At 67.8% G+C, this 57,025-nt stretch carries 50 protein-coding genes and 2 pseudogenes (2 of these 52 running past the window's edge); 35 read left to right on the forward strand and 17 right to left on the reverse strand.

Annotated elements, in window-relative coordinates; translation table 11 throughout:
- From DELCS14_RS08200 to DELCS14_RS08260, 12 genes are all read left to right on the forward strand, one after another.
- Nucleotides 1-344, forward strand: partial view of a CoA ester lyase gene (locus tag DELCS14_RS08200; RefSeq protein WP_013801204.1) — the 3' end only. 565 nt of this gene lie to the left of the window's left edge; the window shows 344 of its 909 coding nt (coding positions 566-909); its start codon lies off the left edge, out of view; it ends in the stop codon at nucleotides 342-344.
- 818 nt (nucleotides 345-1,162) lie between these two features.
- Complete coding sequence (locus DELCS14_RS08210; protein ID WP_013801206.1) at nucleotides 1,163-2,341, forward strand: MFS transporter; 1,179 nt, start codon at nucleotides 1,163-1,165, stop codon at nucleotides 2,339-2,341.
- A gap of 376 nt (nucleotides 2,342-2,717) precedes the next feature.
- Complete coding sequence (locus DELCS14_RS31450) at nucleotides 2,718-4,367, forward strand: methyl-accepting chemotaxis protein (protein WP_013801207.1); 1,650 nt, start codon at nucleotides 2,718-2,720, stop codon at nucleotides 4,365-4,367.
- Between the two features lie 971 nt (nucleotides 4,368-5,338).
- On the forward strand, nucleotides 5,339-6,205 hold the full coding sequence (locus DELCS14_RS08220) for a p-hydroxycinnamoyl CoA hydratase/lyase (RefSeq protein WP_013801208.1): 867 nt from the start codon (nucleotides 5,339-5,341) through the stop codon (nucleotides 6,203-6,205).
- Nucleotides 6,202-7,185: an amidohydrolase family protein gene (locus DELCS14_RS29465; RefSeq protein WP_013801209.1), complete on the forward strand. Its 984-nt coding sequence runs from the start codon at nucleotides 6,202-6,204 to the stop codon at nucleotides 7,183-7,185. The genes DELCS14_RS08220 and DELCS14_RS29465 overlap by 4 nt, the downstream gene beginning before the upstream one ends.
- A 16-nt stretch (nucleotides 7,186-7,201) precedes the next feature.
- Nucleotides 7,202-8,857 carry a class I adenylate-forming enzyme family protein gene (locus DELCS14_RS08230; protein WP_013801210.1) on the forward strand — a complete coding sequence of 552 codons (1,656 nt, stop codon included), beginning with the start codon at nucleotides 7,202-7,204 and terminating at the stop codon, nucleotides 8,855-8,857.
- 90 nt (nucleotides 8,858-8,947) lie between these two features.
- Complete coding sequence (locus DELCS14_RS08235; protein ID WP_013801211.1) at nucleotides 8,948-9,679, forward strand: hypothetical protein; 732 nt, start codon at nucleotides 8,948-8,950, stop codon at nucleotides 9,677-9,679.
- Nucleotides 9,680-9,826: 147 nt separating this feature from the next.
- Nucleotides 9,827-10,297, forward strand: coding sequence for a LysR family transcriptional regulator (locus DELCS14_RS08240; protein WP_013801212.1), 471 nt, complete (start codon nucleotides 9,827-9,829; stop codon nucleotides 10,295-10,297).
- 124 nt (nucleotides 10,298-10,421) lie between these two features.
- A complete protein-coding gene (gene panD, locus DELCS14_RS08245) occupies nucleotides 10,422-10,871 on the forward strand; it encodes an aspartate 1-decarboxylase (protein WP_013801213.1) in 450 nt (149 codons plus the stop codon).
- A 322-nt stretch (nucleotides 10,872-11,193) separates the two neighbouring features.
- Nucleotides 11,194-12,180, forward strand: coding sequence for a tripartite tricarboxylate transporter substrate binding protein (locus DELCS14_RS08250; RefSeq protein ID WP_013801214.1), 987 nt, complete (start codon nucleotides 11,194-11,196; stop codon nucleotides 12,178-12,180).
- Between the two features lie 761 nt (nucleotides 12,181-12,941).
- Entirely contained in the window at nucleotides 12,942-13,988 is a 1,047-nt protein-coding gene (locus DELCS14_RS08255) for a porin (protein WP_013801215.1), read from the forward strand.
- Nucleotides 13,989-14,169: 181 nt separating this feature from the next.
- Nucleotides 14,170-15,156, forward strand: a complete 987-nt coding sequence (locus DELCS14_RS08260) for a tripartite tricarboxylate transporter substrate binding protein (RefSeq protein ID WP_013801216.1) — start codon at nucleotides 14,170-14,172, stop codon at nucleotides 15,154-15,156.
- 372 nt (nucleotides 15,157-15,528) lie between these two features.
- Here DELCS14_RS08260 and DELCS14_RS08265 read toward each other — a convergent pair whose 3' ends face one another.
- Nucleotides 15,529-16,350, reverse strand: coding sequence for an IclR family transcriptional regulator (locus DELCS14_RS08265; RefSeq protein ID WP_013801217.1), 822 nt, complete (start codon nucleotides 16,348-16,350; stop codon nucleotides 15,529-15,531).
- Nucleotides 16,351-16,635: 285 nt separating this feature from the next.
- On the opposite strand from DELCS14_RS08265, the gene DELCS14_RS08270 reads away from it, so the two are divergent.
- The 8 genes from DELCS14_RS08270 to DELCS14_RS08305 all read left to right on the forward strand — a co-directional run bounded on the left by DELCS14_RS08270 (nucleotide 16,636) and on the right by DELCS14_RS08305 (nucleotide 25,155).
- Complete coding sequence (locus DELCS14_RS08270) at nucleotides 16,636-17,106, forward strand: hemerythrin domain-containing protein (protein ID WP_013801218.1); 471 nt, start codon at nucleotides 16,636-16,638, stop codon at nucleotides 17,104-17,106.
- Nucleotides 17,107-17,163: 57 nt separating this feature from the next.
- Nucleotides 17,164-18,483: a Rieske 2Fe-2S domain-containing protein gene (locus DELCS14_RS08275; protein WP_013801219.1), complete on the forward strand. Its 1,320-nt coding sequence runs from the start codon at nucleotides 17,164-17,166 to the stop codon at nucleotides 18,481-18,483.
- A gap of 2 nt (nucleotides 18,484-18,485) precedes the next feature.
- Entirely contained in the window at nucleotides 18,486-19,475 is a 990-nt protein-coding gene (locus tag DELCS14_RS08280; protein WP_013801220.1) for an ABC transporter substrate-binding protein, read from the forward strand.
- A 4-nt stretch (nucleotides 19,476-19,479) separates the two neighbouring features.
- Nucleotides 19,480-20,346: a carboxylating nicotinate-nucleotide diphosphorylase gene (gene nadC / locus DELCS14_RS08285; protein ID WP_013801221.1), complete on the forward strand. Its 867-nt coding sequence runs from the start codon at nucleotides 19,480-19,482 to the stop codon at nucleotides 20,344-20,346.
- A gap of 49 nt (nucleotides 20,347-20,395) precedes the next feature.
- Complete coding sequence (locus DELCS14_RS08290; RefSeq protein ID WP_049801487.1) at nucleotides 20,396-21,334, forward strand: PDR/VanB family oxidoreductase; 939 nt, start codon at nucleotides 20,396-20,398, stop codon at nucleotides 21,332-21,334.
- Nucleotides 21,331-22,530, forward strand: a complete 1,200-nt coding sequence (locus DELCS14_RS08295; protein ID WP_013801223.1) for a Gfo/Idh/MocA family oxidoreductase — start codon at nucleotides 21,331-21,333, stop codon at nucleotides 22,528-22,530. The genes DELCS14_RS08290 and DELCS14_RS08295 overlap by 4 nt, the downstream gene beginning before the upstream one ends.
- A 1,003-nt stretch (nucleotides 22,531-23,533) precedes the next feature.
- Nucleotides 23,534-24,796, forward strand: a complete 1,263-nt coding sequence (locus DELCS14_RS08300; protein ID WP_013801225.1) for a Rieske 2Fe-2S domain-containing protein — start codon at nucleotides 23,534-23,536, stop codon at nucleotides 24,794-24,796.
- Between the two features lie 74 nt (nucleotides 24,797-24,870).
- Nucleotides 24,871-25,155: a DUF2798 domain-containing protein gene (locus tag DELCS14_RS08305; protein WP_013801226.1), complete on the forward strand. Its 285-nt coding sequence runs from the start codon at nucleotides 24,871-24,873 to the stop codon at nucleotides 25,153-25,155.
- Nucleotides 25,156-25,313: 158 nt separating this feature from the next.
- On the opposite strand, the gene DELCS14_RS08310 is transcribed toward DELCS14_RS08305, so the two are convergent.
- Nucleotides 25,314-25,937 (reverse strand): LysR substrate-binding domain-containing protein, encoded by a 624-nt coding sequence (locus DELCS14_RS08310; RefSeq protein ID WP_083829065.1) that lies wholly within the window; start codon nucleotides 25,935-25,937, stop codon nucleotides 25,314-25,316.
- Nucleotides 25,938-26,757: 820 nt separating this feature from the next.
- Here DELCS14_RS08310 and istA point away from each other — a divergent pair.
- From istA to DELCS14_RS29745, 3 genes are read left to right on the forward strand one after another with little or no spacing between them, the layout of a single operon-like run.
- The gene (gene istA, locus DELCS14_RS08315) at nucleotides 26,758-28,308 is read left to right on the forward strand and encodes an IS21 family transposase (RefSeq protein WP_049801489.1); all 1,551 of its coding nucleotides are present in this window, start codon (nucleotides 26,758-26,760) and stop codon (nucleotides 28,306-28,308) included.
- Entirely contained in the window at nucleotides 28,301-29,101 is an 801-nt protein-coding gene (istB, locus tag DELCS14_RS08320; RefSeq protein ID WP_013801228.1) for an IS21-like element helper ATPase IstB, read from the forward strand. The genes istA and istB overlap by 8 nt, the downstream gene beginning before the upstream one ends.
- Nucleotides 29,098-29,322: a hypothetical protein gene (locus DELCS14_RS29745; protein WP_013801229.1), complete on the forward strand. Its 225-nt coding sequence runs from the start codon at nucleotides 29,098-29,100 to the stop codon at nucleotides 29,320-29,322. Before istB ends, DELCS14_RS29745 begins: the two co-directional genes overlap by 4 nt.
- Before the next feature lie 178 nt (nucleotides 29,323-29,500).
- Here the strand turns inward: DELCS14_RS29745 and DELCS14_RS08325 are convergent.
- A pseudogene (locus tag DELCS14_RS08325) lies at nucleotides 29,501-29,878 on the reverse strand (LysR family transcriptional regulator); the annotation flags it as partial.
- 142 nt (nucleotides 29,879-30,020) lie between these two features.
- On the opposite strand from DELCS14_RS08325, the gene DELCS14_RS08330 reads away from it, so the two are divergent.
- The 9 genes from DELCS14_RS08330 to DELCS14_RS08370 are packed head-to-tail and all read left to right on the forward strand — an operon-like array spanning nucleotide 30,021 to nucleotide 37,567.
- A complete protein-coding gene (locus DELCS14_RS08330) occupies nucleotides 30,021-30,713 on the forward strand; it encodes a substrate-binding domain-containing protein (RefSeq protein ID WP_013801230.1) in 693 nt (230 codons plus the stop codon).
- A 23-nt stretch (nucleotides 30,714-30,736) separates the two neighbouring features.
- Nucleotides 30,737-31,771, forward strand: coding sequence for an amidohydrolase family protein (locus tag DELCS14_RS08335; RefSeq protein ID WP_013801231.1), 1,035 nt, complete (start codon nucleotides 30,737-30,739; stop codon nucleotides 31,769-31,771).
- A gap of 1 nt (nucleotide 31,772) precedes the next feature.
- Nucleotides 31,773-32,456, forward strand: coding sequence for a 4-carboxy-4-hydroxy-2-oxoadipate aldolase/oxaloacetate decarboxylase (gene ligK, locus DELCS14_RS08340; RefSeq protein ID WP_013801232.1), 684 nt, complete (start codon nucleotides 31,773-31,775; stop codon nucleotides 32,454-32,456).
- Nucleotides 32,457-32,467: 11 nt separating this feature from the next.
- A complete protein-coding gene (locus DELCS14_RS08345; protein WP_013801233.1) occupies nucleotides 32,468-33,400 on the forward strand; it encodes an NAD(P)-dependent oxidoreductase in 933 nt (310 codons plus the stop codon).
- Nucleotides 33,397-34,314 (forward strand): amidohydrolase family protein, encoded by a 918-nt coding sequence (locus DELCS14_RS08350; protein ID WP_013801234.1) that lies wholly within the window; start codon nucleotides 33,397-33,399, stop codon nucleotides 34,312-34,314. Before DELCS14_RS08345 ends, DELCS14_RS08350 begins: the two co-directional genes overlap by 4 nt.
- A 2-nt stretch (nucleotides 34,315-34,316) precedes the next feature.
- Entirely contained in the window at nucleotides 34,317-34,742 is a 426-nt protein-coding gene (gene ligA / locus DELCS14_RS08355) for a protocatechuate 4,5-dioxygenase subunit alpha (RefSeq protein ID WP_013801235.1), read from the forward strand.
- A 1-nt stretch (nucleotide 34,743) separates the two neighbouring features.
- Entirely contained in the window at nucleotides 34,744-35,598 is an 855-nt protein-coding gene (locus DELCS14_RS08360) for a class III extradiol dioxygenase subunit beta (protein WP_013801236.1), read from the forward strand.
- On the forward strand, nucleotides 35,595-36,551 hold the full coding sequence (locus tag DELCS14_RS08365) for a Gfo/Idh/MocA family oxidoreductase (protein WP_013801237.1): 957 nt from the start codon (nucleotides 35,595-35,597) through the stop codon (nucleotides 36,549-36,551). The genes DELCS14_RS08360 and DELCS14_RS08365 overlap by 4 nt, the downstream gene beginning before the upstream one ends.
- An 8-nt stretch (nucleotides 36,552-36,559) precedes the next feature.
- Nucleotides 36,560-37,567, forward strand: coding sequence for an aldo/keto reductase (locus DELCS14_RS08370; protein ID WP_013801238.1), 1,008 nt, complete (start codon nucleotides 36,560-36,562; stop codon nucleotides 37,565-37,567).
- 43 nt (nucleotides 37,568-37,610) lie between these two features.
- Here the strand turns inward: DELCS14_RS08370 and DELCS14_RS08375 are convergent, their stop codons facing one another.
- Complete coding sequence (locus tag DELCS14_RS08375) at nucleotides 37,611-38,609, reverse strand: GTP-binding protein (RefSeq protein WP_013801239.1); 999 nt, start codon at nucleotides 38,607-38,609, stop codon at nucleotides 37,611-37,613.
- 481 nt (nucleotides 38,610-39,090) lie between these two features.
- Nucleotides 39,091-40,041, reverse strand: coding sequence for an alpha/beta hydrolase (locus tag DELCS14_RS08380; protein ID WP_013801240.1), 951 nt, complete (start codon nucleotides 40,039-40,041; stop codon nucleotides 39,091-39,093).
- A 2,147-nt stretch (nucleotides 40,042-42,188) separates the two neighbouring features.
- Between DELCS14_RS08380 and DELCS14_RS31385 the strand changes: the two are divergent.
- From DELCS14_RS31385 to DELCS14_RS29750, 3 genes and pseudogenes are all read left to right on the forward strand, one after another.
- Nucleotides 42,189-42,263, forward strand: a pseudogene (locus DELCS14_RS31385) (hypothetical protein); the annotation flags it as partial.
- Nucleotides 42,264-42,575: 312 nt separating this feature from the next.
- Nucleotides 42,576-42,845, forward strand: a complete 270-nt coding sequence (locus DELCS14_RS31165) for a hypothetical protein (RefSeq protein WP_228676914.1) — start codon at nucleotides 42,576-42,578, stop codon at nucleotides 42,843-42,845.
- A 141-nt stretch (nucleotides 42,846-42,986) separates the two neighbouring features.
- Complete coding sequence (locus DELCS14_RS29750) at nucleotides 42,987-43,325, forward strand: hypothetical protein (protein ID WP_013801241.1); 339 nt, start codon at nucleotides 42,987-42,989, stop codon at nucleotides 43,323-43,325.
- A gap of 5 nt (nucleotides 43,326-43,330) precedes the next feature.
- Here the strand turns inward: DELCS14_RS29750 and DELCS14_RS08395 are convergent, their stop codons facing one another.
- The 12 genes in view from DELCS14_RS08395 to traC are tightly spaced (at most 19 nt apart) and all read right to left on the reverse strand, a layout consistent with a single transcriptional unit that may run on beyond the window.
- Nucleotides 43,331-46,105, reverse strand: coding sequence for a conjugal transfer protein TraG N-terminal domain-containing protein (locus DELCS14_RS08395; protein ID WP_013801242.1), 2,775 nt, complete (start codon nucleotides 46,103-46,105; stop codon nucleotides 43,331-43,333).
- A gap of 19 nt (nucleotides 46,106-46,124) precedes the next feature.
- On the reverse strand, nucleotides 46,125-47,573 hold the full coding sequence (locus tag DELCS14_RS08400; RefSeq protein WP_013801243.1) for a conjugal transfer protein TraH: 1,449 nt from the start codon (nucleotides 47,571-47,573) through the stop codon (nucleotides 46,125-46,127).
- A gap of 9 nt (nucleotides 47,574-47,582) precedes the next feature.
- Nucleotides 47,583-48,458: a conjugal transfer protein TraF gene (gene traF / locus DELCS14_RS08405; RefSeq protein WP_013801244.1), complete on the reverse strand. Its 876-nt coding sequence runs from the start codon at nucleotides 48,456-48,458 to the stop codon at nucleotides 47,583-47,585.
- A 9-nt stretch (nucleotides 48,459-48,467) separates the two neighbouring features.
- The gene (locus DELCS14_RS08410; RefSeq protein ID WP_013801245.1) at nucleotides 48,468-48,860 is read right to left on the reverse strand and encodes a hypothetical protein; all 393 of its coding nucleotides are present in this window, start codon (nucleotides 48,858-48,860) and stop codon (nucleotides 48,468-48,470) included.
- Nucleotides 48,857-51,271, reverse strand: coding sequence for a type-F conjugative transfer system mating-pair stabilization protein TraN (gene traN, locus DELCS14_RS08415; RefSeq protein WP_013801246.1), 2,415 nt, complete (start codon nucleotides 51,269-51,271; stop codon nucleotides 48,857-48,859). Before traN ends, DELCS14_RS08410 begins: the two co-directional genes overlap by 4 nt.
- Nucleotides 51,272-51,280: 9 nt before the next feature.
- Complete coding sequence (gene trbC / locus DELCS14_RS08420) at nucleotides 51,281-52,027, reverse strand: type-F conjugative transfer system pilin assembly protein TrbC (protein ID WP_013801247.1); 747 nt, start codon at nucleotides 52,025-52,027, stop codon at nucleotides 51,281-51,283.
- A gap of 1 nt (nucleotide 52,028) precedes the next feature.
- On the reverse strand, nucleotides 52,029-53,048 hold the full coding sequence (locus DELCS14_RS08425) for a TraU family protein (RefSeq protein ID WP_013801248.1): 1,020 nt from the start codon (nucleotides 53,046-53,048) through the stop codon (nucleotides 52,029-52,031).
- Entirely contained in the window at nucleotides 53,045-53,674 is a 630-nt protein-coding gene (traW, locus tag DELCS14_RS08430) for a type-F conjugative transfer system protein TraW (RefSeq protein WP_013801249.1), read from the reverse strand. The genes DELCS14_RS08425 and traW overlap by 4 nt, the downstream gene beginning before the upstream one ends.
- Complete coding sequence (locus tag DELCS14_RS08435; protein ID WP_013801250.1) at nucleotides 53,671-54,081, reverse strand: hypothetical protein; 411 nt, start codon at nucleotides 54,079-54,081, stop codon at nucleotides 53,671-53,673. Before DELCS14_RS08435 ends, traW begins: the two co-directional genes overlap by 4 nt.
- 11 nt (nucleotides 54,082-54,092) lie before the next feature.
- On the reverse strand, nucleotides 54,093-54,683 hold the full coding sequence (gene traF / locus DELCS14_RS08440; RefSeq protein WP_013801251.1) for a conjugative transfer signal peptidase TraF: 591 nt from the start codon (nucleotides 54,681-54,683) through the stop codon (nucleotides 54,093-54,095).
- On the reverse strand, nucleotides 54,680-55,051 hold the full coding sequence (locus tag DELCS14_RS08445) for a hypothetical protein (protein ID WP_013801252.1): 372 nt from the start codon (nucleotides 55,049-55,051) through the stop codon (nucleotides 54,680-54,682). The genes traF (DELCS14_RS08440) and DELCS14_RS08445 overlap by 4 nt, the downstream gene beginning before the upstream one ends.
- Nucleotides 55,048-57,025, reverse strand: partial view of a type IV secretion system protein TraC gene (gene traC / locus DELCS14_RS08450; protein WP_013801253.1) — the 3' portion only. Its footprint extends 605 nt past the window's final position; the window shows 1,978 of its 2,583 coding nt (coding positions 606-2,583); the start codon falls outside the window, past its right edge — the gene reads right to left on this strand; its stop codon occupies nucleotides 55,048-55,050. Before traC ends, DELCS14_RS08445 begins: the two co-directional genes overlap by 4 nt.

Consider the following 57,025-nt stretch of genomic DNA (forward strand, 5'->3'; position numbering starts at 1 on the left):
CCGCCAAGGCCCACCGCCTCGCGATCCTCGACGGCGTCTGGAACGATTTCAAGGATGCGGCGGGCTTCGACGCCGAGGCGGCCCAGGCCCGGATGATGGGCTTCGATGGCAAGACCCTGATCCACCCTGCGCAGGTCGAGCCGGCCAACCGCACGTTCGCGCCGTCGGCGCAGGCCATCGAGGAAGCGCACGCCATCGTCGCGGCCTTCGAGCGGCCCGAGAACGCCGGCAAGGGCGTGATCAACCTCGACGGGCGGATGGTGGAGCTGCTGCACCTGGACATGGCGCAGCGGCTGCTGAAGCAGTGCGCGCAGATCAAGGCGCGCGCCGTGGGCGGACCATGAGTTCCCGCGCTCGTGCGGCGGCGGATGGCGGCGCCGGTGCCTGCGCGCAGGGCGCGCCGCCGCCTGCTGCACGAGCCATGGGCGCGGCGGTCCGCCGGCAAGGGGCGGGTCTGGGCGTGCGGCTGGTGCAGCCCCGGCGTGCGCTTCAGTCACGGTCCGAGACGCGCCCCACGGCGGCGCACCGGGCCGGGCGACGAAGGCAGGGGTGCGGGAACGGCGGACGAATGCCATTATGTGGAACGATTTGTGGATGCGCCTGTACACGATCGATCATGGCCGATGCCAGTATTTGGTGCGATAGCGCGAGGGGCCCCTGGGATCCGCTGCCCAAGACCGCCATGTCGGTACGGTAGGAAGGTCCAACATATGGTCGGCCTGCCGAAGCGTCCCCTGCACAGAAGGGCTGGGGTGATGCAGGCCCCGTGGGCCGGCTCTCGACGCGATCCACGCCTGGTGGCCAAGCTGCGCCCGGCCTCGCGCGGCGTGCGTTGCTGCAGGCACTCCCGAGGACCGGCCCGCTGCATCGCCTGCGCGCGGGTAAACTTGTCGCCAGGGGATCCTCCCGGCAGGTTCCCGGCCTTACTTCATTGCTTGCAGGACCTCGACATGCGCCACCACTTCAGCTTCGACCCCGCGTTTCATCGGCTGGCGCCTGGCGCCATCGCTCCTGCGGCCCTGATCCGGGACCCGCGAGGCCGGCGGTCGTTCGTCGCAGTGGAGGAGGGTGCGACGCATGCCGGCGCCGCCGGCTGCCACAGGGTGTCCGACCGGCCACGTGCCGTCGCGCTGCGCGAGGCCACGGCGGCGTGGAAGAGCCGATGACGCGTCCCGCTGCCGGACTCCTGCCGCTGGTCGTTTTGCTGTTCTTCGGGCACGTCGGCTTCACGGGCGGCAGGTTGGGCGTGACGTTGCGGGCCATGGAGCTGCAGGCCAGCGCAGCGACGATCGGAGTGCTGCTGAGCGCGATGATGCTGGTGCCCAGCCTGGTGGCGGTGCAGGTCGGACGGTGGGCGGACCGCGCCGGGGCCTTCAGGCCTACGCTGGCGGGCCTGCTGGCGCTCGTCGCGGCCGAGCTGCTGCTGGGGCTGGCGCAGTCGCTGCCGGTCCTCGCCGCAGCCGGCATCCTCGTCGGGACGGGCTACACGGTGGCTCACGTCGCCATGACGCATGCCATCGGGCACCTGGCCGGCCCGAACGAGCGGGCCCGCGTGTTCGGGCTGACCGCCATCGCCTTCTCCGTCTCGGCGAGCGTCGGGCCCTTGTTTGCCGGTGTTCTGGCAGACCGCGGCGCGGATTTCGGGGGGCTGTCGTTGCTCGTCGTCCTGCCGATCGTCGCCACGGCCATGCTGGTGCGCTGGCGTCCGCACATTGCTGGCGGGGTGCCAGGCGGAGCCGCGCACTCCGCCGACAGCCAGGGGCTGATGCGGCAGCCCGCCGTCCGGAAAGTGCTGCTCGTGAGCGCGCTCATGTCCCTGGGCTGGGACCTGTTCAGCTTCGCGATGCCGCTCTACGCGGCGCAGCAGGGCCTCTCGGCCTCGGCCATTGGCATGATCGTCGGCAGCTTCGGGGCGGGCAGCGTGGCGTCGCGGCTGGCCCTGGCGGTGCTGCACGGGCGTTGGACCGAGTGGCGGCTCCTGCGGGACTCCCTCGCCCTGAGCGCGGCCGGCTACTTGCTGGTGCCGCTCACAGATCAGTCGATCGGCATGGCCGCGCTGTCCTTCGCGCTCGGATTGGTGCTGGGTTGCGGCCAGCCGCTCGTCATGAGCCTGCTGGTGGCGGTGGCGCCGGGAGGCAGAGAGGGCGAGGCGGTCGGCATCCGCGCGTCGATCACCAGCATCGGGCAAACGACGCTGCCGCTGGCGTTCGGCGCGCTGGGCTCCCTCGTGGGGATGGCGCCCGTGTTTTGGGGCACGGCGCTGGTGCTGACCAGCGGCTGCGTCTACGTGTGGCGCGAATCCGCCGGGCGTGGCGCGCCGGCCGACGAGCAGGGGCCCTGACGCCCCCGCGGCACGTTTCCTGGGGCGGGGGGCCGCGAGGGCCGGCGCGCCGGTCGCCAGAGCCGGGTCATGCTGGCAGCACCAGACGGGCGGGCCCCGCGCTCCGCGCGACTTCCTTGACATGCGGCCGAAGTTCGGGGACGAGCGGCAAATGTCCAATATATGGAAGCGTATTGGCGCGGCTCCTAACGTCCCAACAGGTTCGCCCCTTAGACTTGTGAGAGGAGACACACGTCAAGAGCTTCCAAGATATGGATACCGGATCACGGCGCTTCGGAGCTTCGGCCCTGCCAAGGGTGGCCTTGCGCGCAAGCCGCGCGCTGCGGGCCCCGTATCGCCTGGGTCGCTCGCAGTTCACCGCCCATCCGGCCTAGCCATGCTTCACAACCTCAGCTTCAAACGCAAGATTACCCTGCTGCTGGCTGGCACCCTCGTCGGCCTAGCCCTGATCACGGGCGTGTCGATCGTCCAGTCCTACGACGACATCACCGAAGGCCGCAGGCTCGCGCTGCGCACTGCGGTCGAGTCCGCGGGCACCGTGGTGGCGGGCTACGCCGCAGCCGCGAAATCCGGTGCGATGTCCGAGGCCGATGCCAAGACCGCCGCGAGCGAGGCGCTCAGGCATTCGCGCTTCGGATTGGAAAAGAGCCGGCCCGACTACTTCTACATCATGACCACGGACGGCGGCGCCATCATGCACCCGTTCAGCAAGGAGTGGGCGCCGGGCAAGTCGGCGCTGGGCACGAAGGACGCCCGGGGCGTGGACACCGCCAAGCTGCTGCTGGACGCGGTTACCGCGAGCAAGACGGGGTCCGCGATGGTGGAGGCCGTGGCCCTCAAGCCCGGCGAGACCGATCCCACCAAGCTGTATCCGAAGCTCCAGTACGTGATGACCGTGCCCGAGTGGCAATGGATCGTCGGCTCCGGGCTGTACATCGACGACGTGCAGTCGCAGGTGCAGGCGGCTGCGCTGCGGCAGCTCGGCCTGTGCGTCGTCGTGCTGCTGTCCGTCGGGGGTCTGGGCCTGCTCATCTCGCGCAGCGTGCTCAGGCAGCTCGGCGGTGATCCGCAGTTGGCTCTGGATGCCCTGGGCAAGATCGCGCAGGGCAATCTCGCCGTCGACGTTCCTGCCGCGCCGGCCGGCAGCCTGGTCGATGGCTTGCGTCGCATGGTGCTCTCGCTGCGCACCACGGTTGCCCAAGTGCGAGCGTCCACCGACAGCGTCAACACCGCAGCGATCGAGATCGCCGCGGGCAACGCCGACCTGAGCGTGCGCACGGAGGAGACCTCGGCCAATCTGCAGAAGGCCGCGTCGTCCCTGGAGCAACTGACCGTCACGGTCCAGCAGTCGGCGGCATCCGCGCGGCAGGCCAACCAGCTGGCGGCAGCCGCGGCCGGCACGGCGAGCCGCGGCGGCGCGGCGGTCTCGCAGGTGGTTGCGACCATGGACGAGATCCACGAGAGCTCGCGCAAGATCTCGGAGATCATCGGCGTGATCGATGGCATCGCGTCCCAGACCAACATCCTGGCGCTGAACGCGGCGGTGGAGGCCGCGCGCGCCGGCGAGCAGGGGCGTGGGTTCGCCGTCGTCGCGTCGGAAGTGCGGAGCCTGGCCCAGCGAAGCGCCGAGGCGGCCAAGGAGATCAAGGGCCTGATTGGCGCCAGCGTCGACAAGGTGGAGGCAGGGTCCAAGCTGGTCAGCGAAGCGGGCTCGACCATGAGCGATATCGTGGCCTCCGTGCAGCGCGTGAGCGACATCATCGGCGAGATCTCGGCCGCGACCTCGGAGCAGTCCGAAGGCCTCGGCAGCGTCAATCAGGCAGTGGCGCAACTCGACCAGATGACCCAGCAGAACGCGGCGCTGGTCGAGCAGTCGTCGGCCGCCGCGGATTCGCTGAAAGAGCAGGCGAGCCGGCTGTCGCACGCCGTCGGCGCGTTCCAGACGGGCTCGGCGCAGACCGGGCCGGCCGAGGCGCCGCCGGCCCTGCGCGCGGCCAGCATGGCCACCGTCCCACGGCCGCGGTAGCCCGAGCGGGTCGCCGACCGCACCCGCGGCGGCCGGGGCCGGGGCGCGAGCGCCCGGGTGAGCATGCCTGTTCCCGGTGGCCCCGGCAGCTGCGGATCCGGTCCGCGCGTGCGGCGCCCGGGGCCAGGCGCGGGGATCTAAAGACGGTGCACCGCGGCAGCGGCGGTGTCGCGTGCTGGCGGGCCGCCCGCCCGCTGCGGCGGCACGCTGGTCCAGTCCGCCCGGCCGAGCGGCTTCTCGCTCCATTGCGCCGGCGAAACGCTGCACGCCAGATCGGAATGCGCGCAGGGCTGCCGCGGCCGGTGCGGGCCCCGCAGGTCGCTTGCACCCCCCCGCTACTCGACAGCATGCTCCTCGCGCGAAGGCCCTTCGCCCGGAGGATGCGCCGCCGCCCTTGCTGAGGCATGTCGAGTTTTCCGCAACCCGCCCGAAGAGGGCTGCCGCTTGTTGCATTGCAGCATGAGGAGCCTGGGCGCTTGGGGCCCCGTGGACCGCTGCTGCATGACTTCATGGTTTTCCCTAGTCTTCGCACGCGTCGTGCCGGTGGATGCGCGCGTTGCGCAGCGACCCATGAACGCGGGAACCCTGGCCACGCAAGGGCTGCAGCTCGATCGTGTGTCGCGCAGCGCCGCGAGCGTCCGGGTTTTCCCGAATCGTTAGGGATCAAAGCATATCAATATGTGGACCACTTTTCCGCATAGAAAGCCCCCTAACAATCCATGTGCTCGCCTAAAATTGAGTCTGTGCTAGCGCAAAGAAGTCTGTCTACGTCTCGAAAGTGAGTTGTCGCCAGGCCAGGAAGATATGTCCAAATAGTGGACGTTGTTCCGGATTGCGCAAGCCGATCGTCGGAAGCGCTGCGTGCCTTGGTGTGCGGATGCTTCGAGTGAATGGTCCGTCGGTGCATCCACATAAGGTGGGCGTCCCGATCGGCGGCGCCTCGCGATGGGCGTCACACAGGAGTGCCGATAGTGGAAAAAAAGACAATCGAGGAGACAAGCGAAGCTCTCCAGTTCTCGACGCTTCAAGTGGAGCGCAACGTGGGTGGCGACGGCATCACCGTCCTCACCTTCAACCGCCCCGAGAAGCGAAACGCGATGAATCCGCTGCTGCATCGCGAGGCCACCGCGGCGCTCGCGAAGCTGCGCTACGACGACGCCACGCGCGTCGTCGTCATCACGGGTGCCGGCAAGGCGTTCTCGGCAGGGAATGACCTGAAGGAATTCGGGCTCGACCTGCAGAACAAGCCGCAGGAGTACGACGAGGTGTTGCGGCTGGCCGTCGAATGGCGCGGCCGCACGCTGCGCCAGTTCCCCAAGCCCACGATCGCGATGGTGAACGGCTACTGCTTCGGCGGGGCGTTCTCCATCGTCGAAGCTTGCGACCTCGCCTTCGCTGCCACCGATGCCGTCTTCGGCCTCTCGGAAATCAACTTCGGCATGTTCCCCGGCGGTTCGGTGGCCAAGTCGATGGCGAATCTCCTGAGCCCCCGCGATGCGCTCTTCTATGGCCTGACCGGCAGGAGCTTCGACGGCGCCGAGGCAGCCAGGATCGGACTGGTCAACGGTGCGGTGCCGGGCGCCGATCTCGCGGCCCACACGCTGGCCGTGGCGGGCGAGATCGCGCGCAAGGACCCGGAGGCCCTGAGGGCCGTGAAGGAGTCCTACCGCTTCGCCCTCGGGTCCGAGTGGGACGCCTCCATCAGCTACACCGCGGCGCGCGAAGGTGCCCTGATGAGGCTGCGCGAGGCGAACCGCACCGCGGACATCTCGTCCTTTCTGGAAGGCAAGTACAAGCCCGGCATCGAGGACAGCACCACCGCGAGGAGCAAGGAATGATCTGCGACGCACACGTGCACACCTGGCGCTTCCCCGACCACTACGACGTGGACGTGGTGAGGGGCACCCTGCCGCCCAAGCGCAGGGACATGGGCGAGGAAGAGATGAAGCGCATCTTCGACCTGCCGATCGAGAAGTACATCGAGGAGTCGGCCGGCTCGGGTGTGGAGTTCGCGGTGTTGCTGGGCGCCGATGCGCACAACGAGATCGGTCTCGAGACCACGAACGACTACCTGGCTTCGGTGGTGCGCAAGCACCCGCGCCGGTTCGCCTGCGCGTGTTGCGTGAACCCGACCCTGGGGGCCGAGGCCGCGGACGAAGTGCAGCGCTGCGCGCACGAAGGCGCCGTGGCCGTCGGCGAGCTGACGCCGTCGATGACCGGCTATCGCTTCGACGACCCGCGCTGCGATCCGGTATGGGAAGCCTCGGCCGCACTGGGCATGCCGATCGTGGTCCATGCGGGACCGAGCGAGGGCCCGAATGTGGACCTGCGCCTGGGCGACCTGACCGCAGTGGACGTCGTGGCCCGCAAGTTCCCGAAGCTGAAGATCGTCATCTGCCACATGGGCTATCCCTACTTCGACGAGGCCATCCACCTGCTCGGCAAGCACCGCAACGTCTTCGCCGACGTGTCGCAGCTCCAGGCGCTGGCCGGCATCGACCGCAGGACGCTCAAGGCCGGCGTGCCGGTGGTAGAGAACCCGTTCTTCAACTGGGTTTACCCGATCTCGGGGTACTTCTCCAAGATTTTCGGTAGTCCCGACAAGCTGATCTGGGGCACCGACTTCCCCGCTGGGCGTCCCTCGACCTGCATCGCGGCCATCCGCGACTTCAACAAGTACGCCGAGCGCTTCGGCTTTCCGCCAGTCCCGCAGGTCCACCTGGACCGGATCCTCGAGGACAACTGGCGCAACGTCTTCTCCCGCATCCGGCTGGACGACGACCGCCCCAACGACGAGCAACCCCAGCCCCTGGTATGAAGAGATGAGCGAATCCATGCAGACCCAGAAGAACCTTCCGAACCCGTTCCGCAACGCCACGCTGGCCGGCGCGCTGAGCGCGGCGTCCCAGAAATGGCCGGATTCGGCCGCCTACGTCATCGGCGACGAAAGGCTCACCTTCCGCGAGGCCGCCGAGTCGATGTCCCGGGTGGCGCGCGGCTTCATGGCCGCCGGCATCAAGAAGGGCGACCGCGTGGCGATCTGGATGGCGGGGTACCGTGAGTGGCTCGAGTCCTTCCTCGGCCTGGCGGCCATCGGCGCGATCGCGGTGCCGGTCAGCACCCGCTTCTCGGTGCCCGAGCTGGCGCACGCGCTGGCGCGCGCCGAGGCGCGCGGCATCGTCTACCACACCGAGGTCGTCGGCTCGAAGGACTACGAGTCCCGCCTCGTCGAGGCGCTGAGTGACCGCAGCCGATCGGCGGCCGGCAAGCCGCTCGGCGACTCGCTCAACCTGCGCATCTCGGTGGGCAAGTCGGAGCTGCCGAACGCGATCACGTTCGCCGAGATGATTGAGCGCGGCGCGGCCATCAGCGACGATGCCTACGCCGCCGCGTTGGCTTCCGTGACCTCCGAGGACCCGCTGATCCTGCTGTTCACCTCCGGCACGACTTCGCTGCCCAAGGCGGCCGTGAGCCTGCACGGCGGCCAGCTCGGCGGCTCCGCGGCGTTCTTCGAGCGCCTGAACCTGCGCCACGGCGACCGGTTCTTCTGCCCGCAACCATTCTTCCATGGCGGCGGCGTGCTTGGCCTGTACAGCCCCATCGTCTCGGGCGCCACCGTCGTGTTCCAGACCTACTACGACGTCGACGCCGCGCTGGAGGTGATGGTGCGCGAGAAGTGCAACGTGACTATGGGGCACCAGCCCCACTACATCGAGTACTTCTCGAGGCCCGACTACCAGCGGGCGTTCGCCGCCGTCGACCGCGCCTGGGTGATCGCGCCCAAGCACATCATGAAGCTCGTGCATGAGAAGACCGGGATCGCCTCGGTCTTCAGCCCCTACGGGGCGACCGAGGCGAACGGTACGTCCTGCGCCTTCGACGATCCGATGGAGGCCCGGCTTAACACGGTCGGCAGCGCGCTGCCCGGGGTCACGGTCGGGATCCTGGATGCCTCCGGGGACGGAAAGATCACGCACGCCTACCCGACAGGCGAGGGCGAAGTGTGCCTGAAGAGCCCGTACATGATGCGCGGCTACTGGAACGACCCCGAGGCCACGGCGGCGGTGATCGACAAGGACGGCTGGTACCACACCGGCGACCTGGGGCGCGTGGACGAGCACGGGCGGCTGCACCTGCTCGGCCGGGTGCGCGAGACGATCCGGGTCGGCGGCGAGAACGTGACCAGCGCCGAGATCGAGGCCGCGCTGCTCCACTGCAAGGGCGTGAAGCAGAGCGTCGCCGTCGGCGCGCCCGACGAGCGCCTGGGCGAGATCATCGTGGCGTTCGTGGAGGCGCAGGAAGGCGTCAAGCTCGACGCGGAGTCGCTGCGCGAGGAGCTCAAGCCCAAGCTGGCGCGCTTCAAGATCCCTCACTGCCTGGTCTTCCAGAAGGAATGGCCCATGACGGGTAGCGGAAAGATTGCCCGCAAGGAACTCGAGGCCGCGGCCGCAGTCGTCGCCGCGGAGCGCCAGAGCGCGGTGACCTCGTAGCGCGAGGCCGCACCGAGAGCACAACGACAACGAGGGCCGCGGTCATCCCGATCGAGGCCTCGGCGATAACCCACAAAGGAGATATTCACCATGACGTCTGCATCCGACACCCTGCGGCTTGGAGTCGTGATCCTCGAGTACGACGGCGCCGTCGAGACGCTGGACCTGCCCGATCCGTTCAATGCGCCGATCCCGCCGGGCATCATGCCGGGGCTGTTCCAGCGTCGCGACTTCTGGCCCGTGCCCACGGCCTTCGCGGTGGCCCGGGGTGCGATCGGCGGGGGCGATGCCATCCTCGAGGGCAAGCCGGAAGCGATCGCCGGCATCGCCGCGGCCGTAGGCCGTCTGGCGCCCCACTGCGACCTGATCGTGGGCGGCAGCGGATACATGTACGCGGCGCGCAACGCCGTGCGCTCCGACAAGCCCGCGCTGCTCAGCGGCGTGCAGTTCCTGTCCAACGCGCTCGAGACCAGCAGCAAGCCGGTGGGCATCCTGACCTACGACGCGCCGTCCACGCACAAGATGCTCGCGGACCATCCGGAGTACGACCGGCTTCGCATCGTGGGCATCGGCGAGTTGCCGGGCTGGGCAACCTTCCGGCGCAAGGACGCGCTGCTCAGCCAGCCCGTGACCACCGAACAGATTCGCTCCGAGCTGATCGAGATGTGCCTGGAGGAGCGCCGCACGGGAGCCTTCAAGGACATCGGATCGCTGGTCCTGGAGTGCACCGCGCTGCCGCAGTTCCGGACCGACCTGGTCGCGGCTCTGAGGCTGCCCGTCTGGGACATTGCGGCAGTCGTCCGATCGATGATCGGCGAGTGACCGCAGGTTTACCGATCCTCCGACCTGGAAATTCGATGACTCACTAGTGCAACGCGGACCGAGTGCAGCACAGGTACGCGCAGTTCCCCGGATCTGCGCGTCGTGTTCCTGACAAACGCAAGCCAAGGCCGCATCCATCGACCTGAAATGAACGCCAACATCGCAAAATTCGATCTTGTCTCCGTTCGGCTGGCTGTGCTGTGCGCGGATACGAAGACGCTCTCTGCCGCTTCCAAGCGCGCCTGCTGCTCGCTCTCGACGGCAAGCCACCGGCTGACCGCGCTCGAGGATGCCGTTGGAACGCAGTTGTTCGTGCGCGGCCGCCGCGGATTGAAGATCACCGAATCCGGCGAGATCTTCGTGCGCCAGGCCCGGGTGATCCTCGAGCACATCCATCAGCTGCAGACCCAGTTCGCGTACGCGGGATCCCCGAAGCTGGCCTTCAAGTCGGACATCGCGCTGTCGTCGCCGCAACGCGCCGCGTGGCATGCCGATGTCCGGAGCACGCCAGTTCGCCCGGCGCCGCGCGACGATGAACTGGAGTGCGAGCCGGTGCAGCCATCGCCCGGCACCGCATTTCCGCGAGCGCAGCCCGTCGTCTGGAAGAGCCTCGCGTAGGCGCGCAAGCCTCGGCGCCCCCTGGGCGCGGCGGCGCCCCGCTGCGCGCCGGCCCGTCACTTGGCGGCCACGGACGTCGCGGGCGCCGATCCACACATTTCCTCAGACCCAAGGAATCCGCCCCATGTTTCGCACCCTGCTCAAGTCGAAGATCCACCGCGTGGCGGTCACCGATTGCGAGCTGCACTACGAGGGCTCGTGCGCGATCGACGAGGACCTGCTTGACGCCGCAGGTATGGCCGAGAACGAGCAGGTCCACATCTGGAACATCAACAACGGGGAACGCTTCGTCACCTACGCGATCCGCGGCGAGCGGGGCACCGGCCTCATCTCGGTCAACGGGTCGGCCGCGCGGCGGGCAGCGGTGGGCGACCTGATCATCATCGCGGCCTTCGCCTTGGTGCCGGAAGACCAGGTGGCTGGCCACCAGCCCAAGCTGGTGTTCGTGGATGGCGCCAACCGCGTCCGGGAGGAGCGCGCGCAGGTGCCGCTTCAAGCGGCATCCGCCGAAGCGCTCAGGCGCTCGGGCGCGCGCCTCGTGCAGGACGCGCCCGACAATTTGGCCATCAGCTAGATGGCATGTGGCGCCTTCCTTCCGCGTCTCCCGATGTCCAGCGTCGGCGCGCGCTCCGCACGCGGCGCAGCGCCCGCCGCGGCGGGCCACGCGCCGACCGGGCGCGAAGCGGGAGGGCTGCTGAGCGGGCGGTCGAAACCCGCGTGCGCGTGCGCTGTGGGTTGGGATTTGCCGAACATCGCGTGAACCCTCATGCGAATGGTTAGGCCCCTACCTAAGCTAGGGGGTACTGGCGACCTCGTCGATGCTCAGCGGCTTTCCGGCGCCGGCAAGCTTGCGGTGTTGGCGCGCCATCGATAGTTCATTGACCATAGGAGACAAAATGAGATCCACCCTACGAAGATTCGCAGCGCTCGCCCTGGCGGGGCTGCTGGCGATGGCCGGCCCGGCTTCAGCCCAGACCTTTCCGTCGCAGCCCATCCGGCTGATCGTTCCGTCCGCGCCCGGCGCGTCGACCGACATCCTGGCGCGGCTCCTGTCGCGCATCGTCCAGGAACAAACGGGTGCCACGGTGGTCGTCGACAACAAGGCTGGCGGCGCCAGCACCATCGGCGTCGGGATGGCGGCGCGGGCAACGCCCGATGGCTACACACTGGTCGTGGCCCACCCCGACGCCCTCTCGATTCAGCCCGCGCTGCGCAAGGATATCCCGTACAAGGCCGAGCGCGACCTCGAGCCGATCGCGATGATCGCGGAGACGAGCTGGATATTCGTCGTCAACCCGAAGGTGCTCCCCAACGTCAAGACCATGAAGGATCTGGTGGATCTGGGCAAGGCCAAGCCGGACCAGATCAAGTATGCATCGCCGGGCATCGGGACCTCGGGCCACCTCGTCGATGCCATGCTCGGACTGCACGGCAATGCGAAGTTCTTCCACGTGCCGTACAACGGCGCCATGCCTGCGACGCTTGCGGGTCTGTCCGGCGAGGTCGATTTCCTCTCCTCGACGCCGGCCACGCTCGAGGTCTTCCTCAAGGACGGCAAGCTGCGCGCGCTGGCATTCACCGGGGCTCAGCGCTCTTCGGTTCTGCCCGATGTTCCCACGATGATCGAAAGCGGCTTCCCCGACTTCACCGCGTCGGCCTGGTTCGGCATCTTCGCTCCCGCCGGGCTGCCTGCAGGCCGTGCGGCCCAGTTGGAGAAGATCTTCACCGATGCCATGCGGACGGACGAGTACCAGAAGAAGATGGCCGCCCTGGGATTCGAGAAGCGCAGCATGAACCGCGGCGAGTTCGCCAAGTTCCTTGCCACCGATTCCACGCGCTGGCGCGGCATCATCGATGCCGTGAAGGTCATCCTCAAGGAATAGCAACTGAGCGGCTTGAAGGGGCCTTGGCAGGGGGCCTGGCGTCGTTCTGCCGTGGGCCGCGCACGACACCGGGCGCTATCGCCGGTGGCGCATGCGCGGCAGGGCGTTGGTGCCGCCTCCGCATCAGGGCTGACATGTCGTGCCGTGCCCCGGGCCAGTCCACTCAACAGCGTCCAAACACAATCTTCCTGTCGGTCTCGTGTGCTGCGGGCGTCATCACCATGCATGCCAGTGGGGCGCGCAGCGACGTTGCGCGGTGCGGACTCGCCAGGAACACTCAACTCGCCGCGGCGCGCATCGCTGCTGCCACGTACCCGGGCGTGGTGCCCGGGTCGCGTCGGCGGAGCGTCGATCTGCTTTTGACGCCGCAGTCGCTCACTCCGCACTGGGCGTGCGGCTTGTCCGCCACTGCTCGCGCTGGCCCATCTGACTTCCCGCTCGGAGCGCGCTGCCCTGCACGTTGCACAGGTCGCTGCCATGGCACACCCCACGACCTGGCAGAGCCACCCCATGGTCAGCGCTCGAACCGGCCTGCGCCGCGGAGCACGTGCGCATCGAAGGCACCCGAGACGTCCCTGGCGCGGCCCATCGGCAAAGCCCTGCAGCACGTTCAGCGCATTGCGGTGTCAGCCAATCCAGACACTGTGGGTTGCGATTTCCCGAACATCGCGTGAACCCTCATCGCGTCCATGGGGCGTGTTTGTACCTTAGGAGGGATGGGCTTTCGCTTAGTTCCCTAATGATAACCACGGAGATGTCCAATGAATAAACCCTCGCTGCTCGTACTGTCTCTCACCGCGCTGTCCGGCGCCGCTTTCGCCCAGTCGTCGGTGACGCTGTTCGGCGTCGTGGACGCCAACATCGGCTACGGCTCGGGCTCGGTGGCCAGCCGCACCTCGCTGTCCGGCAGCGGCCTGAACAGCAACCGCCTGGGCTTTCGCGGCACCGAGGACCTGGGCGGCGGCCTGGCCGCCTCCTTCTGGCTGGAGGCTGGCTTCAACGTCGACACCGGCACGGGCCTGAGCACCAACACCAACAACCAGGCCTCGGGTGTGACGCCCGCCGGCGGCCTGACCTTCAACCGCCGCTCCACCGTCTCGCTGTCGGGACCCTGGGGCGAGGTGCGCATGGGCCGCGACTACACGCCGCAGTACTGGAACCTGGGCTACATGGACGTCTTCGGCAACGTGGGCGCGGGCTCCGCGCTGCCGGCCACGATCCCCATCACCGGCCCCACGGCGGTGCGCGCCTCCAACTCCATCGGCTACCTCTCGCCCAAGGTGCTCGGCGGCTTCGCGGTGCAGGTGGCGCACTACCGCGGCGAGAACGCCAGCGGCGCGGCCAACTCGGGCGATGGCACCGGCGGCGGCGTGCGCCTGACCTACGACAACGGCCCGCTGACCGCCGGCCTGGGCTGGGGCCGCACCAAGTACGCGGCCGGCGACACCTACCAGCGCAACGTGCTGCTGGGCTGGGACTTCGGCGTGGCCAAGCTGTACGGCGGCTATTCGCGTGACGCGGCGGGCTCGGTGAACGCCACGGGCCACTCGCTGGCGGTGAGCGTGCCGGTGGGGGTGGGTGAGTTCAAGGCGGGGTACTCGCGCTACAAGACCGACGCGGCGGGCAGCCCGGATGCGAAGAAGCTCGCGATCGGCTACGTGCACAACCTGTCCAAGCGCTCGGCGCTGTACGCGACGCTGGCGCACGTGACCAACAGCGGCGGTTCGGCGCACGCCCTCAATGGCTCGATCACCGCGCCCAACGGCTCCTCGCGCGGCGTGGATCTGGGCTTCCGCCACGCGTTCTGAAGGTGCGGGCTCGGGGCTTGCCTTGCGCTCGCCCCGGGCCGGCCTGGCAGGGGGCGCCTGCGCGGGCCTTCGCTGCGACCACGTCGCGGGGGACTGATGCCAGTACGGCGATGGGCCGGCGGCTGACATCACGCGGGCAATGGCCGCGTTCAGCTGTATCGACGCTCAATCTGGAGACAACATGAAGTTTTCTTTCATCCGTCGTGCCGTGATTGTGGGGTGGAACCTGTTGCTGGCGGCGGTCGCCGCCACCGCCCAGCCCTCGCAGGCCTTTCCGTCGAAGCCGATCAAGATCATCGTGCCCATCGCCGCGGGCGGTGCCACGGATGCGCAAGCGCGCGCCATGGCCGATCTGCTGAGCAAGCGACTGAACAACCCGGTGGTTGTCGAGAACCGGCCCGGCGGCAACTTCGTGATCGGTAGCGTCGCGGTGGCCTCCGCGCCGCCGGACGGCTACACGATCGGTTGGGCCCTCTCGGCGGCCATGTCGCTGAACCCACTGCTGTACAAGACCCTGCCGTACAAGCCGGGCGACTTCCAGTTCCTGGCACCGGTGTCCAAGGGCCATCACGTGATCGCGCTGCCTGCCAGCGCAAAGCCCAATACGCTGGCCGAATGGATCGCGGAAGTGAAGGGGAGCGGCAAACCAGCGGCGATCGTGGTGTCCAGTGTCGGCGGCACCACCCATCTGATGGCCGAGGACCTGGGGGAACGGGCCGGCTTTTCGGTGGAGCCGGTGCTGTACAAGGGCCAGGGCCAGGCCGTGCTCGACCTGATCTCCGGGCGGGTACCTGCGATGGCCGGCGTGGTGGCCAGCGTGCTGGACCTGTACAAGACGGGCAAGGTCAAGATCCTGGCCATTTCTTCGGAGACGCGGATTCCTGAGCTTCCAGAAGTTCCGACTTTCAGGGAGTCGGGCTATGACCTCGTGGCGACCTACTGGAACGGCGTCGTAGCACCGGCAGGAACGCCTACGCCGATCGTGGACAAGCTGTCCGGCCAGATCCGCGAAGTGGTCGCGTCGCCCGAGTACCAGGCACGCATATCGTCCGTGCCGGACATGCACATCATTGTCGGGCCGCCGCAACTCCTGGGCGCAATGATCAGGGAGGACGCCGCGTTCTGGTCGCGCATTATTCGGAGCCGGAACATCCAGATCGAGCAATGAGATGTATGCCTGCCGTGCGCGAGACCGCGACCGCCGAGCGGGGCTTTGTCGAGTGCAGTTGCGTCCGGGAGACGCCCGGGACCAAGAAATGCAGTCAGCGGTGAAACCAAGTACTGTCCTTTTCAATGCTTGAACAGAATCAATGGGTTAGCGCAGGGGTGCGATCGGGCTGCAGGGTGCATGAAACCTCGGTTTTCTCGAAGACCGACGCCGCAGGATCTGCAGGCGGGCATAGCAAAGCAATGAGATGAATCTCGTTCTTGACGATGGCGATCGGCACGTAGGTGGGCACCGCAGCGAGGTCAGGGCGCCGATGCGCCGGGCGGGCGGCGCGCACGAGACGTCGCCCCGTGCGCCCTTTCCACGGCCGCGCTACAGCTGCGTCACTTGCGCCAGGGTCTGCTCGATCTCGGTGATCTCGGCGCGCAGCACGTCCACCATCTGGGCCTGTCGATCCGAGGTCATGCGGCTTGCGATCGCGGCGATGGCGATGCCCGCGAACGGATGGCCGTAGCGATTCACGATCGGCAGGCCGAGCGTGATGGCCGCTGCCGTGCCGCGCTTGTTCAGCGCGTAGCCGAGCTGCCGGGAGCGCTGCAGCAACTTCATGGCCGACGGCACGGTGAGCCCATGCGGGCCCAGCCGCCTCGCGTTGGCACAGACGATCTCGTCGACGGCCTCGGGGGACAGCGGCAGCAGCAACGCCATGCCGGTCGCGCCGACGCCGAGCGGTGCGCGGGCGCCGAGCTCCACCATCAGTGCCTTGATCGGAAAGCTCCCTTCGACGCGGTCGATGCACACCCAGTCGTAGCCGCTGCGCACGGACAGGAAGACGGTGTCGCCGGTCTGCTCGGCGATGCGCTGCAGCGAGGGTCGGCAGATGTCGCACAGGTTGAACTGCGGTGCGGAGGCGAGGCCGAGCTCGAAGATCAGGGGGCCGAGGAAGTACTGGTGCGAGTCGGGCACCTGCATGAGGAAGCCCTCGTCGACGAGGCACTTGAGGATGCGGTGCGCGGTGGGCCGCTGCAGCCCGGACTGCTGCACGACCTCGGTCAGGCGCATGCCGGTGCTGCTGCGCGAGGCGACCAGCTTGACCAGTTGGGAGGCGCGCTCGATGGTCTGGGTGCCGGAGGACTTGGCGGCGGCGACGGGGGCGGCTCGCCGGCTCCCTGGGATGCTACGGGTGCGGGGCATGGGGTGTCCAAGATGTGGAAACTTCTTTTCAAGGCGTGTTCTACCACATGGCGAAAGCGGCGGCTCCCATTGCAGGCGCCGACCGACCGCCGGTTGGGTGCGCGCTGCCGCGGGTGCCCGAAGGCTGCAGCGCGGGGGGGGGGCGCATGGCGCAGCCGCCTCGATTCCCCTCGCGTTGCGCGGCCATGCGGTGCATGCGCGGCATCAGGGCTTTCACGGGGGAGCGTTGAGTTCTGTCAAATGCCAGCGATATAATTAGGAAACTAACATTAATGATGCGGCACGATGTCAACGAACCCCACTGAAACCCGTGAGCTGAACTGGCACGACGGCCTGGTGCTGGGCTTCGCCCCGATGGATGCGGTGCACGAGGAATTCGTGACGCTGATCGGAGCGGTCCGGCACGCGCCGGATGCCGGCGTCGCGGCCGCGCTCGACTGCCTGGCGGACCACACCCGCGACCACTTCAAGGCCGAGGACGACTGGATGGTCGAGAGCGGCTTCCCCGGGCAGGCCTGCCACAGCGCCGAGCATGCCGCGGTGCTGCAGTCGATCGAGGGCGTGCGGCGCCGGGTCGCCGGCGGCGAGTTCGCCGCCGCGCGGCGGCTGGCAGACGAACTGTGCGCGTGGTTCCCCGCGCATGCCGACTACCTCGACTCGGCGCTGGCCCACTGGATGGTCAAGCGGCGCTTTGGAGGCAAGCCGATCGTGCTTCGCCGTCAGCTGGCTCCCCAGGCCTCCGAGATGCGGGCCTGAGCCAGCGTCCCCACCCTTCCCGTTTTTTGTATTTTTTCCCTACCAGCGAGACCCCCCATGTTGACCCAAGAAGAGAACGACCTGTTGTGCCGCGTCGAAGGCGATGCCCCGATGGGCCGGCTGATGCGAGAGCACTGGACGCCCGTGTGCCTGATCGAGGAGGTCGGCGAGCTCGATGGCGCGCCGGTCAAGGCGCGTGTGTTCGGCGAAAGCCTCGTCGTGTTCCGCGACAGCGAAGGCCGGGTCGGCGTGCTCGACGAGGCCTGCCCGCACCGCGGCGCCTCGCTGCTGTACGGCCGCAACGAAGAGGGCGGCCTGCGCTGCCTGTACCACGGCTGGAAGATGGACGCCGACGGCAATGTGCTGGAGATGGTCTCCGAGCCAGCGTCCAGCGGCATGGTCGACAAGGTCAAGCACAAGGCCTACCCGGTGAAGGAATGGGGCGGCATGGTCTGGGCTTGGTTCGGCGCGGCCGACGCGGTCCCCGAGTTCCAGCCGCCCGCCTGGGCGCCGACCGCGGACACGCGCGTCAGCATCGCCAAGGTGCTGCTGCCCTGCAACTGGGCGCAGGTCCTGGAGGGAGCGATCGACTCGGCGCACAGCTCGAGCCTGCACTCGTCGGACATGGTGCCGGCGCGTGTGGACGGCGCCAAGGCCACGGACAAGACGTGGCTGCGCCCGTCGACGGACAAAGCGCCGCGCATGCAGGTGCAGCGTACCGGCTTCGGCTTCCGGTATGCCGCCCTGCGCAGGCCGATCCAGAACGCCGCGACGCACGAATACGTGCGCTCTACCGTCTTCGTGGCACCGGCGACCGTGCTGATTCCGCCGAACAACCTCTACAACGTCGCCAACGTCAACGTCCCGATGGACGACACGAACACGGCGTTCTACTTCATCGCCTGGGGCCATCCGGCGCAGACGCCGGAGACCGAGACCTGGCGCAAGTTCTTGCGCCAGACCGTGGGCATCGACCTCGACGAGGAGTACCGGCCGCTGCGCACGATGGCGAACAAGTTCTGGCAGGACCGCCAGGCGATGAAGGCCGGCAATTTCACCGGCATCAGCGGATTCCCGAACCAGGACGTGGCGATGTGGCTGACGATGGGGCCCATCGCCGATCGCTCGAAGGACCGGCTGGGTGCCAGCGACCTGGCAATCGTCGAGTTCCGCCGCCGGATGCTCGATGCGGTCCGGGATCACCAGAAAGGGGAGGCCGCGATCGGCACCGGCAAGGATGCGATCCCGGCCACGGTGTGCGCATTCCAGGCCGTGGTGCCGAAGTCGACCGACTGGCGCGCGCACGAGGTGAGCTATGTCTGGCAGGGCGGCGAGGACCAGCCCGAGCTCGAACCGTCGTACAACGTGAAGGCCTGATCGTGAGCAAGCTCCAACTCTCCGTCGCCATGGGCGACTACGACCGCACGCGCGCGCTGTACGACGGTCGGGTGCAGATCGACGGCGTGGACCCCGTGTACATGCTGCTCAACCCCGAGGAAATGTTCTTCCGCTCGATGCGAAGCATGGACTTCGACATCACGGAGCTGTCGTTCTCGAGCTACCTGGTGAAGCATTCCCGCGGAGAATGCCCCTACATCGCGGTGCCTGTTTTCCTGTCGCGCGCCTTCCGCCACACGTCGATCTATGTGCGCAAGGACCGCATCAAGCGGCCCGAGGACCTGAAGGGCAAGCGCGTCGGCCTGCCCGAATACCAGCTCACCGCCAACGTGTGGGCGCGCTCGATCCTCGAGGACGACTACGGGGTGAAGCCTTCGGATATGACGTGGGTGCGCGGCGGCATCGACACGCCTGGGCGACCCGAGAAGGTGAAGCTGCAGCTGCCGCCCGATGTCCACGTCGAGCCGGCGCCCGAAGGCACGACGATCTCGGAGCTGCTCGACCGCGGCGAGATCGACGGCTTCATCGGCCCGCGCCCGCCGAGCAAGCCGGTGCTGCGCAATCCCCACGTCGGCTGGCTGTTCGACGATCCCACGGCGGTGGCGAAGGACTACTACCGCCGCACGGGCGTGTTCCCCATCATGCACGTGGCTGCCATCCGCAAGGAGCTCGTGGAGCGCCATCCCTGGCTGCCCAACGCGGTGTTCAAGGCCTTCAGCCAGTCCAAGGCAGCCGCGCTGGAGCTGCTGTCCGACACCTCGGCCACCAAGGTGACGCTGCCTTTTGTCGAGGAGCAGCTCAAGGCGGCCCGTGAAGCCATGGGTGAGGACTACTGGTCGTACGGCGTGCAGCCCAATCTCCGGACGCTCGAGATGTTCGTGCGCCACCACCACTCGCAGGGCCTGTCCGCGAGGCTGATGCCGGTGGAGGAACTGTTCCATCCGTCGACCTACGAGAGCTACAGCATCTGAGCGCATGATCCTCTTCGAGTACAACGAGAGCCTGGAGCAGGCGCTGCAGCGCAATGTCCGCGATGCGCTGATGGAGGATATCGGCCGGGCCGACTGGACCGCCATGCTGGTGCCCGACGGCCGGACGATGTCGGCCCGCGTGGTGGCCAAGGAGGACGCGGTGCTGGCCGGACAGGCCTGGTTCGAGGCCTGCTTTCGCGCGCTCGATCCGCAGACCGCCATTTCATGGGGAATCCAGGACGGCCAGCGCGTGCGCGCCGGCGCCGAGGTCTGCCGCCTCACCGGCAACGCCCGTGCGCTGCTGTCCGGCGAGCGGGCGGCGTTGAATTTCCTGCAGATGCTGTCAGGGGTGGCGACGGTCACGCGGACCTATGTCGACGCGCTGGCCGGCGTGTCGCCCAACCCGCGGGGCTGTGCCTTGCTCGACACGCGCAAGACGCTGCCCGGCCTTCGCCAGGCCCAGAAGTATGCGGTGCGCACGGGCGGAGGCAGCAACCACCGCATGGCGTTGTGGGATGGCATCCTGATCAAGGAGAACCACATCGCTGCGGCCGGCGGCATTCGCGAGGCGCTGGAGGCGGCGCGTGCGCTTGACGCCGGCGTGGCGGTGCAGGTGGAAGTCGAGGACCTGGAGCAGCTCCAGGCCGCGCTGGACGCCGGCGCGGCGAGCATCCTGCTGGACGACTTCACGCTGGAAGACATGCAGCGGGCATGCACCCTCAACGCCGGACGGGCCGTGCTGGAGGTGTCGGGAGGGGTGGATCTGCGCACCTTGCGCGACATCGCCGCTACCGGCGTTGACCGCATCTCCAGCGGCAAACTGACAAAGGACGTGCGGGCCATCGACCTCTCGATGCGCTTCGACACATGAACCGGAGACAACCAACGTGAGCACCATTCAGAACCATGCGGACACGCCGATGCCACTGCGCATCGATCGCATCCACGATGTCGCAGAGGGTATCCGCTCCTTCGAGCTCGTGCAGCCCGATGGCTCGGCGCTGCCGGCCTTCACGCCGGGGGCGCACATCAAGGTGCAGGTCCCCAACGGCTTGCTGCGCAAGTACTCGTTGTGCAACGACCCGGAGGACCGCCACCGCTACGTCATCACCGTCAAGCGCGAGGCGCAGGGGCAGGGGGGATCGCTGAGCCTGTGCGACGACGCCAAGGTGGGCGACACGCTGCCGACCTCGGTGCCCGACAACGCCTTTCCGCTGGTGGAGGGCGCCAAGCGCTATCTCTTCATCGCCGGCGGCATCGGGATCACGCCCTTCATGTCGATGATCCGCAGCTTCGGCGAACTTCCGCCCGCCCCATGGAAACTCTACTATCTGTCGCGCGCGGCGGAGACGGCGGCATTCCTGGACGAGCTGCGGGCGCCCGAATACAAGGGCAAGGTGCATGTCCACCACACCCATGGCGATCCGGCCAAGGCCTTCGACCTGTGGCCCCTGTTCGAGCAGGCCACCGACACGCATATTTACTGTTGCGGCCCCCGCCGCCTGATGGACGAGGTGCGCGACATGACCGGCCATTGGGCCAGCAAGTACGTGCATTTCGAAAGTTTCAACGAAGGTGGCGAGGTGCGACCGGACGACCAGCCTTTCGCGGTGAGCCTGGCCAAGACCGGCGAGCGCTTCGACGTGCCGGTGGGCAAGAGCATCCTCGCCGTGCTGCGCGAACACGGATGCACCGTGCCGGCGTCCTGCGAGAGCGGCACCTGCGGCACTTGCCGCACGACGCTCGTATCCGGCGAGGCCGATCACCGCGACATGGTCCTGATGCCCGACGAGCTGGACCACCAGATCATGATCTGCGTGTCGCGCGCCAAGGGCGCGGAACTGGTGATCGATCTGTGAGCGCGCCGCCCGTCCCGAAAGTTCGCCTCGCGGTGGCCGGCCTCGGCCGCGCCTTCTCCCTGATGCTGCCGACCTTCCTGGCGGACGGCCGCGTCGAGCTCGCGGCCGCGTGCGACCCGCGGGAAACGGCCCGCGCGCAGTTCGCAAAGGACTTCGACGCGCCGGTGTTCGAGGACATCGCGCAAATGGCGGCGCAGCCCGGCATCGATGCCATTTACATCGCGAGCCCGCACCAGTTCCATGCATCGCACGCCTGCATCGCGGCGGCGCATGGCAAACACCTGCTGGTGGAAAAGCCGATGGCGATCACGATGGCCGAGTGCGACGAGATGGTGCAGGCCTGCGAGCGCGCCGGTGTCCATTTGATCGTCGGCCATTGCCACAGCTTCGACACGCCCTACCTGCGAACGCGTGAACTGATCGACAGCGGCGCCTACGGCGACGTCCGCATGATCCAGGCCCTGAACTACACGGACTTCCTGTACCGGCCTCGGCGCCCCGAGGAACTTCGCACCGAGGAAGGCGGCGGCGTGGTGTTCAGCCAGGCGGCCCACCAGGTCGACGTCGTGCGCCTATTGGCGGGGCGGCGGGCCACGAAGGTTCGGGCCGTGCTGGGGCAGTGGGATCCGGTGCGCCCCACGGAGGGCGCGTACTCGGCGCTGTTGTGGTTCGAGGGCGGTGCGTTCGCCACCATCGGCTACAGCGGCTATGGCCGCTTCGACTCCGACGAATGGTGTGGCTGGATCGGCGAGATGGGCCAGCGCAAGGACCCCAACGCCTACGGCCAGGCCCGGCGCAAGCTGGCGGCGGTGGCTTCGGCCGAGCAGGAGGCGGCGCTCAAGGCGGCCGGTACCTACGGTGGCCCGGCCTGGACCGCACCGGCGGCGAGCCCGGCGGTGGCGCACCAGCACTTCGGGCCGCTGATCGCCAGTTGCGAGCACGCGGACCTGCGGCCGTTGCCCGATGGGGTATGGGTCTACGGCGACGCACGGAAGGAACTTCTGCCCCTGCCTGCCGCCAGCGTGCCCAGGTTCGAGGTCATCGACGAGCTGGTCGGTGCCCTGCGGCATGGCAAGAAGCCCGTGCACGATGGCCGATGGGCCCGTGCAACGCTGGAAATCTGCCTGGCGCTGCTGGCTTCGTCGCAGCAGGGGTGCGATGTGGCCCTGACCCGGCAGGTAGGGCTGGGCGAATGAGCGCTCGCTGACTCCCGGCTCGAGGCCTCCGGGGGCCCCGGGGGCCTTGGCCCGTGGCCCTCTCCGGCCGCTTCCGGGATCCGGTTCCGGCGCCAGTCACGCGGCACTTCCGCCTTGAGCGGCCCGCGCGAGGCTCACCGCGCCGGGGCATGTGGCGCCGCCCCCTTGTGGACGGTTGGCGGCCTGGAGACGCCGAAGGCCTTCCGCCTTGAAGCCACATGGCTGCTCGGCGATTCCCGCACCTCGCTGGCCGCCGACGTCACGTCCTGTGGAAGGGTCGGCGCGGCCGGGCCCGGCGTCGGACGCCCCTCTGCGCACAGGCCGCGGCGCCTCGGGCAGGTCTGCGGGCAAGACCGCCGCCCCGTCGCGAGGCGGCGCGCGGCGCTGTGGAACAGGGCCGCTCCAAGGCGCGTGGCTTCGGGGGTGGGCGATGGGCTGGCGGCGCGCGGCGAGCCCGCGCGGGATGGCATCGCCCACGGGGCCGATCGAACCCGCACGCAGCGTCGCGTTCCAGGGCGTGGCATGACGACAGACACGCTTGCGAGCGGGCGAGCGCTGCGCGCTCCTCGTCGGGCGCCACGGAATCCCATTCACCCCCCTTGAAGTCGCCTTGTCGGTGTTCCGCCCGCCGACGAGCCTGTGCCGGCGTAGGGCCTGCGTCCGTCCCGGCCGCTCCGGCCTGTCCCGGCGCGAAGCGCTCTGGCCAATCAAGGCCATGCCCGGGACATCGGCCTTGGGCCTGCGCGCCGCATGGCGGCTTCCCGCCGCGCTCCCATCGGTTGGCTCGAGGTCGGCGAGCGCCTGCATGTCGGGGCTGCGACCGGCGATCGCTCTAGCCGTTTGACCTGTATCAAGAAGCGCCCACATTCGCGCGGCCACGGGGGTACCGGCGGTGCCCGCCGTGTTGACACCATCCCGCGCGACCGATATTGTTTTGTTAGACGCCTAACAATAATTTCCACGGTGGCGTGTGGAGCAAGCAACTACATGAAGGAGAACCCCCATGCTGACGAAGGAAGAGAATGAACTGATGTGCCAGGTCGAGGGCGATGCGCCGATGGGTCAGATCATCCGCCGCCATTGGATCCCCGCCTGCCTGTCCGAGGAAGTGGCCGAGCGAGACGGCAAGCCCGTCAAGGTCCGCCTGCTCGGTGAGGACCTGGTGGCGTTCCGGGACAGCGACGGCAAGGTCGGCCTGATCGACGAGAAGTGCCCGCACCGCCGCGCCTCCCTGGTGTATGGCCGCAACGAGGAGGGCGGCCTGCGCTGCCTGTACCACGGCTGGAAGCTGGACGCGTCCGGCAACGTGGTCGACATGCCGTCGGAGCCGGCAGCCAGCGAACTCAAGCACAAGGTCAAGCACGTGGCCTACCCGACGCTCGAATGGGCGGGGGTCGTGTGGACGTACATGGGCCCGGCGGACGAGCAACCCGAGTTCCAGCCTCCGCCGTGGGCACCGAAGGCCACCACCAAGGTCAGCATCGCCAAGATCATCATTCCCTGCAACTGGGCGCAGATCCTGGAGGGCGCCATCGATTCGGCGCACAGTTCGAGCCTGCACAGTTCGGACATGGTCCCGGCACGTGTGGACAGCGCCAAGGCAACTGCCGTCAACTGGCTGCGCCCATCGACCGACAAGGCGCCGCGGCTGCAGTGCCAGACCACGGGGTATGGCTTTCGCTACGCCGCGCTGCGCCGCCCGATCTCGGGCGCCGACGCGAACGACTACGTGCGCCTCACCGTGTTTGTCGCCCCGTTCACCGTGTTGATCCCGCCCAACGACTCCTACAACGTGGCCAACGTGAACGTGCCGGTGGACGACACGCACACCGCCTTCCACTTTATCGGCTGGTCTGACACGCCGGAGAATCTGCCCGACACCGAGACGTGGCGCAAGTTTCTTGGGGCGCAGGTCGGCGTGGACCTCGACCCGGGTTTCAAGATGCGGCGCAATACCGAGAATTTCTTCTGGCAGGACCGCCAGGCGATGAAGTCTGGCAACTTCACCGGCATCCAGGGCATTCCCAACCAGGACATCGCGATGTGGGTGACGATGGGCGCGCTCGCGGACCGCGACAAGGACGTGCTGGGCGCGAGCGATGTGGCCATCGTCGAATTCCGCCGGCAGATGGCCAAGGCGGCGAAGGAGTTTCAGGAGGGCGCGCCCGCCATCGGAACCGGCTCGAACCGCGTGACGCTCGGCGTCCGCTCCTTCCAGCAGATCGTCCCCAAGAGCACGGACTGGCGTTCGTTGGGAATCAACTAGACCGAGGCCCCTCGCGCACGGCCCGGCCCCGCGGCCGGGTCCGCGGGGGCAAGCGGCACAACCCCGGTGTGTTCATGAACAACGAAGCTTCTCCTCCAACGGAACCGTCGCGCACGGTCTTCGGCTTTGCCAAGCTCCCCTCCGCCTACGCGGCCTGGGTGATGCCGTTCCTGCTGTCCGTCCTGATGACGTTCGTGGTGTCGGCCGTGGCGACCTTGCGCAGCATCGGCCCGGCGCATGGCTTCCTCGCCATCTGGTTCAGCGCATGGATCCTTTCGTGGATCATTGCCTTTCCAACACTGCTGTTGGCGCTGCCACTGGTTCGCAGAGCCACGGCAGCGCTGGTCATGCAGGAGTGACCGTCCGATCGACGCCCGGCCGCGCGTGGCGTGCCGGCCGATCCGGCCCCGAAAGCCTCCTGCCTTCGCTGCGGGGCGGTCGCGCCTTCGGGGTCTGCGGTCTCCGCGCGGGCGCGCGGAGACCTCCCTCGCCGGCCGGCGCGCGTGATCGGCGGGGGTCAGTCCATGAACAGCATCTGTGCGGTTTTGCGGATCAGTTCCAGCGTCGCCTGCTGCGTCAGCGTGGCGCGGCGCTGCGCGCTCGCCGCCGTGAAGACGGGGATGCGCAGCGCGGGCGAAGCGATGTCGCGCAGGGTGTACGCCGACGGGTTGAGCGAGCGGGTCACGGCGCTGCGCGGCAGGATCGCGAAGCCGGCGCCGTCCGCGACCAGGTCGAGCATCGCCCCGACGCCGTCGATCTCGAGCGAGACGCATGGAACACATCCGACGCAGGCCATCTCGGACTCGACATACATGCGGATCGCGTTGGGCCGGCTCGGGATCACCAGCGGCAGCCGCGCCACCTCGGCGAGCGTCAAGGGCGGGGGAGGCGGGTCTTCCTGCAATCCGGGCGGCCGGCGCCCGACCAGCAGCAGCGCCTGGTCCAGCAGCGGCTGCACATCAAGCCCTTGCACCGGCCGCGCATCGTAGAGCACCGCAAGGTCAATGCCGCCTTGCAGCAACTGGTCCTGCATGGCGCTCGAGAGGTTCTTGTGAACGCTGGTCAGGAACCGCGTGTATTTGCTGGTGAGGTGGCGGATTTGATCTTGGGCTGATTGATCGGTGGGTTGGAGGGACAGCATCTGCCCGGCCGCCCTGCAGGGCGGCCGGGCAGGCGCAGCCGATGGCGTGGGCGCGATGCCGACGCAGTCGATGGGTATCAGGGTGACGTGGTGACTTCGGCGGTACGGCGGTCGTACGGGGCAGCGCTCGGGATACAACAGCGCTCATGCCGAAGAAGGTGGGCGCGGCATCGGTCTCTCTGGCCGGCAAGCTTGACGACCGTACCGCGCCCTACACCGTGCCGATGAAGGTGGTGCTGCGTCAGTGTGGCACCGCTGGGACGCGTCCGTCCAGCACTGCAGCTTCGGTCGTTGACCGAGGTGGGCATGGATGTTCCGGGGCGCCTGTTCCTGTGTGCGCGTTGCCGCGTGCAGGTCTTGCTGTGCAGCCACTGCGACCGTGGCAATCGCTATTGCGGCCGGCAGTGCCAGCGCCTGGCGCGCGAGGCGGCTCGGCGCGAGAGCGCACGTCGGTACCAACGGTCTCGGCGCGGCCGGCTTGCCCACGCCGAGCGGTCGCGGCGCTGGCGCCAACGGCGCCGTGCCCGCGGTGATGGTGGCACCGGCGGTGGAGGTGGTCTGCAGCACAACGTGACGCACCAGGGTTGCCCGAGCGGGGCGGCTGCGGCTCCACTGGTCGCATGGACAAACCACATCACCTCGGCGCCTGCGCACACGGCGGCCACCACGCCGGTCGCCGTGGAGGCCGCCACCACACCCACCACCGCCACACCCACCACCACGCCCTGGCTGTGCCGGCGCTGTGCCCGGCCACAGCCCGCCTGGGTGCGCCAAGGCTTCCTTCGTCATGGCCTGGGCTGCGCGCGCGCTGGGTGGCGCCATGACCATAGCCCCTGACCTGGTCGCGCAGATCCTGCGTCTGCATGCGGCGGAGAAGTGGCGGGTGGGCACCATTGCCCGGCAGTTGCATGTGCACCGCGACACCGTGCGCCGGGTGCTGGCGGTCAACGGCCAAGCCGTGCCGCCGTCACCGCTGCGATCCAGCCGAATCGATGCCTACCGGCCCTTCATCCTCGCCACGCTGGCCAAGTTCCCCACGCTCACCGCGGCGCGGCTGTACGCCATGGTGGGCGAGCGCGGCTACGTGGGCTGCGACTCGCACTTCCGCCACCTCATCGCTGAGCTGCGCCCGAGGCCGCCCGCCGAGGCCTACCTGCGCCTGCGCACGCTGCCTGGTGAGCAAGCGCAGGTGGACTGGGGCCACTTCGGTCACTTGGCAGTAGGCCGCGCCCGGCGTCCGCTGATGGCCTTCGTCATGGTGCTCAGCCACAGCCGCATGATCTTCCTGCGCTTCTTCCTGGACGCGCGCATGGACAGCTTCCTGCGTGGTCATGTCGAGGCCTTCGGCGCCTTCAACGGCTGCCCCCGGGTGGCCCTGTACGACAACCTCAAGAGCGCGGTGCTTGAGCGCCAGGGTGACGCGATCCGCTTCAATCCCGAACTGCTCGCTCTGGCCGCGCACTACCGCTTCGAGCCGCGCCCGGTGGCAGTGGCGCGGGGCAATGAGAAGGGCCGGGTCGAGCGCTCGATCCGCTACATCCGCGACAGCTTCTTCGCAGGGCGCCCGTTCACCGACTTGGCTGACCTCAACGCGCAGGCACGGGCTTGGGCAGCCGGCTCGGCCGCCGACCGGCGTTGGCCCGAGGACAGCGCCTTGAGCGTGCGCCAGGCCTTCGAGGCCGAGGGGCGCAGCTTGATGGTGCTGCCTGATGCGGCCTTCGCACTCGGCGAGCGCGTGGCCGCGCGGGTGGGCAAGACGCCCTACGTGCGCTTCGACACCAACGACTACTCGGTGCCACACACCCAAGTCCAGCGCACGCTGACGGTGTGGGCCGACGAGCAGTGGGTGCGTGTGCTCGACGGCGCCACCGAGCTGGCGCGCCACCGGCGCTGCTGGGACAGCCGCACGCAGATCGAGGACGACGCCCATGTGCAGTGCCTGGTCGAGGCCAAGCGCGCCGGCCGGGCCCACCGCGCCTGCGACCGCCTGGCCCAAGCCGCACCGGCCAGCGCACAGTTGCTCCAGCGCGCCGGCGCGCGCGGCGAGAACCTGGGCTCGATCACCGCCACGCTGATGCGGCTGCTCGAGCGCTGGGGGGCCGCCGCATTGCAGGCGGCGATCACCGAGGCGCTCGCGCGCGACGTGGCCCACCCCAACGCCGTGCGGCTGGCACTGGAGCGCGCCCGCGCGGCCAGTGGCGAGCCGCCGCCGGTGGCGCTGGTGCTGCCCGAGCACGTGGCCAAGCGCGACGCGCCGGTGCGCACCCACGACTTGCGCTCCTATGACCGTCAGCCAGACCGCCAGCACGACCCGCAACCCGACCAGCAACCCGACAGCCCCCAGGATCCACCGGAGAGCCCCGATGAATGACATCGCCACACCGGCCGCGCTGCGTGAGCAGGCCGCCGCACTTCGCCTGCATGGCCTGCTCGAGCACTGGGCTGAGGTGATGGCCCAACCCGAGCAGGCGCACTGGGTGGCGCAGATGCTGGCCTGGGAGGCCGCCGAGCGCAGCCGCCGCAGCCTGGAGCGCCGCCTGCGTGAGGCGCACATCGGGCGCTTCAAGCCGCTGGCCGACTTCGACTGGGCCTGGCCCAGGCAGATCGACCGCGCGGCGGTCGAAGAACTGATGACGCTGGCGTTCGTCAAGGACGCCAGCAACGTCGTCCTGGTCGGCCCCAACGGGGTGGGCAAATCCATGTGTGCCTGCAACATCGGCTACCAGGCGGTGCTGGCCGGGCACACAGCCCTGTTCACCACCGCCGGGCAGTTGCTGGGCGAGCTGGCCGCGCTGGACAGCGACTCGAGCCTGCGCCGCAAGCTGCGCCAGTACGCCGCCCCGGACGTGTTGATCATCGACGAGGTCGGCTACCTGTCGTACTCCAACCGCCACGCCGATCTGCTGTTCGAGCTGGTCAGCCGGCGCTACCAGCACAAGAGCACGGTGGTGACGACCAACAAAGCGTTCGCCGATTGGGGCGAGGTCTTCCCCAACGCGGCGTGCGTGGTGTCGTTGATCGACCGGCTGATGCACCGCGCCGAGGTGGTGCGCATCGACGGCGAGTCCTACCGGGCCAAGGAAGCGCAGGAGCGCGAGGCCCAACGCCTGGCCGCGCGCTCGGCCAAGGCAACGCCAGCGCGGTCTCGTAAGGCCGCAGCATGAGTGCATCGCCGTCGACATCGTCGCCATCACCGACATCGAGCGCTGCGGCGGTCGTGCCAAGGCACTGGACGCCCGAGCAAGCACTGGCCGTTGCCGAGTGCCTTCAGGCCATGCGCCAGGCACTGTGGGCCGCCTATGGGCCCCAGATGCAGCAGGCCTGGCGCGAACAGCTCATGCCTGACACCGACCCGCCTGAGTTCGATCCCGACGAGCCGTTCTGACCTTCCGCACACCGGCCAGGCCCTACCAGCTCAGGCATCACACCCACCCCCCCATCAGGGCCTGCATGCAGGCCCTGATGCCGTTCGGCCGGGGTCACTTCACCGCAAATCCACGCCCCCCTGCAAATCCGCCACCTCGCCAGCGATTAGCAGCGGATTTACATCAGCGGCAACAGTTCTCGCTGATCGACAGCTGCGCATGCGGCATTTGCTTGCGGAAGGCGCGGATCAGAGGGACCGTCAGCATGCGCGCGATGCTGGGCGGCAGCCCGACCGCCACGCGGCCGCCGAGCGCTCCGCGCACCCGGTCAAGCTCCTCGTGGGCGCGCTCCACCTGGTGCAGGATGCCGCGGCCGTGGGACAGCAGCACCCGGCCCGCCTCGGTGGGCGTGGCGCCGCGACCGTTGCGGACCAGCAGACTCTGGCGCAGCTCGACTTCGAGTTGACGCACCTGGCGGCTGAGCGCCGGCTGGGCCACCCTGAGCGCCACGGCCGCGCGGCTGAAGCTGCCGAGCTCAGCGACACGCACGAAGTAAGCCAGCTGCTTCAGGTCCATTTGCTCCCCGCGATTCAGTTAGAGAGCTAATGATATGCCGTTTTGGCCTAACTGCTAGTGGCTTATGTCGAATCGGACGTTGCGGATCGGTTTGACAATTCACGGAACCCCTGGACGGGGTATTGGAGACAAGGCAAGGACCATGCAGGAGACCATCATCAAGGGCATTTCGTCGATGGCCACGCGCCAGTTGCTGGCCGAGCTGACGGCCGGCTACGCGCAGGCCACGGGCCACCGCGCCAGCATTGAAGCGGTGGGCGGGGTCGATGCCGCCAAGCGCGTGCAGGCGGGTGAAGCCTTTGACGTGGTGGTGCTGGCCTCGGACGCCATCGACAAGCTGCTGGCATCCGGCCACCTGTTGCCCGGCAGCAAGGTGGACTGGGTGCGCTCCGGCGTGGCCGTGGCGGTGCGCGCGGGGGCGCCGCTGCCCGATTTGTCCAGCGAAGACGCCGTGCGCCGCGCCGTGCTGGCGGCGCGCAGCGTGAGCGTCTCCACCGGCCCGAGCGGCGTGGCGTTGGCCAAGATGTTCGAGCGCTGGGGCATCGCCGAAGCAATCTCGCCGCGCATGGTGCAGGCCCCGCCCGGCGTGCCCGTGGGCTCGCTGGTGGCCGAGAGCCGCGTGGAACTGGGCTTTCAGCAGCTGAGCGAGCTGCTGCACGTGCCGGGCATCGCCATCGCGGGGCCGCTGCCGCCCGCCATCCAGATCACCACCACCTTTTCCGCCGGCATCGGCGTGCAATCGCAGCAGGCCGGCGCGGCGCGCGAACTGCTGGCCTACATGGCGTCGCCCGCCGCGGCGGACGCCAAGCGCCGCCAGGGCATGGACCCGGCCTAGACATATTTTCAGGAGACTACCGAATGAGCCTCATCATCGACTGCCACGGCCACTACACCACGGCCCCCAAGGCGCTGGAGAACTGGCGCAACGCGCAGATCGCGGGTATCAAGGACCCCGCGCAGATGCCCCGCGCGGCAGACCTCAGGATCAGCGACGACGAACTGCGCGAGTCCATCGAGAGCAACCAGCTGCGCCTGATGAAGGAGCGCGGCAGCGACATCACGCTGTTTTCGCCGCGCGCCAGCTTCATGGCCCACCACATCGGTGACTTCAACGTGTCGAGCACCTGGGCGGCCATCTGCAACGAGCTGTGCTACCGCGTCTCCACGCTCTTCCCCGACCACTTCGTGCCCGTGGCCATGCTGCCGCAAAGCCCCGGTGTCGATCCCGCGACCTGCATCCCTGAGCTGGAAAAGTGCGTGCACGAATACGGCGCCGTGGGCATCAACCTGAACCCTGACCCTTCCGGCGGCCACTGGACCAGCCCCCCGTTGACCGACAAGCACTGGTACCCCATCTACGAAAAGATGGTGGAGTACGACCTGCCCGCCATGATCCACGTGAGCACCAGCTGCAACGCGTGCTTTCACACCACCGGCGCGCACTACCTGAACGCCGACACCACGGCCTTCATGCAGCTCATCCAGGGCGACCTGTTCAAGGACTTCCCCACGCTCAAGTTCCTGATCCCGCACGGCGGCGGCGCGGTGCCTTACCACTGGGGCCGCTTCCGGGGCCTGGCGCAGGAAATGAAGAAGCCGCTCTTGGACGAGCACCTGATGAACAACGTGTACTTCGACACCTGCGTGTACCACCAGCCCGGCATCGACCTGCTCAACACCGTGATCCCGGTGAAGAACGTGCTGTTCGCCAGCGAGATGATCGGTGCGGTGCGCGGCATCGATCCCACCACCGGCAACTACTACGACGACACCAAGCGCTACATCGAGGCGTCCACGATCCTGAGTGCCGAAGACAAGCACCAGATCTACGAAGCCAACACGCGCCGCGTGTTCTCCCGACTCGATACCCGTCTGAAAGCAAAGGGGCTCTGATATGTACGAACTAGGCGTTGTCTACCGCAACATCACCCGTGCCGACCGCGCAGCCGCTGACGGCCTGGCTGCCCTCGGCTCGGCTACCGTGCACGAGGCCATGGGCCGCGTGGGCCTGCTCAAGCCCTACATGCGCCCCATCTACGGCGGCCAGCAGGTCAGCGGCACAGCCGTCACCGTGCTGCTGCAGCCCGGCGACAACTGGATGATGCATGTGGCGGCCGAGCAGATCCAGCCCGGCGACATCGTGGTGGCAGCCGTCACCTCGGAGTGCACCGACGGCTATTTTGGCGACCTGCTGGCCACCAGCTTCCAGGCCCGTGGCGCCCGCGCGCTCATCATCGACGCCGGTGTGCGCGACGTGAAGACGCTGCAGGCAATGAACTTCCCCGTGTGGAGCAAGGCGATCAGCAGCAAGGGCACCATCAAGGCCACGCTGGGCTCGGTCAACCTCCCCGTGGTGTGCGCCGGTGCGCTGGTCACGCCGGGCGATGTGATCGTGGCCGACGACGACGGCGTGGTGTGTGTGCCTGCCGCCCGCGCGGTCGAGACCCTGGCCGCCGCGCAAAAGCGCGAAAGCTTCGAGGGCGAGAAGCGCGCCAAGCTCGCCTCCGGCGTGCTGGGGCTGGACATGTACAACATGCGCCCCGGGTTGGAGAAGGCGGGCCTCCGCTACATCGAATGAGGACTGTCGCCATGTCTGTTTCCCCATCGGCGCTGGACTGGCACGTCGGCTTCGTCGGCTACGGCGAGGTCGGTCGCATCCTTTCCGAGGATTTGCGTGCCCAGGGCCTGCGCGTCTCGGCCTATGACTGCAAGCTCGGCGGTCCATTGCAGCAGCCGCTGCGAGAGCACGCTCGGACGCACGGGGTGGAACTGCTCGGCAGCGCGGCGCAGCTCGCGTCCACAGCCGACTTCGTGGTCAGTGCCGTCACGGCGAGCCAGGCGCTGGATGTCGCCCGGGACTGTGCGCCGCGGTTGCGCGCGGGCGCCTTTTACCTGGACTTCAACTCGGCCTCTCCGGGTGCCAAGCAGGCGGCCGGTGCGCTGGTTGACGCGTCCGGCGCACGCTATGTCGAAGGCGCGGTGATGACCAGCGTCCCGCCCTACCGCATCAAGGTGCCGCTGCTGCTCGGTGGCGCCTCCGCCCGGGCGCTGGCCGATGCCATCGCGCCGCTGGGCTTCGATGCCAAGGTCGTGAGCGAGCGTCTGGGCGTGGCGTCGGCGACCAAGATGTGCCGCAGCGTGATGATCAAGGAGCTGGAGGCCATGGTTGTCGAGAGCTTCACGGCCGCGCGCCATTACGGCGTGGAGGACGCGGTGATCGCCTCGCTGCGGGAGACTTTTCCCGGTATCGACTGGGAAAGGCAGGGCGCCTACTTTTTCCAGCGGGTGATCGAGCATGGCCGCCGCCGCAGCGAGGAGATGTTCGAGTCCGCCAACACGGTGCGCGACACGGGCATGCCGGCCTTCTCGGCCCAGGGCACGGCCGAGCGGCAGGCCTGGATGGCCGATCTGGCCGATGCGGGGGTATTCGGCCAACGCGGCGCGCCGCCGTTCGCGCGCAGCGCCGATTGGCGCGCCGAGGCCGACCGCCTGTTGCAGTTTTTGAAGGAACAACCATCATGAGTACGTTCGAGAAGACGCCTGGCTGGCTCGACTGGTATGCCGGCCCCAGCAAGCCCCGCTTCCGGGTGCCCCCGGGCGCCGTGGACGCCCACTGCCACGTGTTCGGCCCCGGGGGCGAGTTCCCCTATGCGTCCGAGCGCAAGTACACGCCGTGCGACGCGGGCAAGGAGCAGCTGTATGCGCTGCGCGACCATCTGGGCTTTGCGCGCAACGTGGTGGTGCAAGCCACCTGCCATGGCGCAGACAACCGCGCCATGGTCGATGCGCTGGTCCATTCCGGTGGGCGTGCGCGCGGCGTGGCCACCGTCAGGCGCACCATCACCGACGACGAGCTGCAGGCCCTGCACGACGCTGGCGTGCGCGGTGTGCGCTTCAACTTCGTCAAGCGCCTGGTGGACTTCACGCCGAAGGACGAGCTGATGGAGATTGCGGGCCGCATCCACCAGCTGGGCTGGCACGTGGTCATCTACTTCGAGGCGGTGGACCTGCCCGAACTGTGGGACTTCTTCACCGCGCTGCCCACCACCGTGGTGGTGGACCACATGGGCCGCCCTGACGTGAGCAAGCCGGTGGACGGCCCCGAATTCGAGCTGTTCCTCAAGTTCATGCGCCAGCACCCCAACGTGTGGAGCAAGGTGAGCTGTCCCGAGCGCCTCTCCGTCACCGGCCCGAAGGCGCTGGACGGCGAGCAGGCGGCCTACCAGGACGTGGTGCCGTTCGCGCGCAAGGTGGTCGAGGCGTTCCCAGACCGCGTGCTCTGGGGCACCGACTGGCCTCACCCCAACCTGAAGGACCACATGCCCGACGACGGCCTGCTGGTCGACTTCATTCCGCAGATCGCGCCCACGCCCGAGTTGCAGAAGAAGCTGCTTGTCGCCAACCCGATGCGCCTCTACTGGCCCGAGGAGACCTGACCATGGCCCTGGACAAACCCTACCTGGACGTGCCGGGCACGACCATCTTCGACGCCGAGCAGAGCCGCAAGGGCTACTGGCTCAACCAGTTCTGCATGAGCCTCATGAAGGCCGAGAACCGGGAGCGCTTCAAGAAGGACGAGCGCGCGTACCTCGACGAGTGGGCCATGACGCAGGAGCAGAAGCAGGCCGTGCTCGCGCGCGATCTGAACTGGTGCATGCGGCTGGGCGGCAACATCTACTTCCTCGCCAAGATCGGCGCTACCGATGGCAAGAGCTTCCAGCAGATGGCGGGCTCCATGACCGGCATGACGGAGGAGGAGTACCGCGACATGATGATCGCAGGGGGCCGCTCGATCGAGGGCAACCGTGTGATCGGGGAAGACGGCAGCGCCCAGGCGCATCGCCAACCGCAAGGAAAGCACTGACATGGCACGCATCACCGCATCCGTCTACACCTCCCACGTCCCGGCCATCGGCGCTGCGATTGACCTCGGCAAGACCCAGGAGCCGTACTGGCAGCCGGTCTTCCAGGGCTACGAGTTCGGCAAGCAGTGGCTGAAGGACAACAGGCCCGACGTGATCTTCCTGGTCTACAACGACCATGCGACCGCGTTCAGCCTGGATTTCATCCCCACCTTCGCCATCGGCACGGCGGCCGATTACCCGTCGGCCGACGAAGGCTGGGGGCCGCGTCCGGTGCCCAAGGTCGTCGGCCATCCGGAGCTGGCGGCCCATATCGCGCAGTCTGTCATCCAGGACGACTTCGACCTGACCATCGTCAACAAGATGGATGTGGACCATGGCCTGACCGTGCCGCTCTCGCTGATGTGCGGCCAGCCCGACGCCTGGCCCTGCCGGGTCATCCCGTTCGCGGTCAACGTGGTGCAGTACCCGGTGCCGAGCGGCCGCCGCTGCTTCATGCTCGGCCAGGCCATCCGGCGCGCCGTCGAGTCCTACGACGAAGACCTCAAGGTACAGATCTGGGGCACCGGCGGCATGAGCCACCAGCTGCAGGGTCCGCGTGCCGGTCTCATCAACGCCGAATGGGACAATCGATTCTTGGATCGCCTGATCGCCGACCCCGAGGGGCTCTCGAAGATGCCGCACATCGACTACGTGCGTGAAGCCGGCTCCGAGGGCATCGAACTCGTGATGTGGCTGATCGCTCGCGGCGCGATGGCTGACGTTGCCGGCGGCAGGCCCCCAAAGGTGGCGCGCCGCTTCTTCCACGTCCCGGCTTCCAACACAGCCGTCGGGCATCTCATTCTGGAGAACCAATGAGCAAGACCATCAAAGTGGCGCTGGCCGGTGCGGGCGCCTTCGGCATCAAGCACCTGGACGGCATCAAGAACATCGACGGCGTGGAGGTGATCTCGCTGATCGGACGCGAGCTCGACAAGACGCGTGAGGTGGCCGCGAGGTACGGCATCGGCCATGTCACGACCGACCTTGCCGAATCGCTGGCGCTGAAGGAGGTCGATGCCGTGATCCTGTGCACCCCGACGCAGATGCATGCCGCGCAGAGCATCGCGGCGCTGAAGGCGGGCAAGCACGTGCAGGTCGAGATCCCGCTGGCCGACTCGCTCAAGGATGCGCAGGCCGTCGTCGATCTGCAGAAGCAGAGCGGACTGGTGGCGATGTGCGGCCACACGCGCCGCTTCAACCCCAGCCACCAGTACGTGCACAAGAAGATCCGGGCCGGCGAGTTCAACATCCAGCAGATGGACGTGCAGACCTACTTCTTTCGCCGCACCAACATGAACGCCCTGGGCCAGCCGCGCAGCTGGACCGACCACCTGCTGTGGCACCACGCCGCCCACACCGTGGACCTGTTCGCCTACCAGGCCGGCAGCCCCATCGTGAAGGCCAATGCGGTGCAGGGCCCGATCCACCCGACGCTGGGCATCGCGATGGACATGTCGATCCAGCTGCAGGCCGCCAACGGCGCGATCTGCACGCTGTCGCTGTCATTCAACAACGACGGGCCGCTGGGCACCTTCTTCCGCTACATTGGCGACACCGGCACCTACATCGCGCGCTATGACGACCTCTTCAACGGCAAGGAGGAGGCCATCGACGTCTCGAAGGTCGACGTGTCGATGAACGGCATCGAGTTGCAGGACCGCGAGTTCTTCGCCGCGATCCGCGAAGGCCGCGAACCGAATTCGAGCGTGGCCCAGGTGCTGCCGTGCTACCAAGTGCTGCAGCAGCTGGAGACGCAGCTCGAGGGCTGAGCAGGGTCATGCACAAGCGACGACTCGGCCCCTTCTCGGTGCGCGCGATCGGCCTGGGCTGCATGAACCTGAGCCATGCCTATGGCGTACCGCCGTCGGCGGATCAGGGCGAGCGCGTCCTGCTGGCGGCGCTCGATGCGGGAGTGACGCTGTTCGATACCGCGGCGCTCTACGGCTTCGGCGCCAACGAGGAACTGGTCGGGCGTGTGCTCAAGGCGCACCGCAGCGCCATCACTTTGGCCAGCAAAGGCGGCATGGCCGGCGTGCGTGGCGACGACGGGACGGTGCGCCGCGTGATCGACGGCAGGCCCGCCACCTTGCGCCGCAACTGCGAAGACAGCCTGCGCCGCCTGCAGACGGAAGTCATCGATCTCTACTACCTGCACCGCTGGGACAAGTCGGTGCCCATCGAGGACTCGGTCGGCGAGATGTCGCGGCTGGTGGAGGAGGGCAAGGTTCGGGCGCTCGGCCTGTCGGAGGTCTCGGCCGCCACGCTGCGCCGCGCCCATGTGGTGCATCCGATCGCGGCGGTGCAGAACGAATATTCACTGTGGAGCCGCAACTGCGAGATCGCGGTCCTCCAGGCCTGCCGAGAGCTCGGTGCAGCGCTGGTGGCCTTCAGTCCCCTGGCGCGCGGCTTCCTGTGCGATGCGCTGCATGACGTGTCGGCGCTTGACGCCAAGGACATCCGGCGCGCGATGCCGCGCTTCTCGCCGGACAACTATGCGCGCAACCTCGATCTGTTGCCGGCCTATACGGCTTTGGCGGAAGAGGCGGGCTGCACGCCGGCGCAGCTGGCGCTGGCGTGGCTGCTGGCACGCGGGGAGCACGTGATCCCGATCCCCGGTACCACGAATGTCGGTCACCTGCGCGAAGACTTGCTCGCCGAGCAGGTCCGGCTGGCACCCACGCTCTTCGCGCGCGTCGACGCGGTCATCAACGAGCGCACCGTGACGGGTGCGCGCTATGGCGCGCAGGGCAGTGCCGAGGTGGATACCGAGGTCTTCGGAGCCTGAGGCGCCTGGCGGGGCAAGTGGCTTGCGGAGTTGCGTTCTTCCGTCAAGCCGCCGGTGAGGTGGTGGCCGCCTCGGCGAAGCACTCGCGCAATCCCCGTGTCAGCAACTCGATGGGCAGGTCCCGGCCAATGAAGACGAGCTTGCTCCCGCGCGCTTCGCCGGGCTTCCACGGCGCGCCCAGGACGCTTCCCATGAGCATGTGCACACCCTGAAACACAACGCGCCGGTTCGCGCCGTCGACGTGCAGGACGCCCTTGTACCGCATCAATTGGGCCCCATGGATCTGAACGATCCGGCCGAGGAAGCATTCGATTCGCTGGAGATCGAGCGGCTTTTCCTCCCGAAACACGAACGAGGTGACGTCATCGTCGTGGTGATGGTGCGCGTCGGCGAGGAAGTTAGGTTCGATCTCCAGCACGGAGTTGAGGTTGAATCCACGGATGTCCAGGATGTCCTTGACGTTGGCCTGCCCGTGGCGCGCCTCGCTGATCCTCGCACGCGGGTTCATTTGGATCAGATGTTGCCGCAAGGCCGCCGTGTCCTGCGGGGAGGCAAGGTCGGCTTTCGTGATGAGGATGCGGTCGGCGAAACCCACCTGTTCCTGCGCTTCATGGTGTTCGTTGAGCTGCCGCGCCGCGTGATTTGCGTCCACCATCGTGATCACGGCATCCAGCAGGTACCGCTGGCTGATGTCCTCATCGACAAAGAACGCCTGGGCCACTGGGCCGGGGCTTGCGAGCCCCGTGGTCTCGATGATGACCCGGTCGAAGTCCAGGGTGCCGGCCTGCTTCTTGGCGTGCAGTTCACCGAGGATGCGGATCAGGTCGCCGCGAACAGTGCAGCAGACGCAGCCGTTGTTCATCTCGATGATCTGTTCGCCACCATCTTGCACGAGCAATTCGTTGTCGATCCCGGCTTCGCCGAACTCGTTCTCGATCACCGCAATGCGGTGCCCATGCTGATCCCGGAGGATGCGATTGAGCAGGCTTGTCTTGCCGCTGCCAAGGAAGCCGGTAAGGATGGTGACGGGGATGAGGCTCATGTTGATTCTCCTGTGATACGCGGAAACGATCTTGGCGGTTCGGCACGTTCATTGGATGTATGAGACGTTATGACATAACATTCATCATGGGCCGCGACGCGCCATGGCGGAGCTGCCGGTCCATGCGCTGCCGGCGGGGGAGAAACGCTGGGGTGATCTCTCGGCTGGTGCGGGACGGACCGGGGCTGGTGTCAAGGCCTCGAAGGAGGGACACGCTGGCTGGATTGGGCGGCGCGACCTGCGCAACGATGTTGCTCCAGCAACAGCGGTACCTTCAGCTGGGCCGGTTGCGCCGGTCCGAGGACGACGGGGGAGGGCCACGCTGCGGCGCACCATCTGCTTTCCGTGGGCCAGCCGGCGGTGACTCCGAGCCGTGCGCCGCGTGCACCACCGGATGAGCGCGGCGCGACGTTCCCGGTTACCGTGTTGCTTCGAGTCAAGTCGGCACTGAAGGCCGACGCCAGCGATCCTCGGCTGCCGGCTAAGGCACGTCGTTCAGATCTGCCGCGTCCAACCGGTCAATCAACTGCGCCCGTTGCCCTGACTGAAGCGGCGCTCCTGCCGCCGGCACGACGCGCGTCAGAAACTCGACGACGGACTTGCCGAAGGTATCGTTGCGATCGCCTGCCACCATGTGGCCGGCTGATGCGATGTTCACGTACTCACTGTTGGGGGCCATTTCGAGAAACTCGCGCACACCCTCGTCGGTCAGCATGTCGGACATGCCCCCGCGCACCAGCAGCGAGGGCACCTTGAGCGCGCGGGCACAAGCCTCCAGGCGGGCCTGCCGCAAAGCCAGGTCCCGATGGCCCTGCATGAACCGGGGGTCCCAGTGCCAGCGGTAGCGGCCATCGGGCCCCAGACGCACGTTCTTGGCCAGGCCCTGCAGGTGCTGCGGCCGTTCGCGGTGCGGTTGGTAGCTGGCGATGGCATCCGCGACCTCCTCGAGCGATCCGAAGCCGTCGGGATTGCGGAACATGAAGGACCGGATGTTCTTGACACCTTCCGGCTCGATGCGCGGCGCGATGTCCACCAGGACGAGCGCGGTGGCGTCCACTGCTTGCTCCCCGGCTGCCACCAGGCTGGTTCCGCCGCCCATGGAGGCACCCACCAGCGCCGCTGGCGGGCTGCCGAGCGCGGCAAGGACGCATTGCAGGTCCTGCACCATCAGGTCCTGGCCGTAGGCGCCATCCGGGGACCAGTCCGAATCGCCGTGGCCGCGCGCGTCGAAGGCGACCGCATGGAAGCCCGCGTCGCCCAGGACCTCCCCGGTGCGCTTCCAGGCATGGCGCGTCTGTCCGCCGCCGTGCTGCAGCACGACCAGGGGGCCAGAAGGGTCCCCCCAGGTGTCGCCGGCGAGCCGCATCCCATGGGCGCCTTCCCAATGGTGCATGGGCTGCGGCGTTCCGGGCAGTCGTTCTCCTGCGCTCATGGCCGGCCTCCAAAGTGATGTGTGATCAGATGCATCTTTCAAGCATAGCGGCTTGCCGCGTAGACCGCGTGGACTAGTGATCGCCGGGATGCAAAGAACACCCCCGTCAGTGTGCGCCGAACCTTGCCTCGGCCCCAAGTCCTTGGCGCGCCAACGTCCGCGCGAGGCTCCGGCGGCATGCTGGCGAGGAGGCTTGGGAAGTGCTCGGAAGGAATCTTCCGTGTGGGCCGTTGGGCCCGGGGTCTTGTGGACATGCTCTGCTCCTAGAAGGAGACGGGAGACGCCCTCGCCCGGCGGGGAGGATCTCCCGTCGGGTGGGTGAAATGGCCGCAAGGGCGTTGGGAATTCGTTGGCGGCGCGGCACGCGGTCTCAACCGGTGCTCGAATGCGTGGCCTGCTCTGAGGGCAGCTGACCGTGCGGGCGAGCGGGACGGCGAACGTGCAGACCGGGTACCTGCGCTCACCGGCGATCGCGATGAACTGCGGGGAGCCCAGGAAGGCGGCGCTCGCGGGGATCGCGACGGCGGCGCGACTGTATTCATTCCACGGCAGCCACGTGGCTGCCTGGTCAGGATCTATCGATATGGGATTGGCCATGCTCATGGTGTTCTCCTGATTAAGGGAACACCGCTCCCGGCGGGAGCGAAGTTCCCGTCGGGGTGGATGGCAGCCGAAGGCGGCTGGGATCAAGGCAGGTAACGCTTGCGGCGCCGATCTGAGATCGGAAGGCTCGGCCATCGGGCCGAAGTGGAAGGACAGTCTGGCACGCCATGAGGCTGCCGGACCCGGGTGAGAGAAAGTGCCTGCGGAAACGGCCGCTTTCAGCGGAGGTTTGCAGTGGCGTCGCTAACGCAGAGCGTCGCTGTTCTCGGGATCGTCGCTACGCTGCCTGCATGGCGCTCTTCCCAGATAAGCAGGTGCGGGAGCTGCAGGCGAATCGAGTCCGTCGAGACATGTCATTTGACGGACCGGTCCCAAATCAGCCGGATCGGGCTCCCGTACCTTCAGCGTAGCGCTTCAGGCTCCGGCGCACGATGCCCGAGCTTGTGCGAGGTTCGCATGCGCGGCAGCACGTCCACAGGGTCGGCGAAGGTTCGCGCCAGCATGGAGGTACATCGGCGGCGGCAGAACCGCCAGACCCCCGTGAACTCCCGTGCCGCCGAAGGCAAGGTCGAAGTCGCAAGCCCCGTGAGGGCGGGGCCAATGAGTTTGCGTATAAAAAATCCTTAGAAACAGGTTTAATATACAAAAAAACATGGCTTTCCACAGATTTTTGAGGTGATCGATGGTCGGGTACGAATTCTTGTTGTCGAAGATCCCGCTGCACATGCCGGAGCTGGAGAAGCCGGCCAGGATCAAGCCCGTGACTCGGGTCGAGGAGATGGCCGACCTGATTGCGATTCCCAAGGCGATCGCGCCCGCCACCGATGCCATTCTCCCGCACCTGCTCTTCGCGCTGAAACATGAGCCGATGCAACTGGCGATCCTGCATGAGGCGCTGCGGCTGCTGCCGGCCCAGGACATGGTCGACGCCATCGTCGACGCTCCGGCGGGTGCCTACGTGCGCCGCGCGGCCTACCTTTGGGAAAAGGTCCATGGCGTCGAACTGGACCTGCCGCTGGCGGGCCCGGCGGGCAACTATGTCGACTTCTTCGACCCCAAGGCGTACTTCACCGGACAGACCTGGGAGCGCAGCCAAAAGTACCGGATCAACTTCAACGGCATCGGCCCCTACGAGTTCTGTCCGGTGGTCCGGCGCGATGATGAGCTTGCGCAGGAGGGCGAGTCCGTCCTGCGCTCGTTGCGCGAATGGGCGACGGCGCCGGAGAACGAGTCGCTGATGGATCGGGTGATGGCCTGGGCCTACCTCAGCGAGACCCGCGATTCCTATGCCATCGAGAACGAAGTGCCGAGCCCAGAGAAGGAGGAGGCTTTCCTGCAGGCGATGGCGCATCTGCGCGACCGCGCGCCGCTGACGGAGGGCTACCTGGTCGGACTGCAGAACGCCGTGATCAGCTCGCCTCTGCGAGCAGAGCGGGGCTTCCGTGGCATTCAGAACTGGCTGCAGCGCGGGGGGGCACGGCGCGTTGGCTGTTCGCTATGTTCCCCCCTCGCCGGAGCACATGCTGCCGTTGATCGACGGACTGATGCGCATGGCGAACGCCGAGGACGACGTTCCTCCGCTGATCAAGGCGGCGCTGGTGAGTTTTGGCTTCGTTTTCATCCACCCTTTCATGGATGGCAATGGCCGACTCTCGCGGCTGCTGGCGCACCACTGCCTGCACATGAAGGGGGCGTTGCCCGACGTGAAAGGCGGCCCGGCCATCTTGCCGCTGTCGGTGGCGATGAAGCAGGAGGAGCGGCAGTACCTGGCTGCGTTGGAGAGCTTCAGCAAACCGGCGCGAGCGCTGTGGGACGTGCAGTTCATCGGCGACGGCGACTTCGCCTTCGACTTTCGCTCCACGCCGATGGTCTATGCCCACTGGTCAGGAGCGCAAGCCGCGGCCTTTGTGAGCCGATGCGCGCGTGTCGCATTGCAGCAGTCGCTCGTCGATGAGGCACAGTACCTGCAGGCTTACGATCAGGCCTATGAGCGCATCGACAGGCAGTTCGATCTCCCGAACCGAACGATCAATTTGCTGATCCAATGGATCCACCGGAACAACAACAAGATGCCGGAGCGGCGCAAAACGGCCAAGGAAGTCGCCTACATCCTCTCTGCGGAGGAACTGGGCAGGATCGAGGGCATCGTCGCGGAAGCCTTTGCATCGGATGACGGAGATCCTGGCCAGGGACAGAACTAGCCTGGGTTCGGCATTGCCCAGGGGCGTGCGGTGGGTGGAGCTTGATAGGTCGTGACGGCCATTGCTTGCGCAGTGCATTGACGGGCGCCAATGGGCTTGACTGCCGACGGATCGCTGATAGGGTGCATACGTGGAGGTTCTATGCGAAAAGCCATCTTCCTCTTATTCCTGCTGCTGGGCATCGGCGCCGGATATCTGCCTGCCCGCAACGATGACTGGGGTCTGCGGATCGTCATGATGGCCGTGGGCGCATTGTTCGGCGGAGCAATAGGTGGCGGGATATCTCAGATCGGCAAACAACAGCCGAAGCTCAGTCGCCAATGGCGAACAGAGGAAGAGATTGAGCCTATTCCTGGGATGGGATCCTCCGGCCGTGATCTTGCCGCTAATTACTGGCGCGACAAGGGTCAGCCACCCTTTACGCGTATGCCTGACGTCGAGCCGAATAAGCACATGTTCGACCCTGACAGAATTGGTTGAAGTGACTATTTCCTGAGCGCGTCCTTCACGGCTCTCTTGGCATCGTCAATGAGTGGCGCGGCATCCTCTTGGATCTGTCTGCCAGATTGCCTCATCAGTGAGCGCTCAGACGCGAGAGTGCCGTCGGGTGTCCTCGTGATTTGTGCTTTGCGGTCGAATTCGCCTTGATCGGCTGACGTGCTCGCCCTGATGCGCTCGCTTTCCTCGCGAATCGATCCGCGTAACGACGATGGCGTGCTCGGTCCTGCCGATGTGGGCGGTGCAGCGCCTCCGAATCGGCGCACGTCGCCCTGATTTGACAGGTGCCGTCCGGTGAGGTCAGGCGCCAACGCTGGATCGCCGGAGTTCTGTAGATGCCGGGCTTGCAGGTCACCGAAGGCCGTGGGCACGGCCGTTCCATCCGAGAACACGCGATTCGGTCGCAAGGACTGCCGCGCCAACTCTGCCTCCATGAGCACGCGTGCCGAGGCACTGCTTCCTCCATACTGTTCCGCATAGCGAGTGAACATTGCGAGGTTGTGCGGGTCTTGGGCGATATCGATGGATATCGTTTCACCTCGATCGTAGGCTGTCGACACACGTTCAGCGAACGAGCTTCGCTCTGATAGGCTGGCGTCAGCTCGTTCCGAGCGTGCAGTGCTCGCCGACAGGCGGGCTGCGAGATCCTGCGCCTCACGTGCATCGCTGGCAACGACGCTCATGAAGCTCCTGTCTCTTGACATGCGATCGCCGAACTGCTTGAACTCAGCAAGCTGATTGCTCGTCATGCTTCCGATGACCTTCCGCTCTTCAGCTGAGAGGCTAGAGGCGTAGCTTTTGTCGGCCGCCGCGTTGCCTGAAAGGCCAGCGATCGGCGTGTTGACTCCCAAATGCCCTGAAGCTCCGAGAGCAATCCGCGCGACCTGCGACTGCGTTAGGCCTGTGGAGTCCGCCACGCTCTTGCTGATCTGGTCCAGCCGGTTGAGCGTTTCGCCGAACTGCTCGAAGCTGCTCGACGTGGAGCCGGTGCTGCTGCGCGATGAGCGCAGCTTGGCCACGCCCTTCGTGAACGCCTCCGCCAGCACCGCCGAGCGCTCGCTGCTCGCCGCGACAGCCTCGCTGCGCGCGGCGTCCACCTGCCGGCTCGCATCCTGCACGTCCTGCTCCGACACCCGCATGGAGACCACCCGCGAGGCGAAGCCTTGGTTGCGCAGCAGGCTGACCGCCGTCCTGCCGGTGAGCGCGTTCGACGAAAAGGTGTTGCCGCTCAGGTCGTGCTGCCAGCTCCCCATGAAGGCCGAGGTGCGGTTCGGCGCAAGTTGCATCTGGTCCATCGAAACGTTGCCCAGCGACGTGTTGCCGACGGTCGACGCCGAGGTCGCGCCCGACAGGGCGGCTTGCAGACCTGACAGGCCGCCGACCAGCGCCGTGCCGAAGTTCTCCATGCGCTTGAGCGCGGCCCACGCAACGAACGGGATGCTGATCGCCAGGTAGCCCACGATCGCCTCACCCGACAGCGCACGGGAATAGATGACCGAGGCGGTCTGCAGAGCCAATGCCTTCGCGCCGGTGCCGAGGTCCGCCGCAGCCGCCAGGTCGTAGGCCGCGTAGATCGAGGCCATGTAGTTGAGGATGGCGTAGAGGGGGGGCCAAAGCTGAATCCAGATGAGGATGGACGCGTAGCCTTTGAACGCCATCATCGTCTCGCGTCCGCTCGTGAGCAGCAGCAAGAGCACGAAGAGAGGGAACATCGCGTACGTGACAGCCTCGATGACGTTGCGGAAGACCGGAAGCGCCTGCTCGGCCACCTTGCCGTAGTTGAGCCACGCTGCGTTCATCTGGGCCACGGCCTGTGCCCTGCCCACGGCCAACACCATGGCGGCCGGGTCGTTGACCTTCTGCCCGACGATCTTCCCGGTGTCGTCCAGGGCATTGAGCATCGCGTTCTGGCGGATGATGTCGGCGGCGGTGGCCGAGGCATTGGCGATGTTGTTCTTGAGGTAGGCCTGCTGGATCTGGCCGGCGATCGCGGCCGCCGCGGCGGTGCCGGGCAGCGTCGGGTTGAGCTGGAACGCCAGGCGCCCCTGGATGCGCTGCAACTGGGCCGGCAGCCGACCGTTGAGACTCTGGTAGACGTTCGGGCAGGTGTCGACGCCGACGGCTCCGCCCGCGCCCGTGAGCGTGCTGAACCTCGCCGGATTGGGCGAGGCCATCAGCGGCCAAACGTCGTCCGAGGCCGAGAAGACCGCTGGATCGAGCGATCCGTCGATCAGGTCAAAGGTGGTGCAGTTGTGGATGAAATTCACGAGGTCCGTCCTGAAGGCCGGGTCCTGGAACACCACGTTGCCGGTTTCGCGCACGAGCCGGTTGCCGAACATCAGGCCGTTCTGCTGGTAGGAGAGTTCGTCCGGCAAGGCGCCCGCGCCCGGTATTACCTGGAACGCCGTCTCGAAAAGCCCCGTGAGCGTGTGCCCGATGGTGCTGGTCAGGCTGCCCAGCAGGGCCACCCCAAAGGGCACGTTGTCGACCACCTTCACGGCGGAACCGCCCGTCTTGTCCACGATGCCCACGGTCACCTTCGGCACGATCAGGATGCCGAAGATCAGGACCACCGAGGCCAGCCACTTCCATCCTTGCAGCTTCTCGGGTGCGAACGCATACGCGATCAATGCCGCCACGAAGCCGCAGAAGGCCACCGCGGCGACGGCCGAGGCATAGTCGCCTGAGGCGTGGATGGCCGCGGCTGCATTGAACACCCCATACAGGCTGTCCGAGTTCTGGTAGGCGTAGATCTCCCACACGGCGGCCTCCGGCTGCGTCTCAGCGGCCCATGTACGCGGCCTGCTGGCCGAGCATGTCCATCACGTGCTGGGGCATGCTGGAGCGCAATTGCCGCTCCAGTTGCTCGAGGTGGGTGGCGACGGCGCGGTAGGAGCCGACCTTTTGGTACAGGAGGTTCTTTTCCTGGGAGATCTGCAGCAGGATGGCCTGCGCGCGCTGGCGGATCTGGTTGGCCTGCTCGCGCTGCGTCTGTTGCAGCGTGTAGTCCTTCGCCAGCGCTGCCATGCCGAGGCGCAGGTTGCGTTCGAGGAAGACGTAGGCATAGTCCGCCGCGATCACGTCCCGGTACTGGCCGATCAGGCTGTCGGCGAGGCCCGAGCCCGGGATGCTGGTGCCGACCGAGAGCATCTTGTAGACCGGCTCCGTCGTCTGGTTCACGAAGCCCACCTCGGCCGAGTTGTTCGGGATCGGCGTGCGCGTGGCGATGCGGTCCGCGATCGAGCGCATCATTGTCTCCACGCGCGCCGTGAACGGCACGTGGTTGTACGCGGTGTTGAGCGAGACCACGTCGCAGCTCGTGTAGTCGTTGCAGCGCAGCAGATGCTGGATGACGTTGTTGCCGGAGCCGGCCGCCTGGCCGTAGAGCAACTGGCTGATCGACGTCAGGGTCGGGGCGACGGGCTCGGGGTCGCGCCCCGATTCCTCGGGGTAGTAGATGACGGTCCCGACCATGCTCATGATCAGCTCGCGCCCCGCATCGTCGAGGAAGGCGCCGGTGTACTGCAGCGCCTTCCAGGTCAGGTTGCCCACGAAAGGGGCCTTGTTGCGCACGTTGGCGTCGCCCGACGAACGGGCCGAAGCCAGGATGCTGGGCCGGTCGGTCGAGCACCGGCGGCGCGCCGCGTCGCGGTCGCTCTCCAGCCCCATCTCCATCGCCAGGTCCGAGCAGGTCTCCTGCGAGCTGTAGCCCACCGCCTCCGCGGCGGTGCTGACGATCGCCTTCGCGGTCTCGCACGAGTTGATGCGGGCATTGTTGATCCAGGTCTCCAGCCCCTTGGCCCACTTGGTCAAGCCGCCCAGCAGCGGGGAGACGGCCTCCAGCGCGAGCTGGAACGCGATCCCGGGCAGCGCCGCCGTGATGTTGCGCAAGAGGTTTTTGAACTCCTGCGCGGAGATGTGCGAGAAAGAGCCTCCGAAGACGTCGATCCCGCCGCATCCGGCCTTCGCGCTGGGGAACTGGATCGCCGCGAGCTGGTAGACCTTGTTGGGCGAGCGCATCATGAGCGAGCCGCCGGTATAGGTGTTGTAGGTCTGTCCGCGGAACGCGCCCGGCGCGGTGTAGTTCCCGATCGCGCCCAGGTTGTTGAACATGTCGTTGACCTCGCTGTTGAGATCGGCGCGCGCGGGCACCGTGGCGGACAGCGTCGCCAGGGCAACGGCCAACGCGATGGCCTTGCGGGAATGAATGGTTCGGGAGCGGCGGGGCATGGGAACCTCCTATGGCAGCGCCAGGTGCTGGGTCGCGCCGGGCAGCATGGCTTCGCCCGAGGGCGACGAGACGATGGCGATGCGCTCGAGCAGCTGCGACTCGGAGAGCACGCCGGATCCGATCGGGGTGATCTTTCCGGTGGCGGGCCGGGCCAGGAACACGGCCGGCACCTGGGTGACCTGCAAGGCCGTGGCGATGCCGTTGTCGCGCCGGGCGCGCGGGAAGCCCGGCATCGGGCCGCCGTCGACGCTCACGGGAACCACCTGGATGCCATGGCGCGCCTCGAAGGCCTGCAGGGTGGGTGCGAACGCGTGGCAGTACGGGCAGTCGCTGCGGAAGAAGAAGATGAGCACATGGTCGCGGCCCAGCGTGGCGACCGAAGCCGAGCGGTCACTTCGCTGCTGCTGCTCGAACACTTCCAGCGCCTGCGCATTGACCGGCCGGCCCTGCAGCGTCGGGTCCAGCTCAGGGGTGGCCCAGGCCACCCGCTGCGCGACATCGGCGAAGTAGGAGGCGCGGTTCACCACCTGCATCTCCAGTTCCATGTAGCGGCGAACGTTGCGCTCCGTCGGGCGCATGATCGCGATGTTGCGCAGCTCCTCAAGGGTCTTCTGCAGCCGCTCGAATTCGACGAGCTCGGGCGGGCGGGGTGCTGCCTGCGGCCGGGCGGGCAGGGCTGGGGCAGGTCGGGGAGCGGCTTGCCGCTCCTCGGCCGGCGGATCCTCGTAGAAGTGCCAGCCGCGCCAGCCGTCGGTCCAGTACGGACGCGGCTCGTCGTACGCGGCGCCGGGGCCCGCGTTCTGGGCCGCTGCAACCGCGGCTAGCAACGCCAGAGCCAGGCAGCCAAGCCGGGAGACGAATGCGCGGCAGAGGCGGATGGTCATGGCGCGCCCTCACAGAAGTGACTTCGGCGGCAGGCCGTCGAGGCAGTAGTTGATGCCGAACTCGATCGTCTGCTTGCGCGGTGCGGCCACGTCGGGCAGCTTCACGCCTTCCTGCCAGAACAGGACCTTCAGGCGGCTGCAGCCGGGCTGGCGGTAGCGCTTCTCGGTAGAGACGTCGATGTAGATCGGCGACGTGGCCTCGAAGCGCTTCGTGATCGCCTCCGCGATCTCGCCGGTGAGCACGCCATGGGCGGTGCCGTCGGCGGACCGCAAGGCCGCCAGCATGACGGGGCGCGCGTCCGCCACGGGGGTGCGGACGATGTCCGCGCGTGGCGCCGCGGCGAGGAAGGAGAGCAGAGCGCCGCCGAGGCATGCGCTTCCGATGCGCGCGACGGTGTTCACTGGCACCTCCCTTCGCCGTAGTAGCAGTTGCCCGCGCGGCCGACGGCGCCGCCCTGCATGGCGCCGACGTTGGGCAGGGTGGGCACGATCGAGGCGTAGAACTCGGTCAGGTCCATGCGCGCGAAGTCCAGGCTCTGCAGCTGCGCGATCGTGAAGCCCGAGCAGTCCGGCATCTCCGCGGTGCCCCACCACTTCATGACCTGCAGGCGCCCCTGCTCGTTGATGATCCGGGCCAGGACCGAGTTGAAGCAGCACTTCGTCGTCGTGTGCGTGGTGCAGGAGACGCACTTGCCGAGGATGCGGATGCACGACGAGCAGTAGGTCCCGACCGTGTGGCACAGCCGGGCGCCTTCCTTCATGGCGAGCTTGCCTTCCTCCTCGTCACAGGAGATCGCGGACATCACCACGTAGATCACGATCGCGATGACCAGGCTCCAGGGGTCGAAGGCGACCACCACGCTCTCGCCCGCATAGAGCACGGATGAGCCGGCAGGCAGGGCCGCGCCGTTCACCGCGACCGTGACGCCGTAGCTGGTGAAGCTGCCCGAGAACCCGCCGCCCATCAGCAGCGCCTGCATGCCCTGGTACAGGAACTGGCGGTTGCCGGAGTTCATGAGGGCGTCGTAGACCAGCCTCGACCCGACGCCGAACATGCTCTGGTTGCTCATGCCCTTGCCGGCCGAATCCGACGAGCAGCAGTTCTTGAGCAGCCGGTCGCGGCAGCGGTTGGCCTCGCCCCGGAACACCTGCAGGTTGTCGGTGTCGAGGTAGACGCCGGCCTCGCGTCCGGCCTCCAGGAACGACATGGCGCGGGCGAAGTCCGCGTCGTTGGTGTACGTGGTGTTGAAGCAGCTTCCCGCGATGCAGAAGACGTCGCTCGGGCAATTGCGGGCCGTGGCCGCGGATCCCGGTGCCACCGCGCAGCGGTAGGTGTTCTCTGCGATCTCGCAGATCCCCGTGGCCGGGTTCATCTGGCGGCAGGTCGTGCCGACCGGCGTGCAGCCCGAGGCGGCGAGGGGCGCGCATTCGTCGGTGGGCGCGCCGTACTGGCAGGACAGCGACGTCTCGTAGCGCCAGCAGGCGCGCGTGACCGAGGCCCCGTCGATCACCTTGGTCGCGGGCCCGTCGACGCAGCGCGCGGCGCCGGCGACCGCGCAGCGTCCGTCGCTGTCCAGCGCCGGGCATTGATCGTCCCACTGGTCGGCTTCGGTGACGGTCGTGTGCGGCCGCTCGTACGCGAGCGTCATCTGCGGGATGTAGCCGTACAACGGGTTGAGGCGGAAGCCCACCACGGGGCGGTCGCCGGCCGTCCGCCAATACGATCCCGAGAGCGTGCGCGTGATGTCCTCGCCGGGGGCATCCCCTGGATCGTTGCTGGGCGCATAGCAGCGGCCTTCCTCGAGATAGGTGGTCTGGACATCCCCGACATCGCCGGCGGAGCCGGTCGTGTGGGCAATCCGATCGCCGCTCTGCGTGCCGGCGGGGCAGGCGCCGTAGACTTCGAGGAAAGGCCGTTCGCTCGTGCAGCTCATGTCGCCCGAATCGCCGCCCCCGCCCGTGCAGACCTGCCGGTAGGGCTGCGCGATGAAGCCCGTGACACGGCAGTCGTCGCCGTTGCAGCGGTTGTTGGCGACCCACAGGCCGTTGCCGCCCCCGCCCAGCGGGTCGCCGCCTGGCAGCGGCGCGACCATCTGCGGAAACACGTACGCGGTGGTCATGTCGACGTCCATGAAGGCCACCGGCACGCCCGTGGCCGTGACGCGCATGCGCTGCTGGGAGGCGGGCAGGTCGGGCTTGCACTGGACCCCCAGGCCGATGGAACCCGAGACCGCTTGGGCAAACCACTCGCCGGGCGAGCAACTGCTCGTGCGCGAGACCGACACCGACAGGGTGCGCGCGCAGGACTGCGCGGACGCGCCGGTGTACTGCCTGCACACCCGGGTTTCGGCCGCAGGGGTCGCCACGGTATCGACCTGGCAGCCGGCGTAGTAGGTGGCGATGTCCTCCAGCTGGGTGGAAGGGTTGGCCGCAATGCGTCGCGCCCCGAGCACGGCCGGGTCGTACGGCGAAATCGGGTCGCGCGGCATGTTGGCCGAGGCCCGCGCACCGAGCAGCGCCTGGCACACCGGATCGTCGGGCGTCAGTGCGCATCCAGCGAGCCTGGCGCTGGTCTGGCCCGAGAGGTTGGGCTGCCCGTAATAGAGCCGCTCGGGCGGTGCGGTCGTGTAGCCCGGCACCACGGCCGAGGCGCCGGGGGTGTTGATCGCGCCGCGGATCACCGGGTTGGCGGCCTGGCCCGCCGCAGTGCCCTCGGCGTGCGGGGTCTGGGCCGCAGTCTGCGTCGTGACGAAGCAGGCCAGCGTGAACCAGACCACGGCCCGGCGCAGGAGAAGGGTGAGGACGGGGCGCATGGCGGTCTCCTACGGCTTCAGCCGCTGCAGGAACGCCGCAGCATCGGCGCGGAAGGCCGGGGCGGCGCGCACCATGTGCTCCAGCGCATAGTCCAGGCTCACGTCGCCGGCCGTGCGCAGGAAGGCCTCGGGCGGCGCGCAGGTGCCGCTAGCACAGGAAACCGGCCGCGTGCCGTCACGCACCAGCACGAAGCTGGGCACGCGCTCGATCGCGAAGCGGTCGAAGGCCTGGGGGTCGATCTGCACCGAGACCTGGCGCGTGCCGATCAGCGGCTGCACCTGGGCCACGGTCGCGCGCAGGGAGCCCTGGGCGAGGCCGCGGAGGATCACCGATGCGCGGGCACGCGCCGCCTGGTCGACCAGGCGCTCCAACGTGGGCCGCGGCATCGAGAGGCTGACGAAGACCATCAGGCCAGGCCCCTGCGCAAGCCCCGCTGCGTCCTGCATCGCGTCGGACTGCGCAGCATAGCCGCGCGCCAGGGCCTCCAGGTCGATCGGGGCGCGCGTCGCCGGCTGGGGCAGGGCGTCGATGGCAGGCGCTGGCGGCACGGGCGTGGCCTTGAGCTCGGCATCGCCCGGCATCCGGTGCCTGCGCCGCGCCTGCTCGATGTCCTGGTCGGAGACGCTGGGCTGCGCGCGTCGCGCCCGCTCGAGGTCGGCATCGGTGATGACGGGGCCGCCAGGGCCCGCAGACGGCGCAGCCACCGCGTACAGCGCGAGGGCGCAAGCGAGGACGAGCCGGCGTCCGCGAAGCATGTCAGTAGCCCACACAGCAGTTCCTTTTGCGAAACAACATGAAGGCGAAGTCCTCGCCGCGCACCGGGTATTCCTTGCCGGCGCCCCAGGTGACGGTCTGGCGCCCGAAGGGCTGGCAGCACTTGCCGGCTTCCTTGGACGTGTTGGGGATGGGGTAGGTGAGCTGGGTCTTGTAGGCCGCCTTGTCCATGACCGGCATGAAGTACGGCCCGCACAGGCCGGCCTGGCCGTGCCAGCCCCACGCGATGAGCTCGCGGTGCATCTTGGCCGTGAGCCGCTGGGCCATCAGGGCGGCGGTGCGCACCCCGCCCATGTGGTAGGGCACGTGGCCGTTCATGGGGTAGAGGCCGCCCTGGCAGCCGGCGCACCAGAACATCTCGCGGATGCCGAAGCCCAGCGAGGCGGCCACGCAGTCGGCCGCGCAGGCCGCGATCGCCACGGGGTTGGCGAACAGCACCGCGTCCGGATTGATGATCAGCGTGAGCTCGTCGTCGGCCCAGAGCGGATCGACCTCGGTCAGGTACGCGAGGTCGAATGAGCCCTTCTCCAGGCAGGGGAAGTCGGTGACGACCTCCAGGTAATAGAGGACGGGGTTCACGTAGAAGTGGGCCTGGTAGAAGCTGCTGCCGTCGCCATCCCCTTCGGGCCGCGTGAACCGCGCGGCCTCCGGCGCCGGGATGCCGGGGTCGAGGTCGATGCCGCCGAGCGAGGCCAGGCAGAAGGGCTTGCGCACGGCCTCGACGTGGCGCGCAGGCTCCCAGAAACCGACCGTGATTCCGATGACGGGGTTGACGCCGCAGGTGCACAGCGGGCTGCCGGGGTTGTCGATGTCCTCCTGGGCGCCGAAATCGCCGACGCGCGCGCCGCCGATGCTCAACGGCAGGATGCAAGACCAGCAGATATCCGTGATGGGGTTCGGGAACTTGCCAGTGCAGGTGGTCGCGCCCGCAGTGGCGCAGGCGGAGGCCATCACGAGACCGGCCAGCCAACGCAGCGTGGAGATGGTCCAGAGGGGCTTCATCGGGTCACCTCGATCTCGTCGATGCGCAGCCGCTTGCCCTCCTGCGAGACGAGGGCGGGAACCTGGGTGATGCCGAGCCGGCGCGTGAGCAGCCCTTGCTGGTCGTAGTAGACGGGGATGCGCCAGGACTTCATGAGGTCCAGGTACGACCCGCCAGTCAGGATCGGCTTGAGCTTGCCCTGGTAATGCGCCATCAGTTCCCGCGCGCGGCGCACCTGGCGGCTGTCGCGCGCGTCGAAGAAGAGGAGGTGGCGCGACAGGGACACGATGTCCAGGGGATTGGCCCGGGTGCCCGCGGCGAACAGCAGTTCGCCCTGGGCGCCGAGGACATTGCGGTCCAGCGTGTATGTGGGGTCGAAGTAGAAGGTGCGCGGCGCGGCCGTGGTGCGCAGGCCCGCGACCGGCGCAGGATGGCGGACCGCGTCGGCGCCGCGCTCGCGCGCCTCCTGCTCGATGCGGGCGAGCTCGCCCGAGCGTTCCTTCTCGCGCAATCGCTCTTCGATCATGCGCAGCAGATGCGGCTCGGCGATCTCGTAGGTCGGCCCCAGGATGCCGAGGTCGGTGGCGTGCGCGCCCGGCCCGAGGCCGGCCAGCACGGCGGACGCGAGCAGAACGCGGGCGTTCATCGTGCACCTCCGCGGGGGCACGGGATCTGCGCGATCATCCGATCGCGCGCTGCCGTGTCCTGCAGATGGGCCGCCCGGATCAGGGCCATGAGCGCCGGGTGGCCGTCACCCTCGGACATGGCCTGCCGCAGTTCGGCCGTGGTCGGCGCGCGGCCGCAGCGCAGCTGCATGGCGGCGAGGTAGGTGCGCGCGCCCTGTTCGGCGGCCGGGGCGATCTGCCGGAGCAGGCCGAGGTAGTCGGCCAGCGGCATGTCGTCGCCGGGTGCGGCGGCCGCGGGCGAAGCCAGCGGGCCGAAGGCCGGACTGCTCTGGGCCAGCGCGGCGCTCGCGGCCAAGGCCTGCACGGCCAGGACCAGGACCAAGACCAGGACCCGGGCGGGGACGGCGAGGCGGGCGATGCGGGGCATGGTCCGGCTCCTCAGAAGATCGGCATCACGACGCCCACCACCTGCTCGGCGCGCACCAGGCCGCTTTCGGCATAGCGCGAATCGAAGCTGTGGGGGCCGACGCCCTGCACGTAGTAGTGGCCCGGCGGGATCACCACCGGCGCGATGGGCGCAAGCGGGTGGCCGTCGTAGGCATGGGTCTTGGCCAGGCCCACGGCCTCGCCGTTGACGAAGACGGTCCGGTCCGACACCGTGACGACGTCCCCGGGCACGCCGCGCACCCGCTTGAAGAAGGGCTGGCCGCGCAGACCGCGGTAGTGCGCCTGGGCCTCGCCCGCGAAGGCGAAGACGATCAGGTCGCCCCGCCGCACCGGGTGCTGCTGGAACTGCATCAGCGCCACGTGGTACGGCAGGCTCGGCGTCCAGTTGACGAGCAGCGGCACGCGCGGCGTCGGGTCGACGAAAAGCCGCACGTAGGCGAAGCCCCAGATCGCGAACACGGGCAGGTACAGGTACCAGCGCCGCCGCATGTGGCGCAGCAAGTCCGCGAAGGCGTGGGCCTGCCGCCGCCACCAGCGCGGCATCGGCGTGGCGTTGCCGGTTGCAATGGATTCCGTGGTCATGGCTGTTCCACCTTCCCGCGCAGCAGCGGCGTGAGGTCGCGGCTGTTCGGCGCGCCCGCGATCGCGCTCTTGATCACCACCAGGCAGCCGCATTCGCGCGGCAGTTCTTCCAGCGCGGCGGGCAGGCGCTGCGAGAAGCGGCGCGCCAGCGCGAGCGCCCGTTCCCGCTCGGCCTCGCTGGCGCCATGGGCGCCATTGGCGCCGCCCGTGAGCAGCTGGGTGAACTCGGCCTCCTTGGCCCGGTAGACCTCCGACAGGTCCACCACGCCGATCACCAGGGCCGGGCGCAGCACCCAGTGGTCGTAGGCGGCGATGCCTGCGGCCAACAGCAGCACCGTGACGACCGCATTCGACAGGGCGGCCTTCATAGCGCGTGCCCCCGCTGGCGCAGCAGCTCGGTGATTGCCTCGTCGATCGAAAGCCCCTGGGCGCGCAGCGCGTCGATGGGCGCGTTGTCCTCCAACTTGTTGCTGAAGAGCAGATGGGTCGCCGGATCGAGGATGTTGCGCGCCACGCCTTCGCCCACGGGCGAGGAGATGTAGACCTCCGAGAAAGCGCCGGCCTCGGTGCGCAGCGAGTTGAGCAGCCGCTTCTTGGGCTCGTCCATCGACAGGCGCCCCTTGCGGTCCAGCATCTCGATGGACTCGGGCTTCTGCCGCAGCAGGAACACCCAGTCCGAACAGTTGAACGCCGCCTCCATCTGGGCGCTGCCGTAGTAGTCGTCGGCGCTTTGCGTCGCCGTGCCGAGCGCCCCGCCGTATTTGCGGGCGCGGCGCGCGGCTTCCTCGACCACCGCGGCCTTGACGGGATCGTCGGCCCCGATGTCGCCCAACTGTTGCTTGAGCTCGTCGATGAAGAGCACCTTCCTGCGGTTGCGCGTGAGGTACATCTCTCCCGTGATCTGGTGCAGCAGCAGGATGTTGACCACCGCGTGCAGGTCCGGCCTTCTCTTGAGTTCTTCGTTCTCGATGACGATGAAGTCGTTGCTGAAATCGACGTTCGCCCGGCCCTCGAAGAACCGCTCGTACTGCCCGCCCTTCGCGTACGGGTTCAGCATGATCGCCAGGTCCCGGATGCGCTGGTCTCCCTGGACGCCCAGCTCCTCGATCGATCCGGTCTTGAACGCATCGCGCAAGCCCGTGATCGTCAGATCCTGGCCGTGCTCGCGCCAGAGCTTGAGCACCATCGCCGAGATCGCCTTGTACTGGACCTCCTCGAGCTGGTGCTGCATCGAGGCCATCTTGGCGATGCCGGGTACCAGCATGTCGATGTCCTCGTTGATGTCGTGCACCACCGAGAACGGATTCAGGCAGATGTCCACGTCGGGTCGGAACTCGATGTAGGTGCCCTGGGCCTTGCGGCACAGCTTCTCGAAGCTGCGGCCCAGGTCCAGCATCCAGACCTTGGCGCCGATGGCGCGGTAGGACCACGCCAGCTCGTTCATCAGCACCGACTTGCCGCTGCCCGGCGCACCGATGATCGCGAAGTTGTAGTTCCCCAGATCGTTGTCGAAGAGATCCAGCGTCATGACCTGGCCGCGCCGGCCCCCGAACACGAGCGCCGGCGTGCGCGTGCCGCGCCACTCGGCGATCAGCGGCGCCATGTGGATCGCGTTGGCCATGGTTTTGCGCGTGACGCGGCGCATCTTGGCCAGGTCCTTGTGCATCCGCGAGGTCAGCGTCATCGGCAGGCTGGCGAGCAGCGCCTGGCGGTGCATGTAGGCATCCGCGTTGAGCTGGAACCCCCGCGCGCGCCAGATCGCGTTCGCCGCCTCGTGGGCCGAGGCCGCCTTCTCGGGGTGCGTGAAGATCGCGAGCTGGTGGTAGAGGCTCACCAGGCTGCCGCCGGTGTCGATCGCGTTGGCCGCTGCGGACCAGTCGTCGAGCTTCTTCCTCACGTCCGGCATCACATCGGCCATCTTGCTCTTGGCGTTCTGCGTGGCCCGCACATGGTTGGCCGTCACCACCGACTTCGTGGCATTGGGGTCCAGGATGTAGACCCCCAACGTGATCAGGAACGGCGCGCTGTACTGCAGGGCCGGCTGCATCAGGTCGCCGATCAGCGAGCCCATCTGCCACAGCGCGAAGCGCTCCGGAAAGCTCTTGATCGAGTAGAAGCGCGCCTCCAGGACCTCGGCGCTGGTCTCCTTCCAGAGCGTGATGCCCGAGGGGTGCGGGTCCTGGATGGTGTCGAAGTCCACGATCTGGTCGCGGATCTCGCGACCGTCGTCGTAGTGCAACCACCGGTCGTCGTCGAAGTTCAGGTCCTCGGCGTCCGAATGGGCGATGCGGTCGGGATTCGTGAACAGCGCGCACCAGTTGATGAGGTCGGCCGCATCGCAC

The organism is Delftia sp. Cs1-4, assembly GCF_000214395.1.
GTDB classification, from domain to species: Bacteria; Pseudomonadota; Gammaproteobacteria; order Burkholderiales; family Burkholderiaceae_C; genus Comamonas; species Comamonas acidovorans.

Coding starts and splice junctions, on each gene's coding strand:
- DELCS14_RS08275 (WP_013801219.1), top strand. CDS start 17,164: ATGTTGACCCAAGAAGAGAACGACCTGTTGTGCCGCGTCGAAGGCGAT.
- panD (WP_013801213.1), top strand. CDS start 10,422: ATGTTTCGCACCCTGCTCAAGTCGAAGATCCACCGCGTGGCGGTCACC.
- DELCS14_RS31450 (WP_013801207.1), top strand. CDS start 2,718: ATGCTTCACAACCTCAGCTTCAAACGCAAGATTACCCTGCTGCTGGCT.
- istA (WP_049801489.1), top strand. CDS start 26,758: ATGACCATAGCCCCTGACCTGGTCGCGCAGATCCTGCGTCTGCATGCG.
- traF (WP_013801251.1), bottom strand. CDS start 54,683: ATGACCACGGAATCCATTGCAACCGGCAACGCCACGCCGATGCCGCGC.
- traN (WP_013801246.1), bottom strand. CDS start 51,271: ATGCGCCCCGTCCTCACCCTTCTCCTGCGCCGGGCCGTGGTCTGGTTC.
- DELCS14_RS08425 (WP_013801248.1), bottom strand. CDS start 53,048: ATGAAGCCCCTCTGGACCATCTCCACGCTGCGTTGGCTGGCCGGTCTC.
- traW (WP_013801249.1), bottom strand. CDS start 53,674: ATGAACGCCCGCGTTCTGCTCGCGTCCGCCGTGCTGGCCGGCCTCGGG.
- DELCS14_RS08365 (WP_013801237.1), top strand. CDS start 35,595: ATGAGCAAGACCATCAAAGTGGCGCTGGCCGGTGCGGGCGCCTTCGGC.
- DELCS14_RS08400 (WP_013801243.1), bottom strand. CDS start 47,573: ATGCCCCGCCGCTCCCGAACCATTCATTCCCGCAAGGCCATCGCGTTG.
- DELCS14_RS29745 (WP_013801229.1), top strand. CDS start 29,098: ATGAGTGCATCGCCGTCGACATCGTCGCCATCACCGACATCGAGCGCT.
- DELCS14_RS08370 (WP_013801238.1), top strand. CDS start 36,560: ATGCACAAGCGACGACTCGGCCCCTTCTCGGTGCGCGCGATCGGCCTG.
- DELCS14_RS08250 (WP_013801214.1), top strand. CDS start 11,194: ATGAGATCCACCCTACGAAGATTCGCAGCGCTCGCCCTGGCGGGGCTG.
- DELCS14_RS08435 (WP_013801250.1), bottom strand. CDS start 54,081: ATGCCCCGCATCGCCCGCCTCGCCGTCCCCGCCCGGGTCCTGGTCTTG.
- DELCS14_RS08345 (WP_013801233.1), top strand. CDS start 32,468: ATGTCTGTTTCCCCATCGGCGCTGGACTGGCACGTCGGCTTCGTCGGC.
- DELCS14_RS08445 (WP_013801252.1), bottom strand. CDS start 55,051: ATGAAGGCCGCCCTGTCGAATGCGGTCGTCACGGTGCTGCTGTTGGCC.
- DELCS14_RS08260 (WP_013801216.1), top strand. CDS start 14,170: ATGAAGTTTTCTTTCATCCGTCGTGCCGTGATTGTGGGGTGGAACCTG.
- DELCS14_RS08240 (WP_013801212.1), top strand. CDS start 9,827: ATGAACGCCAACATCGCAAAATTCGATCTTGTCTCCGTTCGGCTGGCT.
- DELCS14_RS08230 (WP_013801210.1), top strand. CDS start 7,202: ATGCAGACCCAGAAGAACCTTCCGAACCCGTTCCGCAACGCCACGCTG.
- DELCS14_RS29750 (WP_013801241.1), top strand. CDS start 42,987: ATGCGAAAAGCCATCTTCCTCTTATTCCTGCTGCTGGGCATCGGCGCC.
- DELCS14_RS29465 (WP_013801209.1), top strand. CDS start 6,202: ATGATCTGCGACGCACACGTGCACACCTGGCGCTTCCCCGACCACTAC.
- DELCS14_RS08265 (WP_013801217.1), bottom strand. CDS start 16,350: ATGCCCCGCACCCGTAGCATCCCAGGGAGCCGGCGAGCCGCCCCCGTC.
- DELCS14_RS08335 (WP_013801231.1), top strand. CDS start 30,737: ATGAGCCTCATCATCGACTGCCACGGCCACTACACCACGGCCCCCAAG.
- traF (WP_013801244.1), bottom strand. CDS start 48,458: ATGACCATCCGCCTCTGCCGCGCATTCGTCTCCCGGCTTGGCTGCCTG.
- DELCS14_RS08305 (WP_013801226.1), top strand. CDS start 24,871: ATGAACAACGAAGCTTCTCCTCCAACGGAACCGTCGCGCACGGTCTTC.
- DELCS14_RS08350 (WP_013801234.1), top strand. CDS start 33,397: ATGAGTACGTTCGAGAAGACGCCTGGCTGGCTCGACTGGTATGCCGGC.
- ligK (WP_013801232.1), top strand. CDS start 31,773: ATGTACGAACTAGGCGTTGTCTACCGCAACATCACCCGTGCCGACCGC.
- nadC (WP_013801221.1), top strand. CDS start 19,480: ATGATCCTCTTCGAGTACAACGAGAGCCTGGAGCAGGCGCTGCAGCGC.
- DELCS14_RS08290 (WP_049801487.1), top strand. CDS start 20,396: ATGCCACTGCGCATCGATCGCATCCACGATGTCGCAGAGGGTATCCGC.
- DELCS14_RS08360 (WP_013801236.1), top strand. CDS start 34,744: ATGGCACGCATCACCGCATCCGTCTACACCTCCCACGTCCCGGCCATC.
- DELCS14_RS08330 (WP_013801230.1), top strand. CDS start 30,021: ATGCAGGAGACCATCATCAAGGGCATTTCGTCGATGGCCACGCGCCAG.
- DELCS14_RS08270 (WP_013801218.1), top strand. CDS start 16,636: ATGTCAACGAACCCCACTGAAACCCGTGAGCTGAACTGGCACGACGGC.
- DELCS14_RS08375 (WP_013801239.1), bottom strand. CDS start 38,609: ATGAGCCTCATCCCCGTCACCATCCTTACCGGCTTCCTTGGCAGCGGC.
- istB (WP_013801228.1), top strand. CDS start 28,301: ATGAATGACATCGCCACACCGGCCGCGCTGCGTGAGCAGGCCGCCGCA.
- DELCS14_RS08310 (WP_083829065.1), bottom strand. CDS start 25,937: ATGCTGTCCCTCCAACCCACCGATCAATCAGCCCAAGATCAAATCCGC.
- DELCS14_RS08235 (WP_013801211.1), top strand. CDS start 8,948: ATGACGTCTGCATCCGACACCCTGCGGCTTGGAGTCGTGATCCTCGAG.
- DELCS14_RS08300 (WP_013801225.1), top strand. CDS start 23,534: ATGCTGACGAAGGAAGAGAATGAACTGATGTGCCAGGTCGAGGGCGAT.
- DELCS14_RS08210 (WP_013801206.1), top strand. CDS start 1,163: ATGACGCGTCCCGCTGCCGGACTCCTGCCGCTGGTCGTTTTGCTGTTC.
- ligA (WP_013801235.1), top strand. CDS start 34,317: ATGGCCCTGGACAAACCCTACCTGGACGTGCCGGGCACGACCATCTTC.
- DELCS14_RS08255 (WP_013801215.1), top strand. CDS start 12,942: ATGAATAAACCCTCGCTGCTCGTACTGTCTCTCACCGCGCTGTCCGGC.
- DELCS14_RS08380 (WP_013801240.1), bottom strand. CDS start 40,041: ATGAGCGCAGGAGAACGACTGCCCGGAACGCCGCAGCCCATGCACCAT.
- trbC (WP_013801247.1), bottom strand. CDS start 52,027: ATGCTTCGCGGACGCCGGCTCGTCCTCGCTTGCGCCCTCGCGCTGTAC.